The 55,271-nt window shown below is 63.9% G+C and carries 58 protein-coding genes and 1 tRNA gene (2 of these 59 only partly in view); 29 read left to right on the top strand and 30 right to left on the bottom strand.

Annotation, left to right across the window (positions count from 1 at the left end):
- The 7 genes from V6657_RS01685 to V6657_RS01655 form a co-directional block, all read left to right on the top strand.
- Window positions 1-1,091: the 3' portion of an RNA polymerase factor sigma-54 gene (locus V6657_RS01685; RefSeq protein ID WP_048933926.1), read on the top strand. Its footprint begins 418 nt before the window's first position; the window shows 1,091 of its 1,509 coding nt (coding positions 419-1,509); the start codon falls outside the window, past its left edge; its stop codon occupies window positions 1,089-1,091.
- A gap of 51 nt (window positions 1,092-1,142) precedes the next feature.
- On the top strand, window positions 1,143-1,496 hold the full coding sequence (gene raiA, locus V6657_RS01680; protein ID WP_048933925.1) for a ribosome-associated translation inhibitor RaiA: 354 nt from the start codon (window positions 1,143-1,145) through the stop codon (window positions 1,494-1,496).
- A gap of 346 nt (window positions 1,497-1,842) precedes the next feature.
- Window positions 1,843-2,298: a PTS IIA-like nitrogen regulatory protein PtsN gene (gene ptsN, locus V6657_RS01675; RefSeq protein ID WP_021196400.1), complete on the top strand. Its 456-nt coding sequence runs from the start codon at window positions 1,843-1,845 to the stop codon at window positions 2,296-2,298.
- A 73-nt stretch (window positions 2,299-2,371) separates the two neighbouring features.
- Window positions 2,372-3,346: an HPr(Ser) kinase/phosphatase gene (gene hprK / locus V6657_RS01670; protein WP_021196399.1), complete on the top strand. Its 975-nt coding sequence runs from the start codon at window positions 2,372-2,374 to the stop codon at window positions 3,344-3,346.
- 186 nt (window positions 3,347-3,532) lie between these two features.
- A complete protein-coding gene (locus V6657_RS01665) occupies window positions 3,533-3,877 on the top strand; it encodes a PsiF family protein (RefSeq protein ID WP_048933924.1) in 345 nt (114 codons plus the stop codon).
- Between the two features lie 93 nt (window positions 3,878-3,970).
- Complete coding sequence (rapZ, locus tag V6657_RS01660; protein ID WP_021196397.1) at window positions 3,971-4,873, top strand: RNase adapter RapZ; 903 nt, start codon at window positions 3,971-3,973, stop codon at window positions 4,871-4,873.
- A 98-nt stretch (window positions 4,874-4,971) separates the two neighbouring features.
- Window positions 4,972-5,625, top strand: coding sequence for an LON peptidase substrate-binding domain-containing protein (locus tag V6657_RS01655; protein ID WP_048933923.1), 654 nt, complete (start codon window positions 4,972-4,974; stop codon window positions 5,623-5,625).
- A gap of 22 nt (window positions 5,626-5,647) precedes the next feature.
- Here V6657_RS01655 and mutY read toward each other — a convergent pair whose 3' ends face one another.
- The 3 genes from mutY to mutM all read right to left on the bottom strand — a co-directional run bounded on the left by mutY (window position 5,648) and on the right by mutM (window position 9,957).
- Entirely contained in the window at window positions 5,648-6,796 is a 1,149-nt protein-coding gene (gene mutY, locus V6657_RS01650; protein ID WP_048934172.1) for an A/G-specific adenine glycosylase, read from the bottom strand.
- Between the two features lie 103 nt (window positions 6,797-6,899).
- Window positions 6,900-8,843, bottom strand: a complete 1,944-nt coding sequence (locus V6657_RS01645; RefSeq protein WP_048933922.1) for a dynamin-like GTPase family protein — start codon at window positions 8,841-8,843, stop codon at window positions 6,900-6,902.
- A 250-nt stretch (window positions 8,844-9,093) separates the two neighbouring features.
- Window positions 9,094-9,957: a bifunctional DNA-formamidopyrimidine glycosylase/DNA-(apurinic or apyrimidinic site) lyase gene (mutM, locus tag V6657_RS01640; protein WP_048933921.1), complete on the bottom strand. Its 864-nt coding sequence runs from the start codon at window positions 9,955-9,957 to the stop codon at window positions 9,094-9,096.
- Between the two features lie 100 nt (window positions 9,958-10,057).
- Between mutM and V6657_RS01635 the strand changes: the two genes are divergently transcribed.
- The 8 genes from V6657_RS01635 to V6657_RS01600 all read left to right on the top strand — a co-directional run bounded on the left by V6657_RS01635 (window position 10,058) and on the right by V6657_RS01600 (window position 16,900).
- Window positions 10,058-11,995 carry a tetratricopeptide repeat protein gene (locus tag V6657_RS01635; RefSeq protein WP_048933920.1) on the top strand — a complete coding sequence of 646 codons (1,938 nt, stop codon included), beginning with the start codon at window positions 10,058-10,060 and terminating at the stop codon, window positions 11,993-11,995.
- A complete protein-coding gene (gene lolB, locus V6657_RS01630) occupies window positions 11,995-12,606 on the top strand; it encodes a lipoprotein insertase outer membrane protein LolB (RefSeq protein ID WP_048933919.1) in 612 nt (203 codons plus the stop codon). The genes V6657_RS01635 and lolB overlap by 1 nt, the downstream gene beginning before the upstream one ends.
- A gap of 18 nt (window positions 12,607-12,624) precedes the next feature.
- A complete protein-coding gene (ispE, locus tag V6657_RS01625) occupies window positions 12,625-13,494 on the top strand; it encodes a 4-(cytidine 5'-diphospho)-2-C-methyl-D-erythritol kinase (RefSeq protein WP_048933918.1) in 870 nt (289 codons plus the stop codon).
- Window positions 13,495-13,544: 50 nt separating this feature from the next.
- Window positions 13,545-13,621 (top strand) — tRNA-Gln (locus tag V6657_RS01620).
- A gap of 82 nt (window positions 13,622-13,703) precedes the next feature.
- Window positions 13,704-14,654 carry a ribose-phosphate pyrophosphokinase gene (locus V6657_RS01615; RefSeq protein ID WP_048933917.1) on the top strand — a complete coding sequence of 317 codons (951 nt, stop codon included), beginning with the start codon at window positions 13,704-13,706 and terminating at the stop codon, window positions 14,652-14,654.
- Window positions 14,655-14,806: 152 nt separating this feature from the next.
- Window positions 14,807-15,436: a 50S ribosomal protein L25/general stress protein Ctc gene (locus V6657_RS01610; RefSeq protein WP_048933916.1), complete on the top strand. Its 630-nt coding sequence runs from the start codon at window positions 14,807-14,809 to the stop codon at window positions 15,434-15,436.
- 191 nt (window positions 15,437-15,627) lie between these two features.
- The gene (pth, locus tag V6657_RS01605; protein ID WP_048933915.1) at window positions 15,628-16,230 is read left to right on the top strand and encodes an aminoacyl-tRNA hydrolase; all 603 of its coding nucleotides are present in this window, start codon (window positions 15,628-15,630) and stop codon (window positions 16,228-16,230) included.
- Between the two features lie 22 nt (window positions 16,231-16,252).
- Window positions 16,253-16,900: a DUF4124 domain-containing protein gene (locus V6657_RS01600; protein WP_048933914.1), complete on the top strand. Its 648-nt coding sequence runs from the start codon at window positions 16,253-16,255 to the stop codon at window positions 16,898-16,900.
- Between the two features lie 61 nt (window positions 16,901-16,961).
- Here V6657_RS01600 and V6657_RS01595 read toward each other — a convergent pair whose 3' ends face one another.
- The 5 genes from V6657_RS01595 to V6657_RS01575 form a co-directional block, all read right to left on the bottom strand.
- Window positions 16,962-17,222: a YfhL family 4Fe-4S dicluster ferredoxin gene (locus tag V6657_RS01595; protein WP_048933913.1), complete on the bottom strand. Its 261-nt coding sequence runs from the start codon at window positions 17,220-17,222 to the stop codon at window positions 16,962-16,964.
- Between the two features lie 50 nt (window positions 17,223-17,272).
- Window positions 17,273-17,776, bottom strand: coding sequence for a pantetheine-phosphate adenylyltransferase (gene coaD, locus V6657_RS01590; protein ID WP_048933912.1), 504 nt, complete (start codon window positions 17,774-17,776; stop codon window positions 17,273-17,275).
- A 205-nt stretch (window positions 17,777-17,981) separates the two neighbouring features.
- Window positions 17,982-18,638: a 16S rRNA (guanine(966)-N(2))-methyltransferase RsmD gene (rsmD, locus tag V6657_RS01585; RefSeq protein WP_048933911.1), complete on the bottom strand. Its 657-nt coding sequence runs from the start codon at window positions 18,636-18,638 to the stop codon at window positions 17,982-17,984.
- Window positions 18,639-18,714: 76 nt separating this feature from the next.
- Window positions 18,715-20,058 (bottom strand): pitrilysin family protein, encoded by a 1,344-nt coding sequence (locus tag V6657_RS01580; protein ID WP_048933910.1) that lies wholly within the window; start codon window positions 20,056-20,058, stop codon window positions 18,715-18,717.
- A gap of 20 nt (window positions 20,059-20,078) precedes the next feature.
- Complete coding sequence (locus V6657_RS01575) at window positions 20,079-21,587, bottom strand: pitrilysin family protein (RefSeq protein ID WP_048933909.1); 1,509 nt, start codon at window positions 21,585-21,587, stop codon at window positions 20,079-20,081.
- 59 nt (window positions 21,588-21,646) lie between these two features.
- Between V6657_RS01575 and ftsY the strand changes: the two genes are divergently transcribed.
- On the top strand, window positions 21,647-23,017 hold the full coding sequence (gene ftsY / locus V6657_RS01570; protein ID WP_048933908.1) for a signal recognition particle-docking protein FtsY: 1,371 nt from the start codon (window positions 21,647-21,649) through the stop codon (window positions 23,015-23,017).
- Window positions 23,018-23,059: 42 nt separating this feature from the next.
- On the opposite strand, the gene maiA is transcribed toward ftsY, so the two are convergent.
- On the bottom strand, window positions 23,060-23,707 hold the full coding sequence (gene maiA / locus V6657_RS01565) for a maleylacetoacetate isomerase (protein ID WP_048933907.1): 648 nt from the start codon (window positions 23,705-23,707) through the stop codon (window positions 23,060-23,062).
- A 17-nt stretch (window positions 23,708-23,724) separates the two neighbouring features.
- Window positions 23,725-24,426, bottom strand: coding sequence for a fumarylacetoacetate hydrolase family protein (locus tag V6657_RS01560; RefSeq protein WP_048933906.1), 702 nt, complete (start codon window positions 24,424-24,426; stop codon window positions 23,725-23,727).
- 141 nt (window positions 24,427-24,567) lie between these two features.
- On the opposite strand from V6657_RS01560, the gene V6657_RS01555 reads away from it, so the two are divergent.
- The 5 genes from V6657_RS01555 (at window position 24,568) to ybiB (ending at window position 30,485) form a co-directional block, all read left to right on the top strand.
- Window positions 24,568-25,206, top strand: coding sequence for an ANTAR domain-containing protein (locus V6657_RS01555; protein ID WP_048933905.1), 639 nt, complete (start codon window positions 24,568-24,570; stop codon window positions 25,204-25,206).
- Window positions 25,207-25,688: 482 nt separating this feature from the next.
- A complete protein-coding gene (locus V6657_RS01550) occupies window positions 25,689-26,969 on the top strand; it encodes a CmpA/NrtA family ABC transporter substrate-binding protein (RefSeq protein WP_048933904.1) in 1,281 nt (426 codons plus the stop codon).
- Between the two features lie 59 nt (window positions 26,970-27,028).
- A complete protein-coding gene (ntrB, locus tag V6657_RS01545) occupies window positions 27,029-27,880 on the top strand; it encodes a nitrate ABC transporter permease (RefSeq protein WP_048933903.1) in 852 nt (283 codons plus the stop codon).
- An 11-nt stretch (window positions 27,881-27,891) separates the two neighbouring features.
- Complete coding sequence (locus tag V6657_RS01540; protein ID WP_048933902.1) at window positions 27,892-28,695, top strand: ABC transporter ATP-binding protein; 804 nt, start codon at window positions 27,892-27,894, stop codon at window positions 28,693-28,695.
- 779 nt (window positions 28,696-29,474) lie between these two features.
- Window positions 29,475-30,485 carry a DNA-binding protein YbiB gene (ybiB, locus tag V6657_RS01535; protein WP_048933901.1) on the top strand — a complete coding sequence of 337 codons (1,011 nt, stop codon included), beginning with the start codon at window positions 29,475-29,477 and terminating at the stop codon, window positions 30,483-30,485.
- Between the two features lie 10 nt (window positions 30,486-30,495).
- Here ybiB and V6657_RS01530 read toward each other — a convergent pair whose 3' ends face one another.
- Both V6657_RS01530 and V6657_RS01525 read right to left on the bottom strand, forming a co-directional pair.
- The gene (locus V6657_RS01530; protein ID WP_048933900.1) at window positions 30,496-31,365 is read right to left on the bottom strand and encodes a pirin family protein; all 870 of its coding nucleotides are present in this window, start codon (window positions 31,363-31,365) and stop codon (window positions 30,496-30,498) included.
- A 20-nt stretch (window positions 31,366-31,385) separates the two neighbouring features.
- Window positions 31,386-31,793 carry an OsmC family protein gene (locus tag V6657_RS01525; RefSeq protein ID WP_048933899.1) on the bottom strand — a complete coding sequence of 136 codons (408 nt, stop codon included), beginning with the start codon at window positions 31,791-31,793 and terminating at the stop codon, window positions 31,386-31,388.
- A gap of 243 nt (window positions 31,794-32,036) precedes the next feature.
- Between V6657_RS01525 and V6657_RS01520 the strand changes: the two genes are divergently transcribed.
- Both V6657_RS01520 and rpoH read left to right on the top strand, forming a co-directional pair.
- Window positions 32,037-34,961, top strand: a complete 2,925-nt coding sequence (locus tag V6657_RS01520; protein WP_048933898.1) for a diguanylate cyclase — start codon at window positions 32,037-32,039, stop codon at window positions 34,959-34,961.
- Window positions 34,962-35,160: 199 nt separating this feature from the next.
- Window positions 35,161-36,090 carry an RNA polymerase sigma factor RpoH gene (gene rpoH, locus V6657_RS01515; RefSeq protein ID WP_048933897.1) on the top strand — a complete coding sequence of 310 codons (930 nt, stop codon included), beginning with the start codon at window positions 35,161-35,163 and terminating at the stop codon, window positions 36,088-36,090.
- Between the two features lie 67 nt (window positions 36,091-36,157).
- Here rpoH and V6657_RS01510 read toward each other — a convergent pair whose 3' ends face one another.
- The 5 genes from V6657_RS01510 to V6657_RS01490 form a co-directional block, all read right to left on the bottom strand.
- Window positions 36,158-36,763, bottom strand: a complete 606-nt coding sequence (locus V6657_RS01510; protein WP_048934171.1) for an SCO family protein — start codon at window positions 36,761-36,763, stop codon at window positions 36,158-36,160.
- A 68-nt stretch (window positions 36,764-36,831) separates the two neighbouring features.
- Window positions 36,832-37,773 carry a heme o synthase gene (gene cyoE / locus V6657_RS01505; protein ID WP_048933896.1) on the bottom strand — a complete coding sequence of 314 codons (942 nt, stop codon included), beginning with the start codon at window positions 37,771-37,773 and terminating at the stop codon, window positions 36,832-36,834.
- Window positions 37,774-37,783: 10 nt separating this feature from the next.
- The gene (locus V6657_RS01500) at window positions 37,784-38,875 is read right to left on the bottom strand and encodes a COX15/CtaA family protein (RefSeq protein ID WP_048933895.1); all 1,092 of its coding nucleotides are present in this window, start codon (window positions 38,873-38,875) and stop codon (window positions 37,784-37,786) included.
- 3 nt (window positions 38,876-38,878) lie between these two features.
- Window positions 38,879-39,547 (bottom strand): cytochrome c oxidase subunit I, encoded by a 669-nt coding sequence (locus V6657_RS01495; protein ID WP_048933894.1) that lies wholly within the window; start codon window positions 39,545-39,547, stop codon window positions 38,879-38,881.
- Window positions 39,548-39,599: 52 nt separating this feature from the next.
- On the bottom strand, window positions 39,600-40,370 hold the full coding sequence (locus tag V6657_RS01490; protein WP_048933893.1) for an SURF1 family protein: 771 nt from the start codon (window positions 40,368-40,370) through the stop codon (window positions 39,600-39,602).
- A 55-nt stretch (window positions 40,371-40,425) separates the two neighbouring features.
- Here V6657_RS01490 and V6657_RS01485 point away from each other — a divergent pair, with 55 nt between their 5' ends.
- Window positions 40,426-40,635 (top strand): twin transmembrane helix small protein, encoded by a 210-nt coding sequence (locus V6657_RS01485; protein WP_021196363.1) that lies wholly within the window; start codon window positions 40,426-40,428, stop codon window positions 40,633-40,635.
- Window positions 40,636-40,739: 104 nt separating this feature from the next.
- Here V6657_RS01485 and V6657_RS01480 read toward each other — a convergent pair whose 3' ends face one another.
- The 8 genes from V6657_RS01480 to V6657_RS01445 form a co-directional block, all read right to left on the bottom strand.
- Window positions 40,740-41,600: a cytochrome c oxidase subunit 3 gene (locus tag V6657_RS01480; protein ID WP_048933892.1), complete on the bottom strand. Its 861-nt coding sequence runs from the start codon at window positions 41,598-41,600 to the stop codon at window positions 40,740-40,742.
- An 88-nt stretch (window positions 41,601-41,688) separates the two neighbouring features.
- Window positions 41,689-41,907, bottom strand: a complete 219-nt coding sequence (locus tag V6657_RS01475; protein WP_021196361.1) for a DUF2970 domain-containing protein — start codon at window positions 41,905-41,907, stop codon at window positions 41,689-41,691.
- A 4-nt stretch (window positions 41,908-41,911) separates the two neighbouring features.
- The gene (locus tag V6657_RS01470; RefSeq protein ID WP_048933891.1) at window positions 41,912-42,499 is read right to left on the bottom strand and encodes a cytochrome c oxidase assembly protein; all 588 of its coding nucleotides are present in this window, start codon (window positions 42,497-42,499) and stop codon (window positions 41,912-41,914) included.
- A 62-nt stretch (window positions 42,500-42,561) separates the two neighbouring features.
- Window positions 42,562-42,693: a cytochrome oxidase small assembly protein gene (locus V6657_RS01465; protein WP_212745025.1), complete on the bottom strand. Its 132-nt coding sequence runs from the start codon at window positions 42,691-42,693 to the stop codon at window positions 42,562-42,564.
- Window positions 42,694-42,752: 59 nt separating this feature from the next.
- Entirely contained in the window at window positions 42,753-44,357 is a 1,605-nt protein-coding gene (gene ctaD / locus V6657_RS01460; RefSeq protein ID WP_048933889.1) for a cytochrome c oxidase subunit I, read from the bottom strand.
- A 41-nt stretch (window positions 44,358-44,398) separates the two neighbouring features.
- On the bottom strand, window positions 44,399-45,655 hold the full coding sequence (coxB, locus tag V6657_RS01455) for a cytochrome c oxidase subunit II (RefSeq protein WP_048933888.1): 1,257 nt from the start codon (window positions 45,653-45,655) through the stop codon (window positions 44,399-44,401).
- Window positions 45,656-45,702: 47 nt separating this feature from the next.
- Entirely contained in the window at window positions 45,703-46,245 is a 543-nt protein-coding gene (locus tag V6657_RS01450) for a DUF2244 domain-containing protein (RefSeq protein ID WP_048933887.1), read from the bottom strand.
- A 194-nt stretch (window positions 46,246-46,439) separates the two neighbouring features.
- Entirely contained in the window at window positions 46,440-47,381 is a 942-nt protein-coding gene (locus V6657_RS01445; RefSeq protein WP_048933886.1) for a methyltransferase domain-containing protein, read from the bottom strand.
- A 107-nt stretch (window positions 47,382-47,488) separates the two neighbouring features.
- Between V6657_RS01445 and V6657_RS01440 the strand changes: the two genes are divergently transcribed.
- Together V6657_RS01440 and trmL are read left to right on the top strand one after the other, a co-directional pair.
- Entirely contained in the window at window positions 47,489-48,211 is a 723-nt protein-coding gene (locus tag V6657_RS01440; protein ID WP_048934170.1) for a ComF family protein, read from the top strand.
- Between the two features lie 110 nt (window positions 48,212-48,321).
- Window positions 48,322-48,792 (top strand): tRNA (uridine(34)/cytosine(34)/5-carboxymethylaminomethyluridine(34)-2'-O)-methyltransferase TrmL, encoded by a 471-nt coding sequence (gene trmL, locus V6657_RS01435; protein WP_048933885.1) that lies wholly within the window; start codon window positions 48,322-48,324, stop codon window positions 48,790-48,792.
- Window positions 48,793-48,812: 20 nt separating this feature from the next.
- On the opposite strand, the gene V6657_RS01430 is transcribed toward trmL, so the two are convergent.
- The 4 genes from V6657_RS01430 to V6657_RS01415 form a co-directional block, all read right to left on the bottom strand.
- On the bottom strand, window positions 48,813-49,829 hold the full coding sequence (locus V6657_RS01430) for an NAD(P)H-dependent glycerol-3-phosphate dehydrogenase (RefSeq protein ID WP_048934169.1): 1,017 nt from the start codon (window positions 49,827-49,829) through the stop codon (window positions 48,813-48,815).
- 233 nt (window positions 49,830-50,062) lie between these two features.
- Window positions 50,063-50,584 carry a protein-export chaperone SecB gene (secB, locus tag V6657_RS01425; RefSeq protein WP_338754886.1) on the bottom strand — a complete coding sequence of 174 codons (522 nt, stop codon included), beginning with the start codon at window positions 50,582-50,584 and terminating at the stop codon, window positions 50,063-50,065.
- Between the two features lie 149 nt (window positions 50,585-50,733).
- Entirely contained in the window at window positions 50,734-50,991 is a 258-nt protein-coding gene (gene grxC / locus V6657_RS01420; RefSeq protein WP_004633497.1) for a glutaredoxin 3, read from the bottom strand.
- 17 nt (window positions 50,992-51,008) lie between these two features.
- Window positions 51,009-51,431, bottom strand: coding sequence for a rhodanese-like domain-containing protein (locus V6657_RS01415; RefSeq protein WP_021196349.1), 423 nt, complete (start codon window positions 51,429-51,431; stop codon window positions 51,009-51,011).
- A gap of 174 nt (window positions 51,432-51,605) precedes the next feature.
- Between V6657_RS01415 and gpmA the strand changes: the two genes are divergently transcribed.
- The 3 genes from gpmA to moeB all read left to right on the top strand — a co-directional run bounded on the left by gpmA (window position 51,606) and on the right by moeB (window position 54,870).
- Window positions 51,606-52,352 (top strand): 2,3-diphosphoglycerate-dependent phosphoglycerate mutase, encoded by a 747-nt coding sequence (gpmA, locus tag V6657_RS01410; RefSeq protein ID WP_048933884.1) that lies wholly within the window; start codon window positions 51,606-51,608, stop codon window positions 52,350-52,352.
- Between the two features lie 118 nt (window positions 52,353-52,470).
- Complete coding sequence (locus V6657_RS01405) at window positions 52,471-54,051, top strand: S41 family peptidase (protein ID WP_048933883.1); 1,581 nt, start codon at window positions 52,471-52,473, stop codon at window positions 54,049-54,051.
- A 69-nt stretch (window positions 54,052-54,120) separates the two neighbouring features.
- The gene (moeB, locus tag V6657_RS01400; protein ID WP_048933882.1) at window positions 54,121-54,870 is read left to right on the top strand and encodes a molybdopterin-synthase adenylyltransferase MoeB; all 750 of its coding nucleotides are present in this window, start codon (window positions 54,121-54,123) and stop codon (window positions 54,868-54,870) included.
- Window positions 54,871-54,933: 63 nt separating this feature from the next.
- Here the strand turns inward: moeB and bfr are convergent, their stop codons facing one another.
- Window positions 54,934-55,271, bottom strand: the 3' portion of a protein-coding gene (bfr, locus tag V6657_RS01395; protein WP_048933881.1) for a bacterioferritin. 142 nt of this gene lie beyond the right edge of the window; only the last 338 of its 480 coding nucleotides appear in the window; its start codon lies beyond the right edge, outside the window; it ends in the stop codon at window positions 54,934-54,936.

Genomic DNA, 55,271 nt, shown 5'->3' with positions numbered 1-55,271 from the left:
TGCGCGAAGCCGAACAAAGCCTGCGCGAATTCCTCATGGAACAGCTCGCGCCGCTCAAGCTGTCGATGCGCGACAAGGGCCTCGTCATCTTCCTGATCGAATCGCTCGACGATGAGGGCTACCTCTCGGCCACGCTTGACGAGATCCTGCTCGACCTGCCCGCCGAACTCGAAGTCGAAGTCGATGAGTTGCAGGCCGCGCTGCGCATGCTGCAGAGCTTCGATCCGCCCGGCATCGGTGCGCGCTCGGCGGCCGAATGCCTGTCGCTGCAGTTGCATCGGCTCGACTCGCCAGCAAAGGCGCTCGCGCTCATCATCGTCAACCAGCATCTTGAACTGCTCGCTGCGCGCGACTACACGCGGCTGAAGAAGGCGCTGTCCGTCGATGAACCCGCGCTGAAGGCAGCGCATGAACTCATTCGTTCGTTGGCGCCGTTCCCCGGCCATGCTTTCGGCCGCGCCGAAGCCGACTTCGTGGTCCCTGACGTGGTCGTACGCAAAACAAGCGCCGGCTGGATGGCGCAGTTGAACCCGGACGTCATGCCGCGCCTGCGCATCAACGACATGTACGCGCAGATTCTGCGCGGCAGCCGTGGTGAAGCCGGTGCCGCCAACCTGCAGCAAAAGCTGCAAGAAGCTCGTTGGCTGATCAAGAACATTCAGCAGCGCTTCGACACGATCCTGCGTGTCTCGCAGGCAATTGTCGAGCGTCAAAAGAGCTTTTTCACGCACGGTGAAATCGCCATGCGCCCCTTGGTTTTGCGGGAAATAGCTGATACGCTGGGTCTACACGAGTCCACGATCTCCCGTGTGACGACAAACAAGTACATGGCAACCCCCATGGGGACTTTCGAGCTGAAGTACTTCTTCGGCAGCCATGTATCGACGGAAACCGGCGGGGCAGCGTCATCCACTGCGATACGCGCGCTCATCAAGCAACTTGTAGGAGCCGAAGACCCGAAGAATCCTCTGTCCGATAGCAGAATTGCCGAGCTGTTAGGCGAACAAGGATTCGTGGTGGCCCGTCGGACGGTGGCCAAATACCGCGAAGCCCTCAAGATCCCTGCAGTGAATCTGCGCAAGTCTTTATAGCTGCATCGCGGGCAATTCCGGTGCGGCCCATCCGTGAGAAGGAGAACCGCTATGAACTTCAAACTCAGTGGACACCACCTGGACATCACGCCACCGTTGCGTGAATACGTGGAAACGAAACTGGAGCGTGTGATCAGGCACTTCGATCAGGTGATTGGCGTCAGCGTGTTGCTATCGGTCGATAACCACAAGGAGAAGGATCGTCGCCAGTACGCAGAAGTTAACCTGCACCTCAAGGGCAAGGACGTCTTCGTCGAATCACACCATGAAGATCTTTATGCGGCCATCGACCTACTCGTCGATAAGCTGGACAGGCAAGTGATCAAGCACAAGGACCGCGTGCAAAGCCACGACCGCAACAGCGTAAAGCACGAGGCCTTCCAGGCCGTGCAGATGCAGCAATAGCACCCCGCACCGCAAAAGACCGCGCCCTCAGATGGCGCGGTTTTTTTATGCCGTGGTGCATTCCTGACGAATCCGATTGCATCCGAATTAAGTCAGGCTAAAATCTGACGAAAGTATGAATGCCGGGCGTGGCGTGGGTTTTGCCGCCATGCTGGCAACAACAGGGTCGATGCTCAGGCGCCATTTGCCTGCACCGACTGAATCGCAGCCTTGGGGGATTCGCCTTCTGTCCTGCGCGGCACACCGCTGGTGCGTCGCACAAAGCCGCGCGGCACGTGGTCTATAATGACCCGATTGTCCGCGCTATTTTGGTGCAGAAGGACGCCGCTCATTTCACGCATTGCACATGAATCGCTTGGCCAAACTGCTGCCGCCCGGGAATATTGCCCTCGACGTCAGCGTAACCAGCAAAAAGCGGGTCTTTGAACAGGCCGGTCTGCTGTTCGAAAATAACCACGGCGTCGCCCGCGCGGTCGTCACTGACAACCTGTTCGCGCGCGAATCGCTCGGCTCCACTGGGCTGGGTGCCGGCGTGGCCATCCCGCACGGCCGTATCAAGGGGCTCAAGCAACCCCTGGCAGCATTCATGCGCTTGGCCGAGCCGGTGCCGTTCGAGTCGCCCGACGGCAAGCCTGTCTCGCTACTGATCTTCCTGCTGGTGCCGGAACAGGCCACTCAGCAGCATCTGGAGATCCTCTCCGAAATAGCCCAACTGCTGTCCGATCGCGACATGCGCGAAGGCCTCGCCACCCTGCCGTCGCCCGAGGCGATTCACCAGCTATTGACCGACTGGCGACCCTGAGCGCGGCGCAATCGGTGCAGCAACGCAACCGATTGCGAATGCGCACCGCCCAGCGGCATCACCGCGCCCTGCTATGGAACTGACTGGCGTCACCGCCCAATCGATCTTCGACGACAACGCAGCTGACCTGAAGCTGTCGTGGGTCGCTGGCCTGGAAGGCGCAGACCGCGCGTTCGATGTGGATTTCGCCAAGGAGGCCACGTCAGCAGCAGACCTGGTCGGGCACTTGAACCTCATCCACCCGAACCGCATCCAGGTGCTCGGCAAGCCCGAGATCACCTACTACCAGCGCTTGTCGGAAGAAAACCGCAAGCGCCAGATGGGTGAGCTGATCCTGCTAGAACCGCCCTTCCTGGTGGTGGCAGATGGCGTGGATCCGCCGCCCGATCTGGAACTGCGTTGCACGCGCTCGTCCACGCCGCTGTTCACGTCGCCGATTTCCTCGGCGGCCGTCATTGACCACCTGCGCCTGTACCTGTCGCGCATCTCGGCGCCGCGCGTGACGATGCACGGGGTGTTTCTCGACATCCTCGGCATGGGCGTGCTCATCATGGGCGACTCGGGCCTGGGCAAGAGCGAGCTCGGCCTAGAGCTGATTTCGCGTGGTCACGGCCTGGTGGCCGACGATGCGGTCGACTTCGTGCGCCTGGGGCCGGATTTCATCGAGGGCCGCTGCCCGCCTCTGCTGCAGAACCTGCTGGAAGTGCGCGGCCTGGGCCTGCTCGACATCAAGACGATCTTCGGTGAGACGGCCGTGCGCCGGAAGATGAAGATCAAGCTAATCGTGCAGCTCGTGCGCCGCAACGACGGCGAGTTCGAGCGACTGCCGCTGGATTCGCAATACCTCGATGTGCTCGGCTTGCCGATCCACATGGTAAAGATTCAGGTGGCGGCCGGCCGCAACTTGGCTGTGCTGGTCGAGGCCGCCGTGCGCAACACCATCCTGCGCCTGCGCGGCATCGACACGCTGCGCGATTTCATGGACCGCCAGCGCGCCGCCATGCAGGCTGAAGCGGCGTCGCATTCGCCCCAGGGCCGGTTGCTTTAACAAAGTCGTTACAAAGCTTCGCAATTCGAGGGGTTTTACCCTAGTTTTGTCGAGAAACGTCAACCCGACATGCACCCGCCCCGTTGTGGAGGGGAATGCGCCGGGCACGCACGCGGCGGCGTTCATCGCGAGCGCGGCGGCTTATCTCCGCCCGCTCTTCTGACGGTACCCAAGGAGAACACGACGATGAAACAACTGATTGCCGCTTGCGCCCTGGCGCTCCCGTTCCTGGCCGGCCAGGCGTTCGCCCAAGGCAGCGCACCGGCCGCTGCTGCTCCGGCCACACCTGCAGCCGCCCCGGCAGCCAAGAATTCGCAGCAGGACAAGATGAAGCAATGCAACATGGACGCCGCCGGCAAGAAGGGCGATGAGCGTAAGGCGTTCATGAAGGGCTGCCTGTCGGACAAGCCTGCAGCTGCCGCCGCGCCGATGACCCAGCAACAAAAGATGGCTGCCTGCTCCAAGGCCAACAAGGGCAAGAAGGGCGACGACTTCAAGAACGCCCAGAAAGAGTGCCTCTCGAAGGGCTGAGCATCCGCTTAGCTTCGCGCTAAAAAGGCGGCCGGCGCGGTCGCCTTTTTTATTGGTCGCTGCTTTGCAACACAGGGATGCTATCCTCGAGGCATGCGGATCATTCTCATCACCGGTATGTCGGGTTCAGGGAAATCGGTCGCCCTGAACGTGCTCGAAGACGCAGGCTACTACTGCGTCGACAACCTGCCCGCGCAGTTCATTCCCGAACTGGCGCGCTATCTGGCGGACCAGGGCTACACGCACCTGGGCGTTGCCACCGACATCCGCAGCCGCGAATCGCTGCGCAAGGTGCCTGAGACCATCACGACGCTGCGCAAGGAACACGACGTGCGCATGCTGTTCCTGACCGCCAGCACGAACGCATTGGTGCAACGGTATTCAGAAACGCGCCGTCGCCACCCGCTCTCCATCCGCAACGGTCGCCCCGCATCTGCGCATGCGAACGCTGAGCCGCCGCAAGCGCCGAAAGACGCTGACACGTCGCTCATCGAAGCCATCGAGATGGAGCGCGAGTTGCTCAGCCCGCTGGCCGACCCTGCACATCGCATCGACACCAGCACGCTGCGCACCAACGCCCTGCGCGCGTACATCAAGGAATTCATCAGCGACGAACCGCACGACATCACGCTGATGTTCGAATCGTTCGGTTTCAAGCACGGCGTGCCGACAGATGCCGACCTTGTCTTCGACGTGCGCTCGCTGCCGAACCCGTACTACGACACCCAGTTGCGCCCACTGACCGGCCGCGACCAACCCGTCATCGACTTCCTGCAAAGCCAGCCGATGGTGCTGGCCATGGCCGAAGACATCCGCGCGTACGTCGAAAAGTGGCTGCCGAGTTTCATTGCCGACAACCGCAGCTACCTGACGGTGGCGATCGGCTGCACGGGCGGACAGCATCGTTCGGTGTATATCGCCGAGCGGCTCGCCACGTACTTCCGCGCGCATGGTAATGTGTTGGTCCGCCACCGCGAATTGGCCGTAGAGGGCTGAACCGCGCGCCATGCGCGCCGGGCCAGCCCCGCAGGATGTACGGATACGGCTTGCGCGGCGCCACGCGAAAGTCTTGCCGCCGTCCGCTCCACTCGCTCATGCAAGAAGACATCGCTCTCTCGCCGTTCTCGCCGCTGCCGCCGCTGCCCACCGAGCTGTCGCTGTTTCCGCTGCACACGGTGCTGTTTCCCGGCGGTCTTCTCCCGCTGCGTATTTTCGAAGCCCGCTATATGGATATGGTCCGCACCTGCCTGCGCGACCAGACCCCCTTCGGCGTCTGCCTGATCGAGCGCGGCAATGAAGTCGCCACGGCAGATGCGTCGACCGTGCCGGTGGACGTCGGCTGCATCGCCCACATCGTCGAATGCGACATGGAGCAACTGGGCCTGCTGATGATCAAGGTGCGCGGCACGCAGCGCTTCAAGGTGCTGTCATTCGAGACCACGGCCAACGGTCTGATGCGCGGCACGGTGGAGCCCATCGGCGCCGACGTGCAAGACTGCAAGGGCGAGCTTTTCGATGATTGCGTGAATGCCCTGCGCCGCATCGTCACGACCTTGAGCACGCGCGAAGACGGCCAGGTGCTGATGGCCGAGCCGTACGAGTGGAACAGCCCAAGCTGGGTCGCCAACCGGCTGTGTGAATTGCTGCCGGTGCCGCTCAAGGCCAAGCAGAAGCTGATGGAACTGATGGACGCCGGCATGCGCATCGAGATCGTCCATCGCTACATGAAGCAGCATCACATTCTCTGATGCTGCACCGGCCGGGCGAGGTTTAGAGCAAGCTCGGCTGCACCAATGTCTCCAGCGCCAACTTTACAGGCGCGGGCAATCCCACTGAATTCAACTGTGCAAGCGGTACCCAGCGCCAGTCATCGTCGAGCGTGGCTGGCTTGGTGATGTCCGCGTGCAGCAAGTGCATGTGCAGACGGAAATGCGTGAAGGTGTGCGTGAGCGCGCCTGCAGCTTCCACATCTGAGACGGTGCCGTACGCCAGCGCGGCCTGACGCACGGTATCCGCATCCAAGGGATGCGCGTCGAGCGCATCGTCCATCTCGCCCACCAGCGGCAGCGACCACAGTCCACCCCAGATACCGCGTTGCGGACGTCGCTGCAGCAGCACGGTTTCGCCGTGCAGCGCGATCACCATCGTGGCGGCGCGCTCTGGAATTGCCTTGCGCGGACGCGGCACCGGCAGTTCCATCACGCGATCGGTGCTGCGCGCCTCGCACAGGGATTCGAGCGGACATGCGCGCTCGCCTGTCAGGCACGCGGGCTTACCTCGCGTGCAGACGGTGGCGCCCATATCCATCAAACCCTGCGTGTACGGTTGGATACCGTCGGCCGGTGGCAGCACGGCTTCGGCGATGCGCCATAGGGTGTCTTCAACGCGCTTGTCGCCAGGAAAACCGTCGATGCCGAACACCCGCGCGAAGACGCGCTTGACGTTGCCATCGAGGATGGCTGCACGCACGCCATACGAAAACGCGGCGATGGCCGCAGCGGTCGAGCGCCCGATCCCCGGCAGCGATGCCAACACTTCAGGATCGCGCGGGAAGATGCCGCCATGCTCCGCAACGACGATCTGCGCACAACGATGCAGGTTGCGCGCCCGCGTGTAGTAGCCGAGGCCGGCCCACGCGGCCATCACGTCGTCTGCCGGCGCCGCAGCCAGGGCCTGCACCGTCGGAAAACGTTCGATAAAGCGTGCGTAGTAACCGAGCACGGCCGACACTTGCGTCTGCTGGAGCATGATCTCCGACAGCCACGTGCGATACGCATCGCCGGTGTTCTGCCATGGCAGGTGGTGACGACCGTGACGCTGCTGCCACGCAATCACGCGCACAGCGAAATCATCAGGAAGCATCGGTAGTGCGGGAGCGGGTTGCGCGGGTCGGCGCGTGCGGCGTGGGGTGGCGGTCATGCGTGTGATGAAGAAGCGGCGCACGGAAGATGCGCGCTGGCGGCGATCCTACCAGAACGAAAAAGGCGCCCGCGGGCGCCTTTTCACGAACATGCGAGCACGGTCAAGCCGCGACCGAGTGCCGCTCCAAGAGCGTCCCGGCGGCAAGGATGCGATCGGTGTACTGGGCGATCGTGCCGCTGCGCTCATCCAACGTGTTGAGCAGCGCTTCGAGTTCCGCAATACGCGCTTCCAGCGTGTCGGTGGCTTCGTGGATGCGCTCGATCGAATCGACGCGCTTGCGCAGTTGCTTCTGGTGATCGCGCACCTGCGCTTCGAGCGGCGTCATGACGGACTTCAGCCAGATCTCGATATCGCGGTTCATGTCCTGGAAGGTATCCAGCACGCGGCTGGCCACCGTCGAGAACGCGCCGTGCACGAGCTGCGGCTTCGGACGCGTCAGGAAGCTGAACGCGCCGAAGTGGTTGTGCGCGAGCATCAGCGTTTCTTTCAGATCGGCGTCGTAGCGCGTGCCCAGGAAGCGCAGCGGCGGCGACAGCGTGAAGCCGTGCTCGGCGTTGAACTTCTTGTACATGCCATCGACCATCTGGTGCAGCTGGTCGATGCGGTTGGCTGCGTCGCGTACCAAGCCCGTCAGGTGCGCGAACAGCTTGTCCATGTCGTCGCGCAGGCCGCGCGAGAACACGCGCTCCTTCATCTTTTCGCGCGCTTCACGCATGGTCGAGCGGATCTGCTTGAGCTGCACGCTCTTGATGATCTCCGCGCTGTGGCGGCCGAACACCGTACGCAGCGCCTGGAACTTGGCGATGCTCTGCTCGAACTCTTCCTTCTCGCCCTGCACGCGCATCAGCATGTGCTTGACCATCGTGTGGTTCTTGCCGCGCAGGCCGCGCAGCTCGAACAACTGCTCGACGATGTCGCGGCGGCGCATCTGCAGCAGTTGCTGCGCACCGGTCGCCATGTCCTTCACAGCCAGTTGCACTTGCTCGGTGACGATCTCGCGACGCTGCGGAATCAGCTGATCCGACAGCACCGACTCCAACTCCAGCAGGCGGCTCTTGGCCAACAGCTCATGGTCTTGGCTGACCTTGGCCACCAAGCCCTTCTGCGCCGACACCGGATACACGCGCTCGACATCGATATCGAGCACCTGCGCCGTGGTCATGATCTGGCGGCTAACTTCGTTCTCGACTTCCTGCTCAGTCTTGAGCGGGTCCCACAGGCCGTCGACCTTGTTGAGCACAGCGATGCAGCCCTTACGCTGCCCACCGCCCACGTGCGAGCGCCACAGCTCCAGGTCGCTCTTGGTCACGCCGGCATCGGCTGCCAGCACGAACACGACGACGTGCGCATCCGGAATCAGGCGCAGCGTCAGCTCAGGCTCAGTACCGATGGCGTTCAGGCCCGGCGTATCCAGGATCACCAGCCCCTGCTTGAGCATCGGGTGCGGGAAATTGATGATCGCGTGGCGCCACTTCGACACTTCCACCGTGCCGGCGGCATCCACCGAGAAGGCCGCGTCCGGATCGGCGTCGTTGTACAGACCGAGCTGCTCGGCCTCTTCCCTGGGCACGCGCACGGTTTCTACCACGTGGCGGAACGCTTCGAGCATGCCCTCGGGCGACGACGGATCAAGCGGCACCGACAGCCAGTGGCTGCCGGCATCGCGGAAGTCAGCGGTCGAGGCGTCATGCAGACGCGTCTCGATCGGCAGCAGACGGATCGACGGCGGATAGCTTTCGTCGTACATCAGCTCGGTCGGACACATCGTGGTCCGGCCCGCCGACGACGGCAGAATGCGGCGGCCAAAGTCTGCAAAGAAGATGGCGTTGATCAGTTCGCTCTTGCCGCGAGAGAACTCGGCAATGAAAGCGACCTTGAGCTTGTCGCTGCGCAGGACACCGCGGATGCGTTGCGCGCGCATGTCGGCCTGGGCGTCGTACAGCTCCTGGGCTTGCAGCCAGTCCTGGAATTCTCCCACCGACTGCAGTACCGAAGCGCGCCAAGTGCCGTACTGCTCGAACTGTGTGCTCAGTGTGTTATTCATCGTTCTGTCTTATTTTGTGCGCGCCCCGACCATGCAAATGCGCGCCCCCTCGGCATCGCTATTACCGCCCATTACGGCACAGAAATGCACAAATTTAGGTGGAACGATACAGGGAACCGACAGGTTCCGGGAGAACTTTCCGCCGACTTGTCCGGGCCGGGCAGCCAAGTGTTGCGGGATGCCATCGGCAGCCCGTCACCCCCCTTCGAAAACCTTGCGAAATGACGGGCAAATCGCTTTGAAAGCCGCTTCAGCGCTGGCAGGTCGGGCAATAGAACGTGGAGCGCTGGCCCTGGACGATCTGGCGGATCGGTGTACCGCACACGCGGCATGGCAGACCGGCCCGGTCGTACACGAACGCCTCGAGCTGGAAATACCCGCTCTGGCCATCGGAACCAACGAAATCGCGCAGCGTGCTGCCACCCCGGGCGATGGCGTCGGCCAGCGTGGCACGAACGGCGTCGGCCAGCGCGGCGTAGCGCGGCCGGCTGATGCGCCCGGCTGCCGTGGTGGGCCGGATGCCGGCCCTGAACAGGCTTTCCGAACAGTAGATGTTGCCCACGCCGACCACGATATCGCCCGCCAGCAGCGCCGATTTAATGGCGACGCTGCGCCCGCGCGTGCGGGTGTACATCCAATCGCCGTCGAAGCGCGCATCGAAGGGCTCAATGCCGAGATTGCGCAGCAGCGGGTGGTCAGCCAATCCGGCTTCATCGCCAAGGTGCCAGAGCACGGCACCAAACCGGCGCGGATCGCGATAGCGCAGCGTGATCGGTACGCCGGTTGCGTCGACCAGTTCAAGGTCCACGTGATCATGCGGGCCGGGTGAAACCGGGGTTTCCAGCACACGCAGGGTGCCGGTCATGCCGAGGTGGATCAGCAGCCAGCCGCCGGCGGTATCGGCACGGCCTGCGTCGGGCATGCATTCAATCAGCAGATACTTGCCACGGCGCAACAGGCGCGTGACGGTCAGGCCGGCGAGCAACGCTGGCAAGGCAGGATCCACCGGCCAGCGCAGCCCGTGATGGCGCACCACCGCGCGCACGATACGTCGCCCCGTAATATGCGGTAGCAGACCCAGGCGGGTGACTTCCACCTCTGGCAACTCAGGCATCGAACCTCCGTCGCATGTGCTGCTCCAACCTTTTTTACGATGCGGGCGATTGTAGCGGTCAGGCTACAATGCCCTGAACCCCATCTGGAGCTTCAAGACCATGCCCCACGCTTTCTCCCGTTCGCCAGCGACGCAACGCCCGCGGCGATTTCCGCGCAGCCGAGCGATCCTGCTCGCCTCGCTGATTGCGGGAGGATTGGCAAGTCTGCCGGCATGGGCGGCACACTCAACCGCCGCAGCCCCGCTGATCGCCCAGGCAGCACAGGAAGGCGGCACCGGCAACCGCCCCACCATCACGCTCGAGCGCTCGCGCCCGCGTGGCGGCCTGCTGAATTCGGAGCGTACCGATCTGCCGTCGGTCGCGCTCGATCAAGACATCATGTACCGCGTGCTGGCGTCAGAAATCTCGCTGCAGCGAGGGCTGGTCGAGCCTGCATACCGCACCTACCTGGATCTCGCGCAAGACACGCGCGACCCGCGCTTCGCCCAGCGTGCGACTGAAATCGCCTTCCTGACCCGCTCGCCTGCACAGGCGCTGACCGCCTCGCGGCTGTGGGTCGAGCTGTCGCCGACCTCCATGCCTGCGCGCCAGGTGCAGCAGCTTCTGCTGGTGGCCACGGGCAAGTGGTCCGAGGTTGAGCCGATGCTGCAGGCGCAGTTGAACAAGGTGTCGCCCGGCCAACGCGCCGACGCCATCCTGCAGCTGCAGCAGCAGATGTCCAAGAGCACCGACCCGGCCGGCGCGGCGGCAGCCCTGCAGCGCATCGCCTCGCACGACATGCAGCGCCCCGAGACGCACCTCGCCCTGGCACGCGCCAAGGTCGTCGCCAAGGATGCGCCCGGCGCATTGACCGAACTGGACACCGCCCTCAAGCTGCGCCCCGGCTATGAAGACGCCGCCATCCTGGCCGCCGAGCTGCGCGCCGACAACGATCCCGATGCCGCCATTGCCGGCCTGCGCACCTTCCTGAAGGCCGCGCCAGCCTCCATCGACGGCCATCTGGCGCTCGCCCGCATGTACCTCGTGCGCGATCAGCAAGACAAGGCCCGCGGCGAATTCGAAGCACTCAAGAAGATCGCCCCCAACGATGCGCGCATCACGCTGGCACTGGGCCTGCTGACACTGCAGCAGCGCCAGTACGACGCCGCCGAGCGCTACCTGAAGGAGTACGTCGCGGCAACGGCCAAGTCGCCCACGCTGAGCCCCGAACCCGGCTACCAGGGCCTCGCCCAGCTCGCCGAGGAGAAGCACGACTACGTCGGCGCGCTGGCCTGGGTCGACAAGATCACCGGCTCGGCCAATGGTGACGCTGACGGCCAGACCGCACTCGCAGCCGGCATCAAGCGCGGCCAATTGCTCGGCAAACTGCGCCGCATCGACGAAGCACAACAAGCTTTCGACGAACTCGTTGCCGATTCGGAAGACATTCCCGACGGCCCGCGCCGCCAAGCCCTGATAGATGGTATCCGCCAGGCCGAAATCGGCATGCTGATGGACGCCAAGGCCTTCGGCCGCGCCCGTGCCCGCGTCAATGAGCTGCTGAAGAACGACCCGGACAACGTTGAATACACGTACCAACTGGCGATGCTCGAAGAGCACGACGGCCACTACGACAACATGGAAACGCTGCTGCGCAAGGTGATCGACCTGCGCCCCGGCCAAGCCATCGGCTACAACGCACTCGGCTACTCGCTGGCCGATCGCAACGTGCGTCTGCAGGAAGCGCAGGAGTTGCTGGAGAAGGCCGTTTCACTGGCGCCGGGCGATCCCTACATTGCCGACAGCCTGGGCTGGGTCAAATACCGCCGCGGCGATCTGCCGGCCGCCACCGACATCCTGCGCAAGGCATGGAGCTCCGCGCCGCAAGCCGAGATCGGCGCCCACCTGGGTGAGGTCCTGTGGCAATCAGGCAAGCAGGACGATGCGCGCAAGATCTGGACGGAAGCATCCAAGCTCGACATCAACGACAACACCCTGCGCGACACGCTGCGCCGCTTCGGCCAGCCGATTCCCGACGTTCCCGTGAGCGCGAACTGATGACGCTGCAGTTTTCCCGCGCGCTCGGCGCATTGGTGCTGGGCGTGAGTTGTGTGGTGTTTGCAGGCTGTGCAAGCGTGCGCCCAGCCAACGACTTGTTCGCAGGCTCACAAGACAACGACACCACCATCACGCGCTATCAGGGCCGGTTCTCGGCGCGCTACACGCAAGGCAACGCGGAGCAAAGCGCGGTGGGCAGCTTCCTGTGGCGCGAGCGCGGCACCGATGTGCAGCTTGAGTTGATGTCCCCGCTGGGCCAGACGCTGGCCGTGGTCAGCCAGAACAATCAGGGCGCCACGCTTGAACTGCCCAACCAGCCACCGCGCCGCGCACCCGAAGTCGATACGCTGATGCAGGATGCACTCGGCTTCTCGCTGCCGGTGTCTGGTCTGCGCGACTGGCTGCGCGCCCGTCCTGCCCCTGGCACGCCGGCTCGCGTGGCACGCGACGCGCAATCGCGGCCCGAAACCATCGAACAGAACGGCTGGACCGTGCACTACGTCGCCTGGACGGACGACACCTCCGCCGACGCGCGCATCCGCCGGCTCGATCTTGATCGCCCGCAGGGCACCAACGGACCGCTCACGGTGCGGCTCGTGCTGGACCAGTAACATCGTCATCGCCTCACCATGAGCTCCGCACCCACCGAGCTGCGCGACTGCCCCGCGCCCGCCAAGCTCAATCTGTTCCTGCACGTGGTCGGCCGCCGGCCCGACGGCTATCACCTGCTGCAGACGGTCTTCCAACTCATCGACTGGTCCGACACGTTGCACTTCTCGCGACGCGCAGACGGCCGCCTCGCCCGCACCAGCGATGTGCCCGGCGTACCTGCCGATGAAGACCTCGTGATGCGCGCCGCACGCCTGCTGCAAGCGGAAACCGGCTGCACCTACGGCGCCGACATCGCCATCGAAAAACGCCTGCCGATGGGCGGTGGCATTGGTGGCGGCTCGTCCGACGCAGCCACCACGCTGCTCGCGCTCAACCACCTGTGGGGCCTCGATCTGCCGCGCACAAGGTTGATGGCGCTGGGCCTGAAGCTGGGCGCCGACGTGCCCTTCTTCGTGTTCGGCCAGAACGCGTTTGCCGAGGGCATCGGTGAAGAACTCACGCCCGTCACGCTGCCGCCAGCAGCGTTCGTGGTCATCCATCCACGCGTCCACGTACCCACCCCCGCAATTTTTTCCGATGAGGGGTTGACACGTAACACGCCACTCACCATAATTACGGACTTTCCTGACCAACAAATTGTTTTCGCTTACGGTCGCAACGATCTGCAAGCGGTGGCGGAAAGGAAATACGGCGAAATCGCCCGAGCACTTGCCTGGCTAAGACAGTTCAGCCCTCTGGCAAGAATGACCGGATCCGGCGCCTGCGTATTTGCTCCGTTCGATAACGTTGAGCATGCGCAAGCGGTGGCGGATCAGGTGCCTTCCGAGTGGGAAGGTCGATGTGCGGCAGGTCTGACGCATCATCCGCTCGCGAGATTTGCTGTGTAAGGTTTACAGTTATTGCTTCTGCAATGGAAGCAGTAACCGATCGGTTGTGTAGGGGCGTCGCCAAGCTGGTTAAGGCACCGGATTTTGATTCCGGCATGCGTAGGTTCGAATCCTTCCGCCCCTGCCATTTCTTCCTTATAGTTCCCAGCAATAGCCCGGTTGGTGTATCAGCCAGCCGGCGCGTCTGAAGTCGAAAAACAGGTGCCCCGATGAGCAGCGAAGGCTTGATGGTTTTTACCGGCAACGCCAACCCGAAACTCGCCGACGCTGTCGTCAAGCACCTGGGCATCCCGCTCGGCAAGGCCCTCGTCGGCCGCTTCTCCGATGGTGAAGTTCAGGTCGAGATCCAGGAAAACGTGCGCGGCAAGCACGTGTTCATCCTGCAATCCACCTGTGCCCCGACCAACGACAACCTGATGGAACTGATGGTGATGGTCGATGCGCTCAAGCGTGCATCCGCCCGCCGCATCACAGCTGCCATCCCCTACTTCGGCTATGCCCGCCAGGATCGCCGCCCGCGTTCAGCGCGTGTGGCCATCACGGCCAAGGTCGTGGCCAACATGCTGGAAGTCGCCGGCGTCGAGCGCGTGCTGACGATGGACCTCCACGCTGACCAGATTCAAGGCTTCTTCGATATCCCGGTCGACAACATCTACGCGTCGCCCGTTCTGCTCGAAGACCTGCGCAAGAAAAACTACAGCGACCTGCTGGTCGTGTCGCCGGACGTTGGCGGCGTGGTGCGCGCCCGTGCGCTCGCCAAGCAACTCAACACCGACCTCGCCATCATCGACAAGCGTCGTCCGAAGGCCAACGTGGCCGAGGTGATGAACATCATCGGTGAAGTCGAAGGCCGCAACTGCGTGATCATGGATGACATGATCGACACCGGCGGCACACTGTGCAAAGCCGCTCAGGTGCTGAAGGAGCGCGGTGCCAAACAAGTGTTCTCGTACTGCACGCACCCGGTGCTGTCGGGTGGCGCAGCCGCTCGCATCGCAGACTCGGCGCTCGACGAAGTGGTTGTGACCGACACCATCCCCCTGCGCGAAGACGCCATCAAGTGCGGCAAGATCCGCCAGCTCTCGACCGCCCCGCTGCTGGCTGAGACCTTCACCCGCATCGTACGCGGTGACTCGATCATGTCGCTGTTTGCCGAATAATTCAGCAACCGTACGGGTCCCTGTTATAATTCAAGGCTTTACCGCAGAAAACGTCGACTAGACGGCACTTCTGCGGTGTCTGCGGAGCGCAATATGGCGCCCCGTTCACCAGACGGCTTGGTCGCGAGTCGTCTTTTTCGTTTGGAGCAATCATGAAAGTTGTCGCTTTCGAGCGTAGCGTTCAGGGCACTGGTGCGAGCCGCCGCCTGCGCAACGCCGGCAAGACCCCGGGCATCATCTACGGCGGTGAAGCCGATCCGAAGATGATCGAACTCGATCACAACGCGCTGTACCACGCGCTGAAGAAGGAAGCCTTCCACTCGTCGATCCTCGACATCGAAGTGGCTGGCAAGGTGGAAAAGGCGCTGCTGCGTGACTTCCAACTGCACCCGTTCAAGCAACTGGTTCTGCACGTTGACTTCCAACGCGTGTCGGCCAAGGAAAAGATCCACGTCAAGGTGCCGCTGCACTTCCTGAACCAGGAAACCGCACCGGGCGTGAAGCTGGGCCACGGCATCGTGAACCACATCCTGAACGACGTTGAAGTGTCGTGCCTGCCGGCCGACCTGCCGGAGTTCATCGAAGTGGATCTGGGCGCGCTGGAAATCGGCCAGACCCTGCACATCTCCGATCTGAAGCTGCCGAAGGGCGTGACCATCCTCACCCACGGTGGCGATGAGAACCCGGCTGTGGCCAACATCAGCGTGCCGGCTGGCGAAAAGTCCGCTGCTGCTGAAGAAGGCGCTGCTGCCGCTGAAGGCGAAGACAAGCCGGCCGCCTAAGGTTGCCGCACCGTCGCGTCTTCGGGCGCGACACGAAAAAAGCCCGCCGAGCTGGTCTCGCCGGGCTTTTTTTCTGCCTGAGTTTCCGCGTCCATGCCGCCCCGTGCCCCTGCTGTGAATGCAGTGGGCGAAAGCGGCTATGCTTGTACGATCAAGGGGCGCTTCCCGCACCTCTTCCTAGACTCCATCGCATGATCAAACTCATCGTCGGGCTCGGCAATCCGGGCGCCGAATACGCAGCCACGCGGCACAATGCCGGCTTCTGGCTGGTCGACCAGCTCGCACGCATCGGCAACGTGACCCTGCGCAACGAAACACGCTTTCACGGCTATGCCGCACGCGCCAACCTGTGGGGCCACGAAGTGTGGCTGCTGCAACCGCAGACCTTCATGAACCGCTCGGGCCTGTCGACCGTGGCACTGGCGCGCTTCTACAAGGTGATGCCTGATGAGATCCTGGTGGCACACGACGAGTTGGATCTGCCCCCGGGTGCGGTCAAACTCAAGCTTGGCGGTGGCTCGGGCGGCCACAACGGCCTGAAGGACATTGCCGCACACCTGACCACGCAGCAGTTCTGGCGCCTGCGCCTCGGCATCGGCCATCCGCGCAACCTGCTGCCACCTGGCACAGCACCGTCCGGCCAGCATGACGTGGCCAACTTCGTGCTCAAGGCCCCGCGCAAGGAAGAACAGGATCTGATTGACCGCGCCATCGACCGCAGCCTGGACGCCCTGCCCGATCTGATTGCCGGCAATGCCGAGAAATCCATGATGCGCCTGCATACGGCAGGCTGATCTGCGCAACAAGGACATCACCATGCAACCGTTCGCTCCCCTCCTCTCACGCGCCGCCGCGCTGGCAGGCTTGGCGCTCGGCCTGCTGACGGTGATACCCGCACAGGCACAGGTCTATCGCTGTTCAGAGAATGGCCAGACGACCTACTCCGACCATCCGTGCGGCACGCGCTCGAAAGAGGTACCGCTGATCGACAACACGCCCACCGCCGCCGACCAGAAAGCCGCTCGGGAGCGCGCCTCCGCCGAGGCGGCCGAAGTACGTGAGATGGAAACCTCGCGTCGCAGAACGCAAGCCGCCGAGGACGCTCGCCAGGCGCAGATCGCCGCGCAGGCCGCTGAACAGGCACGCCGCGACCAGCGGCAGAAGGTGGTGGTGGCGCAGGAAGGCGTGCGCTACTGTCATCGCGTCTATTTGGGGCCGGTGCCGTACCCGATGCCCTATCCGACGCCGATGCCCGTGATCAGCCCGCCTGTCACGATCACGCCGGCGCCGGCCGCAGGTGCACTGCGTCAGCCGGGCAACGGCCCCAAGCCTTTTGTGCAGGCACCGGCTGCCCCCACTCCGGTGGTACCGCGCCCGCCGCGGTCGCATTTGCCGCACTATCGCATCGTCTGCGAGCCGGGGTATGCGTATGAAGGTCCGGAGGATCTGCTGCCGATTCAGTGAGCAGCACGCGAGTTCAGCACGCACCAATGAAAAGAGACGGCCTGAGCCGTCTCTTTTTTGCTTACGCTGCGCGCGGGGCGGAGGTGAGCTGGATGTACTTCTGCATCAACTGCTCCTGCGTCTCGGCGTGGGCCGGGTCCTTGGGGATGCAATCGACGGGGCACACCTGCTGGCACTGTGGCTCATCAAAGTGCCCGACGCACTCGGTACATTTGCCCGGGTCGATCACGTAGATCTCCGGGCCCATCGAAATGGCGTCGTTCGGGCACTCGGGCTCGCATACGTCGCAATTGATGCACTCATCGGTAATTATGAGCGCCATGATGCTTTCCTTGAAATGACCGGCGGGAGGGCTCCCGCCAAAGTGTCATTTTATTCCGATTTGTCAGCGGCATCTGTCTTGCCCGTTTTCTCCTTGAGCCATTTCTCGACCGAGGGGAACACGAACTTGCTGACGTCACCGCCCAAGATGGCGATCTCGCGCACGAAGGTGCCCGAGATGAACTGGTACTGGTCCGACGGCGTGAGGAACATGGTTTCCACATCCGGCAGCAGGTAGCGGTTCATGCCGGCCATCTGGAATTCATATTCGAAGTCCGACACGGCACGCAGGCCCCGCACGATCACGCGCGCGCCATTCTTGCGCACGAAATCCTTCAACAGGCCGGAAAACCCTTCGACCCGTACGTTCGGATAGTGACCGAGCACCTCACGGGCGATCTCGATGCGCTCTTCCAGCGCAAAGAACGGCCGCTTGTTCGGGCTCTGTGCCACCCCGACGATCAGCTCGTCGAAGATGTTGGATGCACGGCGGACGAGGTCTTCGTGGCCGCGCGTGAACGGATCGAAAGTGCCGGGATAAACCGCGATCACCATGGTTCCTCCACCAAGGGGAAAAGAGTATCCGCCAGCGCGGCGTGGGACATGGCCGCGCCAATCTGCGTTTGGACACCGTTGCGTTATCGAGCGCGGCAAGTCCCGAGCCTGCCGCCCGCACGTTCCGACTGACGTTTGGCGACCTCACAACCAGACTGCCGCGAGGTGCCGTCAGATGCTCATGCACCGGAACGAGCGGCGTAGTTTAACCTTTTTTGCGCAGCAGCAAATGCGCATGCACCGCACCGGCGCGCAAGTGCTTGTGCAGTGCCACATCGGCCGGCAGCGGAATGCCGGCCGATGCTTCCGTCGATTGTGAATCAGTACTCACATCCACCAAGGGCTGCGGCGCCTCTAGATAGATCACCCCGCCCGGCTTGACGACCCGGATAGCGGCCTCCAACGCCCGCAACGACCAATCCTGCGCAAACGGCGGGTCGATGAACACCGCGTCAAACGCCCCATCAGCCTGGCGGGTAAGCCATGCGAAGGCATCTCCCGAGACGATGTCGACCATGCGTGCATCGAGCTTGTCGCGTATGGCGTGCAACGCGCGCACGGCGGGCGCATGGTTTTCGACCAGCGTCACGTGCGCCGCGCCGCGCGAAGCCGCCTCGAGGCCCAGCGCGCCGGTGCCGGCAAAGAGGTCGGCGCAGCGCCAGCCCGTCAGGTCCTGGCCGAGCCAGTTGAAGACGGTTTCGCGGACGCGGTCGCTGGTCGGGCGCAGGCCGTCGGCGTCAACCACCGGCAGCGGCGTGCGCTTGTATTGCCCGCCGATAATGCGCACCTGCTGTGGCGCGCGTACATGCGACGTGGCGGTCTTGGCCTTGGGGCCTTTGGAGCTGGAGGTACGAGGTGCCATGGGCGCGATTGTAGTGCCACCGCAAACAAAAACCGGCGGGGATACCGCCGGTTTTTTTGGATGAAGGCGCGGTGCGTCAGTTCGCGGCGGCTTTCTCAGGACCACCCACCACGATCGTCGCCATGGTCTGCGGCTGCAGCACGCGCTGGAACGCCGTGCGCACCTGGTCGCGCGAGACAGCTGCAATGCGCTGCGTCCACGTATCCAGGTAGTCGAGCGGCAGGTTGTACCAGCCGATGTTGGCCACGTTGTCCAGCAGCTTGCGGTTGCTGTCCAGGCGTAGCGGGAAGCCGTTGACGAGATTGTCCTTGGCGGCCTTGAGCTCCACGTCGGTGGGGCCATCGGCGACGAACTTGGCAACGGTGTCACGCACCACGGTCAGCGCTTGCTCGGTCTGGTCCTTGCGCGTCTGCAGCGCCAGCTCGAAGGGGCCAGGCTGCGCGGCGGGCGCGAAGTAGCTGCCGATGCTGTAGGTCAGGCCGCGCTTCTCGCGCACCTCGTTGGTCAGGCGCGCGCTGAAGCCGCCACCGCCCAGCACGTAGTTGCCGACCAGCAGCGGGAAGTAATCCTTGTCGCCACGTGCGATGCCGGGTTGCCCGATGATGATGGTGGCTTGCTGCGCCGGGTGCGGAATGCGGATCGTCTCGGCCTTCGCCAACGGCATCTTCACGTCGGGCAGCGCGGGCGGCGTGGCGCCGTCGGCAGGCAGCCCCTGCGTGATCTGCACGGCAATGGCCTCAGCTTCCTGGCGGCTGATCGCGCCGATCAGCGTCACCACCGCGCGCTTGGCCGTGTAGTTGGCCTGGTAGTAGCGCACGATGTCGTCGCGCGTGATGCTCTCCACCGATTCCGGCGAGGCCGTCTGCCCGTACGGATGCGTACCGTAGATGGTCGTGCCGAACGCGCGCTCGGCCAGCACGCCTGGCTTGGTCAGCGATTCACGGATGGACGCCACCAGGCGCTGCTTGTCGCGCGCGAGCACAGCGTCAGGAAAGGTCGGTGCGGAGACGATCTGCGTCATCAGGGCGATGGCCGGGCCGCGCTCAGCCGGGTCGGACAGCGTGCGCAGGCGCAGGCTGGTGCGATCTCCGCCCGCGCCGCCGCCAAAGCTTGCGCCTACGTCAGCAAAGGCATCGGCAATCGCCGCCTCATCGCGTGCCGGCGCGTTGGTCTGCGCGGCCACGCCCTTGTCGAGCATGCCGGCCGTGAGCGATGCGAGGCCAACCTTGGCCGCCGGCTCATAGCGCGAACCGGCATCCACGTCGAGGTTGATGTCGAGCATCGGGATCGACGGGCTCGGCACGAAGAACACGCGTGCACCGGTGGGGGCCGTCCAGTGTTCGATGGGCAACGCAGCCAGCGCGCCTTGCGCCGCCGTTGCAACGATGGCGACCAGTGCCGTCTTCAGGGTCAGGGACATCCGTCGTGTAATGGGGTGCATCAACGCAGCCCTCCTTCTTCGCGCATGCCGGGAACAGGCTTACGCGCCGGTTTGTTGGGATCGATCGGTTGCGGCAGCAGCGTGGCCACGACGAGGTTGTCTTCACTGAAATACGTCTTGGCAACCTGCTGGATCTGCGCCGACGTGACCGCTTTGATCTTCTCAAGCTGGCGATCGATCGAGCGCCACGACAGACCGCTCATCTCGGTCATGCCGATCTCCATGCCCTGGCCGAACACCGAGTCGCGCTTGTAGATCTGGCCAGCCACGACCTGCGCCTTGACGCGCTTGAGCTCAGCATCGGTCACGCCTTCCTTGGCAATGCGATCGATCTGCGCGCGCAGGGCCTGTTCGATCTCGGCGGTGGTATGACCATCAGCCGGCGTGCCATCCATCAGGAAGATCGACGGGCCGCGGTTCAGGCCGTCGTAGCCGGCATTCACGTCATCAGCGATGCGCTTGTCACCCTTGACGAGCAGGTTTGGCAGACGCGCGTTGTCATAGCCGTCCAGCACGGCAGACAGCACTTCGAGCGCATACGGGTCGACGTCTTTCTCCACATCTCGGAGCGCCGGCACCTTGTAAGCCAGCACCACGTACGGGTTCTCGGCCGGGGCCTTCACCCAGATACGCTTAACGCCAATCTGCTTGGGCTCTTCCTGCGCATAGCGGCGCGGCAGCGCGTGCGGCTTGAGCTTGCCGTAGGTGCGCTCTGCAAGGCGGAAAGCCTCGTCCGGGTTCACATCCCCCGTCACGATCACCGTGACGTTATTGGGCGTGTACCAGGCGTGGTACCAGTCCTGCGCGTCTTGCACGGTCATCGTGTCGAGATCGCCCGGCCAGCCGATGGTCGGGTTGCGATACGGCGCGGCGTTGAACAGCGTGGCGAGCATCTGCTCGTAGACGGTCGAGCGGGCGGAGTCGTCGATGCGCATGCGGCGCTCTTCCTTCACCACGTTCATCTCCGGTTTGAACTCCTTGTCGGTGAGCTGGAGATTGGCCATGCGATCGGCCTCGAGCTTCATCACATCGCCCAGGTGCGACTTCTCGATCTGCTGGTAGTACATCGTGAAGTCGCGCGTGGTCATGGCGTTCTCGCGGCCACCCAGGGCGGCCACACGGCGCGAGAACTCGCCGGGGCCGACCGCCTTGGTGCCCTTGAACATCATGTGCTCGAGCATGTGGGCCACGCCGGTGGTGCCGTTGTGCTCATCAATGCTGCCGGCGCGATACCAGACCATGTGGGCCACGGTGGGCGCGCGGTGGTCTTCCTTGACGATCAGACGCAGGCCGTTGGGCAGCTTGTATTCGTGCGTGTCGGACTGGCTAGCACCAACTTTAGCGCCGGCAACAGCGGCAGCCGGGCGCACCGGTGCAGCCGCCAGTTCCTGCGCACCAACAGGGCCGGCCAACAGGCCCGCCGCCAGGGCGATTCCTGAGACCATCGCGGCCAATTGCCTAGCACCCGGGCGGGTCCGGCTTGAGACGTTTCGCATGGAAGAGCGCATAAGGGCCGTCTGATAAAATTCGACGCTTGATTCTAACGGCGAATAGACTGCCTCTTACGATGTTTAGTTTCTGGAAGAAGCGCAAGGCAGAGCCGCAGCCGGCCGCCGAACCTACGCCCGCAGCGGCACCCGAAGCCATTCCGGCGCCTGCGCCTGTGCCTGCCCCGGCCGCCCCCACACCTGCGGCGACACCCGACACCTCGACCGCAGCCCTCACTCGGGACGCCAGCGCCGCCACGCCAACGCCACCCGCAGCGGAAGAAAGCCGCCCGGGCTGGTTGTCGCGCCTGGGCTTTGGCGGAGGCGCTACGCCCGAGCCTGTCGCCCCCGAAGCGCCAGCGTCCACGCCCGCCCTTGAACCCGCTGCGATTGCCGCACCAGCGGCAGCCGAGGCAGCGGTTCCGGCACCAGCCCCGCCCACTGCAGCACCCACGTCGGTTGCCGTACCGGATGCGCCTGCCGAGCCCGCCACGCTCGACATGCAGGCCGATGACATCGAAACGGTGCCGACCCCGCCCGTCATCGAACAGGCTCGCAAGGGCTGGATGTCGCGCCTGCGCTCAGGCCTGTCGAAGACGAGCAAGAACCTGACGACGCTGTTCGTTGGCGTGAAGGTGGACGAGGCGCTGTTCGAAGAGCTCGAAACCGCGCTGCTGATGGCCGATGCCGGTGTCGACGCCACCGAATACCTGCTGGGCGAACTGCGCCGCCGCATCAAGGCCGAGCGCATCGAAACCGCCGAAGGCGTAAAGACCGCACTGCGAGACCTGCTGGTCGAGCTGCTGCACCCGCTGGAAAAGACCATGGTGCTCGGCCGCGAGCAGCCGATGGTGATCATGATTGCGGGCGTGAACGGCGCCGGCAAGACCACCAGCATCGGCAAGCTGTGCAAGCACTTCCAGACCTACGGCCAATCGGTGCTGCTGGCTGCGGGCGATACGTTCCGCGCCGCCGCGCGCGAGCAGCTCGTGGTCTGGGGCCAGCGCAACAACGTCACGGTGGTGGCCCAGGAATCGGGCGACCCGGCTGCCGTGATCTACGACGCGGTGAACGCAGCGCGCGCACGCGGCATCGACATCGTCATGGCCGACACCGCCGGCCGCCTGCCAACGCAACTGCACCTGATGGAAGAGCTCAAGAAGGTGCGCCGCGTAACGGCCAAGGCCATGGCCACGGCACCGCACGAAACGCTGCTGGTGATCGACGGCAACACCGGTCAGAACGCCCTGGCGCAAGTGAAGGCGTTTGACGAAGCGCTGGGCCTCACGGGCCTGATCGTCACCAAGCTGGATGGCACCGCCAAGGGCGGCATCCTGGCTGCGATTGCGCGGCAGCGGCCGGTGCCGGTGTACTTCATCGGCGTGGGGGAGCAGGTGGAAGATCTGCAGCCGTTCTCCGCACGCGAATTCGCTGACGCCCTGCTGGGCTGATCGGCAATCCCGGCGTCGCCATGACGCCGGGACTCACTTCAATTACGCTGCCGCATCCGGCTGCGCCGCAGGCGCCGCCCGCTGAAACGCTTCCTGCGCCATGCAGTGCTCAAAAATGCGGGCCAGCGTCGGATACTCCTCCACCACCACATCAAAACGCTTGCCGTTGAACACCTGCGGCACGAGGCACACGTCCGCCAGCGTCGGCGTGTCGCCCACGCAGTAGGCACCCGTGAGCGGCGACTGTGACAGCCGCGTCTCCAGCGCCGCGAACCCCAGCTTCACCCAGTGGCGATACCAGTCGTTGCGCGCTTCCTCTTCCACGTTGAACGTGTTCTTGAGGTACTTCAGCACGCGCGGGTTGTTGAGCGGATGGATCTCGCACGCGATCGCCAGCGCAATCGCGCGGATGTGTGCGCGGTTGCTGGGCGTGCCCGGCAGCAGCGTGGGCTCGGGGTGCGTCTCTTCCAGGTACTCGACAATCGCCAGCGACTGGTTCAGCACGTCGGCGCCATCGCACAGCACGGGCACGAGCGCATCGGGGTTCAGCTTGACGAAGTCGGGCGCCAGTTGCTCGCCCTTGAGCAGGTGCACCGGCGCGTAGTCATACGGCAGGCCCTTGATCTCCAGCGCGATGCGCACACGGAACGACGCCGAGCTGCGGAAGTAGTTGTAAAGCTTGATCGACATGGCTTGCGGCTCTCTGCTTAGATGACCTTCACGTGCAGTTCGCCCACACCGTCGATCTTGCCGACCATAAGGTCACCGACCACCACCGGGCCGACACCTTCGGGCGTGCCGGTATAGATCAGATCGCCGGGGCGCAGCTCGAACAGGCGCGAGAGGTACGCAATGGTTTCCGGCACCGACCAGATCAGGTCCGACAGATCACCGCGCTGGTGTTCCTTGCCATTGACCGACAGCGTGATCGCGCCCTTGTCCGGATGGCCGACATCCTTCACGGGGACGATCGGGCCGATGGGTGCCGAGCCGTCGAAGGCCTTGCCGGTTTCCCATGGGCGGCCACCCTTCTTGGCGGCGTTCTGCAAGTCGCGGCGCGTCATGTCCAGGCCGATGGCGTAGCCGTAGATGTGGTTGGCTGCGGTTTCCACGGCGATGTCGCGGCCGCCCGTGCCGATGGCGACCACGAGTTCGATCTCGTAGTGGCAATCCTTCGTCTCGGTGGGATAGACGAACTGGCCGGTCTCGCCGTCGGGGATGTAGCGCACGGCATCGGCCGGCTTGCAGAAGAAGAACGGCGGTTCGCGGTCGGGGTCGGAACCCATCTCGCGGGCATGGGCGGCGTAGTTGCGGCCGACGCAATACACGCGGCGCACCGGAAACTGGCCTTGCCCGCCACGCACGGGAATGCCGTTGACGGCGGGCGGGGTGACGACAAATTCGGTCATGCAGGTCTCCTGGAAATTCGCTTGAATAAACAGACGGGGGACACGGCCACCGCCCCCCGGCGACCGAGCTGCGAGCATACACCCGCACTGGGTCGGCGCGGTTCTTGCATGAGTGGCGTGCACCCTGCCCCACTTTGCACCATGCAAGCGAAACCGCCCACCCCACCTGCCTCGCCCGCCGCGCCTCACCCGGCCGCGCCGATGCGCGTGCTGCTGGTGCGTGATCCGTTGGATGCCGAGCAGATCAACCTGGAGCTGATCCGTGCGGGCTTGGCCGAAGCCGGCTTCATCGACGTGGGCCTGGCCGACGCCGACCTCACCCTGCCCGACCGCATCGCGCAGGCACAGCCCGACATGGTGATCGTTGCGTCCGAGTCGGCCGCGCGGGACACCATCGAGCACGTCTGCGTGGCCACCCAGCACGCGCCGCGCCCGATCGTGCTGTTCACCGACAACGACGACGCGGCGCGCATCAAATCGGCGTTCGCTGCGGGCATCACGGCCTACATCGTCGACGGCATCAAGCCCACGCGCGTCAAGGCCGTGCTGGACGTGGCCTATGCGCGCTTCGAGCACGAGCGCGAACTGCGCGCCGAACTGGATACCGCCAAGACCCAGCTGGCCGAGCGCAAGGTGCTGGAGCGCGCCAAGGGCCTACTGATGAAGCAGATGAACCTGTCGGAAGACGAGGCCTTCAAGCGCCTGCGCAAGATGGCGATGGACCGCAATATCAAGCTGGTCGAAGCCGCCCAGCGGGTGATTGACGTGATGGCAGGCTAGGCCGACGCGGCGCCGCCCAGTTTTGGTGCACCGCACAAGTCCGGCGCCGGAAACGCACCAGCCTCGCGCCACACCCCACCTGCGGCGCTCACCCACATCTCCAGACGGTTTGGCCGTTCCTGCCCTTGATGGCGCCTTGAATTTTCGTAAGCGGGCGGAAAAAAGGCGGGGAACTGTCTGAGCGCAGCGAGTTTTCCCCGCCTCCGCCCGGTTACGCAAATTCAAGGAGTCTTTCGCCATCTCGGGCGCGCCTTTCTTTGCTTACCTTTCTTTGGCAAGACAAAGAAAGTAAGTCGGCCCCGGCAGGGGACGAAACAAGAGATGCACCAACACCGCTGGCATACCCCTTGCAAGTGTCGCTGCGAGCCGATGCCAACGTGGGTATCGGCGCGAGACAACGGCGTCTCGATGCACGGCAAACGCGCTCCCCATCATGGAGGGACGTGGCCGCGCATCGGGGCGCTTTTTCTTTGGAGCCATGGATGGCCGCGCCAGACAAGACTGACCCCGTCGTCAACCCGATCAATCCGAAGCGCCGCAGCGTCATCAAGGCCGCGGCAACCATTGCAGGAGGGAGTGCCGTGGCATTGATCGATCCGCTGGTGCGTGCTGGTGCCTGGGCCGCTGGCTCCGATGCGCCTGAGAAGGCCGAGCTGAAGGTCGGCTTCATCCCGCTGACCGACTGCGCGTCGGTGGTGATGGCATCCACCCTGGGCATCGACAAGAAGTACGGCATCAAGATCACGCCGTCGAAAGAGGCCTCGTGGGCAGGCGTACGCGACAAGCTGGTGTCGGGCGACTTGGATGCGGCGCACGTGCTCTACGGGCTGATCTACGGCGTGCAGCTCGGCATTGGCGGGCCGAAGAAAGACATGGCCGTGCTGATGACGCTCAACAACAACGGCCAGGCCATCACGCTGTCGAACAAGCTCAAGGAAGCGGGCGTCAAAGACGGCGCATCGCTCAAGGCCGTGATGGCGAAGGACAAACGCGAGTACGTGTTTGCGCAGACCTTCCCGACCGGCACGCACGCGATGTGGCTGTACTACTGGCTTGCCGCGCACGGCATCCATCCGCTGCAGGACGCGAAGGCCATCACCGTGCCGCCGCCGCAGATGGTGGCCAACATGCGCGTGGGCAACATGGATGGCTACTGCGTGGGCGAGCCGTGGGGCGCCCGTGCGATTGCCGACAACATCGGCTTTACCGCCGAGACGACACAGGCCATCTGGAAGGACCACCCGGAGAAGGTGCTCGGCACCACGGCGGAGTTCGTGCAGAAGTATCCGAACACCGCACGCGCGCTGACGGCTGCGGTGCTGGAGGCGGGCAAGTTTATCGATGCCTCGGCGTCGAACCGCCGCAAGACGGCCGAGACCATCGCCGCCAAGTCCTACGTCAACACCGACATGGACATCATCCTGGACCGCATGCTCGGCCGTTACACGAACGGCATCGGCAAGACGTGGGACGACCCGGACCCGATGCGCTTCTATCACGATGGCGCGGTCAACTTTCCGTACCTGTCGGACGGCATGTGGTTCCTCACACAGCAGAAGCGCTGGGGGCTGTTGAAGACGCATCCGGATTACGCGGCGGTCGCCAAGCAGGTCAACCGCATCGACATCTTCAAGCAGGCCGCAGCCGCCACCGGCACCCCCTTGCCGAAGAACGACATGCGCACGGCCAAGCTGATCGATGGCGTGGTGTGGGATGCGAAGAACCCGGCTGCGTATGCGGACGGCTTCAAGATCAAAGCCTGACGCTTCCACCGTCCTCTCCGAACCTCTGATTGCGGTCCCTCACGCCGATGGAGCCCGACATGAACACGCTCGTCAAACCGTTGTCCGGCGTGCAGTCCGACGCCGCTATCCCCACACGTCGCATCGCGTTGCGCGAGTGGTGTGTTGCCGCGGTGGTGCGCAGCTTTCCGCCGGTGCTGGGCCTGGTGATCTTCGTGCTGGCGTGGCAGGGCATCGCCACGGCCATCCCCGCGCTGCCGACACCGGCTGTCACGTGGAAGGCTGCAGTCGCGCTCTTCGCCGATCCGTTCTATCGCAATGGCCCGAATGACCAGGGCGTGGGCTGGAACGTGCTGGCGTCGCTGGCGCGGGTGGGCGCGGGCTTTGGGATGGCCGCCATCATCGGCATTCCGGCAGGCTTCCTCATCGGGCGCTTTGCGTTTCTGAATGCGATGGCCTCGCCCATCATCAGCCTGCTGCGGCCGGTGTCGCCGCTGGCGTGGCTGCCGATCGGGCTGCTGCTGTTCAAGTCGGCCAATCCGGCGGCCGTCTGGGCGATCTTCATCTGCTCGATCTGGCCGATGGTCATCAATACCGCCGTGGGCGTGACGCGCGTGCCGCAGGATTACCTGAACGTGGCGCGCGTGCTGAACCTGTCGGAGTGGAAGGTGTTCACGCGCGTGTTGTTTCCGGCGGTGCTGCCGTACATGCTGACGGGCGTGCGGTTGTCGATCGGCACGGCGTGGCTTGTGATCGTGGCGGCAGAGATGCTGACTGGCGGGGTCGGCATCGGCTTCTGGCTGTGGGATGAGTGGAACAACCTGAAGGTCGAGCACATCGTCATCGCCATCTTTGTGATTGGCGTGGTGGGCTTGCTGCTGGAGCACGCGCTGCTGGCGATTGCGCGGCGGTTCTCGTACGACGCGGTTTGAAGGGGGCGACCATGAGCGAAAAATTCCTGCGCATTGAAAACGTCGGGCAGACGTTCAAGACCAAGAGCGGGCCGTTCGTTGCCCTGCGTGATATCGACCTGACGGTGGCACGCGGTGAATGCATTGCGTTGATCGGGCACTCAGGCTGCGGTAAATCGACGTTGCTGAATCTGATTGCCGGGCTGACGCGGCCGACCACGGGTGGGTTGATCCTGGCGGAGCGCGAGATTGCGGGGCCGGGGCCGGATCGGGCGGTGGTGTTTCAGAACCATTCGCTGCTACCGTGGCTCACGTGCTTTGACAACGTGTATCTCGCGGTGGAGCGGGTGTTTGGCAAGACGGAGACGAAGGTGCAGTTGCGTGAGCGCACGCATGCTGCGCTGGCACTGGTGGGGCTGACGCATGCCGAGCAGAAGCATCCGCATGAAATTTCTGGAGGGATGAAGCAGCGGGTGGGGATTGCGCGGGCGCTTTCCATGGAGCCAAAGGTGCTGCTGATGGATGAACCCTTCGGCGCACTGGACGCGCTCACGCGGGCGCATCTGCAGGATGAGTTACTGAAGATCGTGGCGTCCACCGGCAGCACAGTGGTGATGGTCACGCACGATGTGGATGAGGCGGTGCTGCTGGCGGATCGCATCGTCATGATGACGAATGGGCCGGCGGCGACGATTGGCGAAGTGTTGACGGTGGATTTGCCACGACCGCGGGATCGGATGGCGTTGGCGGAGGATCCGACTTATCACGCCTGTCGGACGGCTGTTTTGGATTTCTTGTATCGGAAGCAGCGGCATCCGGTGGCGGAAGCGGCTTGAGTTTTTTGTGTTTGGTTTTCGGTTTTGATGTTGGTGGCTTGCCGCCCTTTCGCCCCCTGCCGGGGCCGACTCACTTTCTTTGTCTTGCCAAAGAAAGTAAGCAAAGAAAGGCGCGCCCAAGATGGCGACTTCCCCTTGGATTTTTGTCGCGGGGAGGGAGGGGAGGCAAACTCGCTGCGCTCAGACAGCCTCCCCTCTTTTTCCTCCCCGCAACAAAAATCCAAGGCGCCATCTAGGGCAGAGGTAAAGCACACCATCTCTTGCCCGTGCACCGCTCCGTCTTGTGTTCCAAACTACTCTCCGCTAACTGCTAGCCTTGCACTCGCATTCCGCATTCCGCATTCCGCATTCCGCATTCCGCATCACGCATCACGCATCACGCATTCCGCATCACGCATCACGCATCACGCATCACGCATCACGCAATCAACTGAGCCTTGGCGCCCACCCTTGTTCACCGTCGGTTTGGCCTTTGACGTTCCTGCCCTTGATGGCGCCTTGAATTTTCGTAAGCGGGCGGAAAAAAGACGGGAAACTGTCTGAGCGAAGCGAGTTTTTCCCGTCTCCGCCCGGTTACGAAAATTCAAGGGGAAGTCGCCATCTCGGGCGCGCCTTTCTTTGCTTACTTTCTTTGGCAAGACAAAGAAAGTGAGTCAGCCCCGGCAGGGGATGAAACAAGGGATGGAACACCAACACAAAAGCAAAGCGACCCCACCATGGCGCCAGCGCAACCCACAGCGCTATGATCCTCACCACGCCATCAACCCCGCACCAAACCCATGCCCGCTCCCCCCATCCTCCCCGACAACGCCGCAGAAGAAGCCGCCGCTAACGGCCCATTCCCGGCAACCAAGTTCATCAAGGAAATCGGCCGCGGCGCAGACGGTGCTCGTGCCTTGGTCAAGCACGACGCGCGTGCCCTCTTCACCGCCATGCTGGAAGGCCGCGTAGCCGAGATCCAACTCGGCGCCATCCTCATGGCCTACCGCATCAAGGGCGAAACCCCAGAAGAGCTGGACGGCATGCTGGAGGCCACCCACGCGCACTGCCGTCCGTTGCCGGCACCGGACACGCCAGAACACGCACTGCCCGTGGTGATCCCCAGCTACAACGGCGCCCGCCGCCAGCCCAACCTGGTGCCCCTGCTGGCCAAGCTGCTGGCACGTGAAGGCGTGCCGGTGCTGCTGCACGGCATCCGCCGCTTCGACGGCCGCATCACCACGGCCACGCTGTTCAACGCGCTTGGCTGGCCAATCTGCGAAAACATGGACGAGGCCCGCGAGCGGCTGGAAAACGACCGGCTGGCCTACGTGCCAATCGATGTGCTCTCACCCGAGCTGGCAACGCTGCTCGACAAACGCGAGATCGTCGGCCTGCGCAATTCCGCGCACACGGTGGTGAAGATGCTGCAGCCGATCGGCAACCACGCGCCGCACGAAGCACTGCGCTTGGTCAGCTACACGCACCCCGAATACCGCGACACCCTCACCGATTACTTCCTGCGCCACCCGGCCAACGTGCTGCTGGCACGCGGCACCGAGGGCGAGGCGGTGGCCGATGCGCGGCGCGGCAGCGCAGTGGAATGGCTGCGTAATGGGGCACACGAAACGGTGATCGACGCGGTGGAAGGATCGAGCGATACGCCGCCCGAACTGCCTGCCGGCACAGATGCGGCAGCAACGGCACGGTGGATTGAAGCGGTGCTCAACGGCAAGCAGCCCGTGCCGGAGCCGATTGCCAAGCAGGTGCGCGCCATCGTGCGTTGCGCACGGCCCGCGCAGCCTGCCTGATCAAAGCGCCTTACTTGGACGGCAGCGGAATACGCTCCGTCTCGCCGGGCACGTGGGCGAAGGCATCGGCCTCCCAACGCTGCTTGGCGTCTTCAATGTCCGCCTTGTCGCTGGCAACGAAGTTCCAGTAGATGTGGCGGTGGCCGTCGGTCGGCTCGCCGCCCAGCAGCATCACGCGTGATGACACCTGCGCGGTGAGCGTCACGTCGCCGCCGGGTTCGAGCACGGCCAGATGCTGCGGGTCGAGTGATTCGCCATCGATCGTGACAGCGCCGTCTACGAGATACAGGCCACGGTCTTCATGCTCGGGCGGGATCACCAGCGATGCACCTGCCGCCAGCTCCAGCGCCACATACAACGTGCGCGAACTCACCTTCACGGGCGACGTCAGCCCAAATGCATCGCCCGCGATGACCACGCCCTGCACGCCGGGGCAGTCGAGCTTGGGCAACGTGTCGGCGCCATGGTGCGCAAAGCTGGCCTCGACCTTCTCCTGATCCTTCGGCAAGGCCACCCAGGTCTGGATGCCATGCAGGCGGGCCCCCTTCTCACGCGCCTCGGGTGTCGAGCGCTCGGAATGAGCGATGCCGTTGCCGGCGGTCATCCAGTTCACGTCGCCGGGGACGATGGTCTGCACGCTGCCTAGGCTGTCACGGTGGACCATGCTGCCGTCAAACAGGTACGTGACGGTGGCCAAGCCGATGTGCGGGTGCGGGCGCACGTCGACGCCCTCGCCGGGCGGGAAGTCCACCGGCCCCATGTGATCGAAGAAGATGAACGGGCCGACCGTCTGGCGCGCCGCCGAGGGCAGCACGCGCTTGACCGAGAAGCCGCCCAGGTCGCGTACGTGCGGGCCGATGATGTGCTGGATGGAAGTCATGGTGAGCGTTCCTTGGAATTTCAGGCGCGCGCGGCGAGTTCGGTGTCGACGCTGATCTCGACCTCGGTCATCAACTTGTGGATCGGGCACTTGCCGGCCACGCGTAGCAGGTCGGCGCGCTGCTCGTCGTTCAAGTCGCCGTGCAGGGTCAGCACGGTGCGCAGCTTGTAGCGGCCCTGGCGCTCCTGGCTGCCGTCATGCTCGACGGCCACGTCGATGGAGTCCAGCGGATATTTGCGCTGCCGGGCGTAGAGCGTGACGGTCAGCGCCTTGCAGCTCGCCAATGCGGCGTCGAAGTAGCCGTGTGGGTCGGGCGCGCTGCCCTCGCCGGTCGGCTTGGGGACGTCGGTGTAGAACGTGACGCCCTCGGGGAAGGTGACTTTGTGACGGAACAGGCCTTCGGTGTCTTTGCTGACGACGATGGTCATGACGGCTCCTGGGTGCGGTTCGACGGCGGGTGTGACGATACCCGGGGAGTGTAGCGAAGTTACGTGACGTCACATGGGGTGCAGTACACATCGCATTTCTGCTGCGCGGCTCCCCCATGTCGTCGGGGGTGGGGCAATTTGCCCCTGTAAACGCTCAAGCAGTGCGCGTTTGCGCCGATTTCCCGGTTGGGGCACGTTCGTCCGAACCTGCTCCACTTCGGGCCCCACTGACAGATCGACCGCATGGTTTCTCGCCGCCTGCTTGTCGCCATAGCTGGCGGCATCGGCGCTGTTCTCGCGCTGATTGGGCTGACCGTCATGGTCAGCTGGCTGCTGCATTGGCCGCGCGGCGTGAAGATCGGCGGCGACCACTTGGTGATCGTCTTTGCAACGGGGCTGAACCTCGTGCTGCTGGGCGCAGGCCTCGCCGCGCTGGTGGTCGGCGCGCTGCGGCCCAGTGCGCGCTGGGCGGATCGGGCTGCGTGCCTGGCCGGTGGTGCGGCGGCCGTGCTGTGCACGCTGCGCCTGGTGGAGGTGGTGAGCGGCTGGCCCGTGGCGTTCGATTTTCCTGACGTGCACGTCTGGCTGAAGCTCAACTGGCTGACGGGCTGGATCGGCGGTATGCACCCGAGCCACGCACTGGCGCTGGCCGCGAGCGCGGGCGCGCTGTGTCTTGTCCCGACGGCGCGGCAGGCGCATCGCGCGCAGTGGCTGTTCGCGTTGCTAGGCGCGTCGGTCCTGCTCTGCGTTGGGGACCTGCTTGGCCGCGCCATGGCACTGGAGTACCTGTACCCGGCCTGGCTGCGTTGGCGTGCTGCCGACGTGGCGGCCGGCTGCACGCTGCTGGTGGTGGCAGGCGTGCTGTGCGCGGCACTGGCCCGATATCCGCGCCTGTTCCACATCCGCTTGTCGCCAGAGGACACCATTGTCTGGATCAGCGGCGGCTGCGTGGTGCTGGCGGGCCTGGGCGCCACCGTTACCGCCTTCATCATCCAAGTCGATAGCGCCAACGTGGCGTTCGGCAACACGCGAACGCGCGCGCTGTCGAGCTATGCCGCAGAGTTTGACCAAGTGCTGGCAATGCGCGCGGAGAGCCCGCGGCTGGTGGCTACCGCCACACCCATCCAGGAGGCGCTGCGCCATCCCGCCGACAACGCTGCCCGTCTGCACGGCGAGCGTGCGCTGCAGGCCTATCGCGAGCAGGGCTACTCGTACCTGCAACTGCGCACGCTGGCCGGCGAGGGCGTCGTCAGCCTCGGCACGGAGGTGTCGCACCCGGAACTGGCGATTGCGCTGCACGTCGGCCTAGCGCCCGAGCGCGTCACGCTGCAGTGGAACCACGGCTTTGCCATGCGCACCGAAACGCCAGTCCTGGTGGACGGTGTACAGGTCGGCTGGCTTATTGCCGAGCAGCCGCTGGCCCATATGACGGCCCGCTACTCCACCTTGCCCGATGCGGGCGCGACGGAAACGCTGGCCATGTCGGGCTTCGATGGGGCCGGCCGTGCGATGTCGTTTCCGCAGCGCTTCGATGCGCACATCTTCGAGTTGCCGAGGCAGACAATCGAACAGCGGACGCTGCCCTCGCGCTTGGCGCTGGCGGGCCAGTCGGGCTACGGCCAATGGCGCGATATTCATGGCGTGCCGACCTCGCTCAGCTATATGCCCATCGGCCACACGGGCCTGGCGTTGATCAGCAAGATCTCCAGCGCCGAGTTGTACACGCCCATGCGCGCCCAGTTCGAGCGGCTGGCGGCGCTCATGCTGTGCGGGATCATCGGCAGCGTGGCGGCCATCCGGCTGACGGTGCGGCCGTTTGCCAACCGGCTGGCGGCGTCGGAGCGCGCCCTGCGTATCGCCAACGAAAGCCTGGAGCGCCGGCGTGACGCCCTGCGCGCGAGCCGCGAGCAACTGCGCCTGGTGGCCGACAACGTGCCCGCGCAGCTCAGCTATGTCGACCCCGACGGCGTCGTCCGCTTTGCCAGCCGCACGCTGCTGGAGGCGTTTGGCCGCACGCAGGATCAGATGATCGACCGCCACGTCAGCGAGATCTACACGCCCGAGGACTACCGCACGCTGCTGCCCTACATGACCGAGGTGCTGGCTGGCTATCCGGTGCAGTTCGACATCACCTCGCTGCGCACCGGCAAGCCGCGCTACCTGAGCGGCCATTACTACCCCGACTACGACGACCGCGGTACGCTGCGCGGCTACTTCTCGGTGCTGCAGGATCTGACCGCGCGCACCACGGCCGAAATCGCCCTCGCCCGCAGCGAACGCGCGCTCACGCTGGTGCTCGACAACGCCCCGCTGCTGGTCTCGCACATCAACGCCGACGGCATCTTCACCTTCTGCAACGTCACCCACGCACGCTGGCTGCAGCGCACGCCCGAGGAGGTCTGCGGCCAGCCGGCGCAGGACGTCTTTACGCCGGGCACCTATGCGCTGCTGGCGCCATATCTAGCCCGCGCGGTACGGGGCGAGACGGTCGAGTTCGAGATCAACGCGCCGTGGTACGAAAAGCCGCACGCTGGCGGCCCGCGCCACCGCACGCGCTATCTGCGTGGCCAGCTCGTGCCGGATGCGGCGGATTGCGATTGCAGCGCCGAGCGCTGCGGCTTCTACGCCTTCGTGCAGGACGTGACCGACGCCAAGCGCAGCGAGATGGAGCTCTCGCGCATGGCCCGCTTCGATGCGCTCACCGGTCTGGCCAATCGCTACGAACTCTACGAGCGCCTGCGCACAGCCCTGGAGCGCCGCCAGCGCCAGCCCGCCCCCATGGGCGTGCTCTACCTGGACGTGGATCACTTCAAGCACATCAACGACACCTACGGCCACGCCGCGGGGGACGCGGTGCTGGTGGAAGTTGCCCGCCGCCTGCAGCAGGCGGTGCGCCGTACAGATACCGTCGCCCGCCTCGCAGGTGACGAATTCGTCATCCTCCTGGACCCCATCGACGCCCCAGATGATGCGCTGCACACAGCCCACAAGGTGGTGAGTGCGATCCGCCCGCCGATCCCCCTGCGTGGCGATGTGTCGCTGCATGTGACGGCCAGCATCGGGGTGGCCTGCCCAGCGCCCGATATCAGTGATCCCGACGTGGTTTTGCGCGAAGCGGACCGCGCACTTTACTGGGCCAAGTCACGCGGGCGTAACACTGCGGCATAAGTGCGAACTGATGCCGCTGGCGACTGTCTATGACTGGGTGCGCGGCCACTTTTGCTGCGGCGCAATCATCACACTATTGAGGTCTATCATCTGATTTGCGGGAACTATCAACCGGCACAAAATGTCCTATTAGCACTCTTCCGGTTGGAGTGCTAAGATGCCCTTCCAAACCTCCACTGGATTTCGACAGGAGTCCTGAGTGAACGCAGTCATTCCCGTGAATACCGTTTCCGCAATCGCCACCCAGCCGTCCGGCAACGCCGGTAATGGATGGGCGCTGGCGTTCCCCGGCAACCTCGGCAACATTGACGCCTATATCCAGAGCGTCAACCGGGTGCCGATGCTGTCGGCTGAAGAAGAACAACGTCTGGCCCGCGAGTACCGCGACAACGACGATCTCGATTCCGCGCGCCGTCTGGTGCTCTCGCACCTGCGCCTGGTGGTCTCGATCGCCCGTCAGTACCTCGGCTACGGCCTGCCGCATGCCGACCTGATCCAGGAAGGCAACATCGGCCTGATGAAGGCCGTCAAGCGCTTCGACCCGGATCAAGGCGTGCGTCTCGTCTCGTACGCGATGCACTGGATCAAGGCCGAGATGCACGAGTACATCCTGAAGAACTGGCGCATGGTCAAGGTGGCCACCACCAAGGCCCAGCGCAAGCTGTTCTTCAACCTGCGCAGCCACAAGCAGGATGCACAGGCGACCTTCTCGCCGGACGAGATCAGTGCCGTGGCGGCCGAACTCAACGTCAAGGGCGCCGAGGTGCGCGAGATGGAAACGCGCCTCTCGGGCGGCGACATCGCGCTGGAAGGCCAGATGGACGACGGCGAAGAATCCTTCGCCCCGATCGCCTACCTGGCGGACACGCACAACGAGCCGACCCGCGTGATCGAGTCGCGCAGCCAGGATCGCATGCAAAGCGAAGGCATCGAAACGGCGCTGGCCAAGCTGGACGACCGCAGCCGCCGCATCATCGAGGCCCGCTGGCTGCAAGTGAACGACGACGGATCGGGCGGCGCCACGCTGCACGAACTGGCTGACGAGTTTGGCGTGTCGGCCGAGCGCATCCGCCAGATCGAATCGGCCGCGATGAAGAAGATGAAGGGTGCGCTGCAGGCGTTTGCCTAAGCGGTTTCCCTGGCAATAAAAAAGCCCGCCAAGTTGGCGGGCTTTTGTTTGGGCGCGAGCTACGCGATCACTCCTTCAGCAGCAGCTTGACGTCGTGCGCGATCGGCTCAGGGCCCTGGCCATGTTTGATGAACAGGCGCAGGTTGCCCTTCGTGTCGAACATGTAGCTGCCGGCGGTGTGATCCATCGTGTAGTTGTCGGGCTTGCTGCCCGGCACCTTGCTGTAGAACACCTTGAAGTCGGACGTGACCTTCTTCAACTCGGCTTCGTCGGCCGGACGCAGGCCGATGAAGCGCGGGTCGAATGCGGGCACGTACTTGCCCAGCAGGTCTTGCGTATCGCGCTCGGGATCGACGGTGACGAACAGCACCTGCACGCGGTCGGCATCCTTGCCTAGTGCATCCATCACGCCGCGCAGCTCGGCCAGCGTGGTCGGGCAAACATCGGGGCAATGCGTGTAGCCGAAGAACATCACGACGACCTTGCCACGAAAGTCTTCCAACGTACGGCGCTTGCCGGTGTGGTCGGTCAGCGAGAAATCCTTGCCGAAGCTCTTGGCACCGGTGATGTCGAGGTTCGTGAAGGCAGGCTTGTCGCTGCAGGCGGTCAATGCCAGCACGGTGGCGGCCAATGCGGCAAACAGAACGGCGCGGAAGTGTCGGAAAGAGAGCATGTTCATCGTGTTGGGAGGGACCGCCTAGCGTAACGCCAACTGCACGCGCTCGCTGGCAGCCCCGTGCGTCACAGCGCCGCGCCTTGGGTGAACGTAGGCCCGAACTTGAAGTAGTGATCCACCAGCAGCGCCGCAAACAGGATCGACAGATAGATGATCGAGTAGCGGAAAGTCTTCTGCGCCAGCGCGTCGGAATAGTTGCGGTACATGCGCCACGCATAGGCGAAGAAGCCGCCGCCCAGCACCAGCGCCGTCGCCAGGTAGATATAGCCGCTCATCCCGTGCACGAACGGCAGGATGGTCGCGGCAATCATGATGAGCGTGTACAGCAGGATGTGCAGCAGCGTGTATTTCTCGCCGTGCGTGATCGGCAGCATCGGCAAGCCGGACTTGGCGTAGTCGGCACGGCGGTACAGCGCGAGCGCCCAGAAGTGCGGCGGCGTCCAGGTGAAGATGATCAGCACCAGGATCCACGCCTCGGGCGGCACGCTGTTGGCGACGGCCGCCCAGCCCAGCGCCGGCGGCATGGCGCCCGACAGGCCACCAATGACGATGTTCTGCGGCGTGGCCGGCTTGAGCAGCAGCGTGTAGATGATCGCGTAGCCGATGAAGGTGGCGAAGGTCAGCCACATCGTCAGGTCGTTGGCGAACACGTGCAGCGTCCACATGCCCGCGCCGCCTAGCACCAGCGAGAACAGCAGGATCTGGCGCGTACCCAGCTCCCCACTGGCCGAAGGACGCCAGGCCGTGCGGCGCATCATCGCGTCGATCTTGCGCTCGACCAGGCAGTTGATGGCAAAGGCCGCGCCGGCAAACAGCCAGATGCCGACCGCGCCGCCGATCAGCACCGGCCAGGGCACCATGCCCGGCGTGGCCAGGAACATGCCGATCACGGCGCAGAACACGGCGAGCTGCGTCACGCGCGGCTTGGTGAGCGCCGCATACTGCGATGCGGTGTGTCGCCAGCCGGGGAGTTGAGTGGAAGTCGTTGGGGTTGCCACAGTATTCATAAACAATCAATCAAACGGCGGCCACGGCCGCAGGGATCGGCGCGCGCACTTGCGCCAAGCCGATCAGGTAATGCAGACGCACCATCAGCAGCAACAGCACCGCCGCGCCACCGTTGTGCGCCACGGCGGCCAGCAGCGGCCAGCCAAGCACGATGTTCGATAAGCCGGTCGCCAGTTGCACGGCCAGCACGATGAGCAGCACCGTCGACACACGGCCGATACCGGCCACGCGACGCGCTCGTACGCCAAGCCATGCCAGGTAGCTCAGCACGAGCACTGCAAAGACGCGGTGCGTCCAGTGGATGGCAACCAGCGCGTCATGCGAGATGAAGTCACCGCTGGCGGTCTTGCCGAGCTGGCGCCAGAAGGTAAAGCCGTGCGCAAAGTCCATCGCCGGCACCCACTGGCCGTTGCACAGCGGGAAGTCGGTACACGCAAGCACCGCATAGTTGGTGCTGACCCAGCCGCCCAGTGCGATCTGCACGACGAGCAACGCCAGCCCGATCGCCGCCGGCACGCGCAGCGATGCACCGCGGCCATCCACGAAACGTGGCACATCGTTCTTACAGCCAAGCCAGATGAGCGACGCCAACAATGTCATGCCGAGCAGCAGGTGCGTCACCACAATGGCCGGCTGCAGCTTGAGCGTGACCGTCCATGCGCCAAACGCGCCCTGCACGCACACCAGCGCCAGCACGGCCGTGGCGTACCACGGCGATTGCTTGAGGTCCTTCCGCTTGACCCACGCCACCACCACGAGCGTGATGATCAACACGCCCACCGCCATCGCAAAGTAGCGGTGCGTCATCTCAATCCACGCCTTCATCCACGTGACCGGGCCACTCGGCATTGCGGTTTGCGCGGCGTGAATGTCGTCCCGCGCGTGGAAGGGGTTAGACGTGCCGTAGCAACCGGGCCAGTCCGGGCAGCCCAGGCCCGAATCGGTCAGGCGCGTGAAGCTGCCGAACATGATGAGGTCCAGCGTCAGGGACGCCGTGATCCACACCAGCTTGCGGTACTTGTTGCGGTCTCCCTTGACCAGCACGTAGCACAGCGGGATCAGCGCGATCAGGATGCCGATGGAGGCAAGTTGCAGCAGCATGGCTTATCCGATGCGCGAATACTTGAGCAGCCGCGTCAGATCGCCGCGCACTTTCTTCGGGTCCGGGTCCTTCGGGAACTGCATCATCAGGTTGCCTTGCGGGTCGACCAGGAAGATGTGGTCGGTTGCCGGCGTCTTGCCGTCGGTCAGCCAGTCCTTGGGCAACTCCGGTGCGCGCAGGAAGCGTGCGGCGGCGTAGTCGTCGTTGTAGGCCTTCATCAGGCGTGGGTCGATCGCGCCGCGATCCGTGACCAGCCACACGGGGACGATACGGTCGCGGTCCGGACCCTGGCCGATGCGCAGCTGGCGCATGGTGAAGAGCTTGCGCGCGCAGTTGTCGTCGCAGGCGCTGTTGTCCACTGAGACCATCAGCCACTTGCCCTTGAGGCTGGCGAGCGGCACTTCTGCGCCGTGCTCGTCCTGCACCATCAGGCCGGTCGGGATCGGGCGCTGCGGCTCGACCAGCGCGCCATACGCGGCCTTGCCGCCAGCCGGCGTGAAAACGTAGTACGCGAGGTACGACGCAATCACTGGCGATGCGCACACCAGCAGCAGGAACAGCATCGTCAGGCGGCCCCGGCGCGTGCGTGCATCAATGCGCGCATCCGTGGACAAAGCGGCGGGCGCGGCGCGTGTGCCGGGCGTGCCCGGTGCAGATTCCTGATTCACCATGTGATTCCTAATGCATTCATCTGCGGCACTAAGCCGCAACACGTGTTCGTATTCAGACGGGCTCAGAAGGGCCTGCCAAGCGACGATAGCGTCGCACGCTGTAGACAACCATCAAGGTCAGCACCGCCGCCGCCATCGCGAACCACTGGAACGCATAGCCGTAATTGCGGTCGGCGCCCAAGTCTGCGCGCGGCCAATCGCGCGCCAGACCGTCTTGCGCGTCGGATTGCTGCTCCACCACGAAGGGCTGCAGGGGCAATCCGATTTCGCGCGAAAAAGCGTCGAGGTCGATATTCTGCCTAAGTCGCTGGCCGACTTCATCTGCGCCGTCTTTCCGCCCCAGACTGAAGACGCGGCTGGCATGTGGCACAACAATCCCTTCGACCTGCACTTCACCCGCTGGCGTGGTGTACGGCGCGATGCGCGTGCGGTCCACCGGATCGCGCGGCAGCCACCCCCGATTGACTAACACGGCGCGTCCGCCTGCCCCTTCCAGCACGAATGGGATCAGTACCTCGAACCCGGCGCGCGACACGCCGTTGGTCATGTGCGGGCGGTTGTCGAGCAGCACTGTATGCGCCACGTCAAACGTGCCGCGCAGCAGCACCGGCCGATACAGCACCGCATCGGCCGCGACCGGTTGCGCAGTGATGCGCTGCACGGGCGCGTTCTGCAGCGCCTCGATGCGCGCCTGCTTGTCGATACGCTCATGCGCACGCGACAACTGCCACCGCCCCAGCGCACACGTGAGCACAATCAACAGCACGCCCGCCAGCATCGGCACCGGCGCAAACCACTGGCGCAGTGGCACGCGCGCGGTCATCGTGTCCACCCGGTGAGATAATGCACGGCAACCATTTCCAAGTTCTCAACCTTCCATGCGCATCGTCGTTGCCATCGCGTTCCTGCTGATCCTCGGCAGCCTTGCCTCCGCGCTGTTCTTCCTGATGCGCGACAAGGGCAACAGCAACCGCACCGTCCGCTCGCTGATGTTCCGCGTCGGGTTCTCGATTGCGCTGTTCATCTTCATCCTGGTTGCGAACCGGTTGGGCTGGATCCACAGCACCGGCATCCAGTTCGGCCAGTAATTCACCCACGCCAGAAAAACGAAAACGCCGCAGCGGTGTCCCGTCTGCGGCATTTGTCGGCTTAGGCGCAAGGCGACAAATGCGTCGCCCCAATCCACTCTGCCTTACAGCCAGTACACCACTACGTACAGGCCGAGCCAGACCACGTCCACAAAGTGCCAGTACCACGCGGCACCTTCAAACGCGAAGTGATGATCCGGCGTGAAGTGCCCCTTGATCACGCGGCCCAGCACCACGGACAGCATGATCGCGCCCATCGTCACGTGGAAACCGTGGAAACCCGTCAGCAGGAAGAACGTCGAGCCGTAGATACCGGACGTCAGCTTCAGGTTCAGTTCGTGATACGCGTGGATATATTCGAACGCCTGGAACCCCATGAACGTGAAGCCCAGGAGAATCGTCAGCAGCAGGCCCTGGATGACCTGGGCACGCTTGCCCTCACGCAGCGCGTGGTGCGCCCATGTGAGCGTCACACCCGAGGTCAGCAGCAACGCCGTGTTGATGGTCGGGATCGGCCACGGGCCCATCGTCGTGAACGGCTTGACCGTGCCCGCCGGGCCGGTATTCGGCCACAGGGCATTGAAGTCGGGCCACAGCAGCTTGTTGTTCAAATCGCCCAGCCAGGGCATGGCGATCTCGCGGGCGTAGAACAGCGCGCCGAAGAACGCCGCGAAGAACATCACTTCCGAGAAGATGAACCAGCTCATCGACCAACGGAACGAGGCATCCACGCGATCACCGTACTTGCCGCCCTCGGATTCGGAGATGGCGTCGGCAAACCACGCACGCAGCACGAACAGGAACCACACCAGGCCGATCAGGAAAGTCCACGGCGCCCACGACTGCGCGTTCACCCATGCCGCAGAACTCAGCAGCACGATCAGCAAGCCGATACTTGCCGAAATCGGATGCCGCGACGGCCCAGGCACGAAGTAGTACGGAGCGTTCGCTCGATTCGCACTCATCTCTTTTTCTCCAGCTCTATTTTTTTAAGAATTCACTCGATATTGCCCGGCCCATGCTGCGCAGGCCGTCTCCTCAACCTTCCACCTGCTACTGCGAACCGACCACTGCGCGCACGATCATCAGCAGCACAAAGATGAACAGCGCTGTCGCCAACAGGCCGGCGATGATCACGTGCACAGGATTCAATTGCGCCATGTCACGGTCATGATCGCGCCCCTTGCGCACCCCGAAGAAGGACCAGAACACCGCCTTCATCGTCTGTGCGAATGACGCGCGTCGCTTGGTCGCTTCCTTCAGGTCGTCCATGTCCTTACGTTCCTTTGCTTGGCATCGCCGGCGTAATGGCTGACGGTGCGTGGATCTCAAAGAAAGTGTAGGACAAGGTGATCGTCTTCACGTCTTTCGGAAGCTCCGGATCGATCACAAAGACCACCGGCATCTCGCGCGATTCGTTTGCAGTCAGCGTCTGCTGCTTGAAACAGAAACACTCAATCTTTTTGAAAAACTCGGTTGCCTGCTTGGGCGCGTAACTCGGGATGGCCTGCGCCTCTACCGTGCGCCCTTCCTTGTTCACCACCTCGTAGACGATCTGGCTGATCTCGCCCGGGTGGACTTCCATGCTGTTCTTGACCGGGCGGAAGCGGAATGGCCCCTGGCTGTTCGAATCGAACTCCACCGTGATCGTGCGTGACGTGTCGACCTGCGAATTGCGCAGCGCGCCGCCATCCTCGTCGCGGGTGTTCAGCACGTTGATGTTGGTGAGTTCGCAGATCTTCTTGTACAGCGGCACCATCGCGTAGCCAAAGCCAAACATGATCACGACCACCACGGCCAGCTTGCCGAGCATGGTTCGGTTCAGTCCGCGTTCAATGGCTTTGTCGTCTTGGAGCCGACTCATGTTGCGATCTCGGTTCTGCGATCAATGATTGGTCGTTGATGATCCAGGGGCTGCGCGCCCGGCTAACCGCCGAACACCACGCGCTTGAAAATCACACCCAGAAAGAAAACCAACGCAATGGTGGCAAGAATGAACGCGAGCCGGCGATTGTTGGCACGTTGCTCGGGCGTCGGGCTTTTTTCTGGACTCGACATCGTTGTCTGGAAGGTTGCAGGGTCGGGGGCCGGCACAGACCGGCCCCGCGACACCGGCATTAATGCACGTGCGGCGGTTCTTCAAAGGTGTGGAACGGCGCCGGCGACGGCACGGTCCACTCCAGGCCTTCTGCGCCCTCCCACGGCTTGTCGGCGGCCTTCTCGCCACCGCGGTACGACGGCAGCACCACGAAGAAGAAGAAATACACCTGCATCAGACCGAAGCCCAGTGCACCGATGGACGCGACTGCGTTGAAGTCGGCAAACTGCTGCGGGTAATCCGCATAGCGACGCGGCATGCCGGCCAGGCCCAGGAAGTGCATCGGGAAGAACGTGAGGTTGAAGGTGATCATCGAACCCCAGAAGTGGATCTTGCCGCGCGTTTCGTTGTACATGTAGCCCGACCACTTCGGACCCCAGTAGTAGAAGCCCGCGAACAGCGCGAACAGCGAACCGGCCACCAGCACATAGTGGAAGTGCGCCACCACGTAGTACGTATCCTGCAGCTGAATGTCGATCGGGGCCACGGCCAGGATCAGGCCCGTGAGGCCGCCGATCGAGAACACGAAGATGAAGCCCAGGGCGAACAGCATGGGCGTCTCGAACGTCATCGAGCCGCGCCACATCGTGGCCACCCAGTTGAACACCTTCACGCCGGTCGGCACCGCAATCAGCATCGTCGCGTACATGAAGAACAGCTGGCCGGTGACAGGCATACCGGTCGTGAACATGTGGTGTGCCCACACGATGAACGACAGGATGGCGATCGAGGCCGTCGCGTACACCATCGAGCTGTAGCCGAACAGCGGCTTGCGGGCGAAGGCCGGCACGATCTGGCTGATGATGCCGAACGCCGGCAAGATCATGATGTACACCTCGGGGTGCCCGAAGAACCAGAAGATGTGCTGGTACATCACCGGGTCACCGCCGCCGGCTGCCGAGAAGAAGCTCGTGCCGAAATGGCGGTCGGTCAGCACCATGGTGATCGCGCCTGCCAGCACCGGCATCACGGCGATCAGCAGGTAGGCGGTGATCAGCCACGTCCAGCAGAACATCGGCATCTTCATCAGCGTCATGCCGGGCGCGCGCATGTTGAGGATGGTCACGATGATGTTGATCGAGCCCATGATCGACGAGGCACCCATGATGTGCACCGCGAAGATCGCCATGTCCATGCCCGGGCCCATCTGCACCGACAGCGGCGCGTAGAGCGTCCAGCCGGCGGCCGTGGCACCACCCGGTGCGAAGAACGAGCCCACCAGCAGGATCGCCGCAGGCGGCAGCAGCCAGAAGCTGAAGTTGTTCATCCGCGCAAAGGCCATGTCGGACGCACCGACCTGCAGCGGGATCATCCAGTTCGCAAAGCCCACGAAGGCCGGCATGATCGCGCCGAACACCATGATCAGGCCGTGCATCGTGGTGAACTGGTTGAACAGTTCCGGATGGAAGAACTGCAAGCCCGGCTCGAACAACTCAAGGCGGATCAACAGTGCCAGCGTGCCGCCCGAGAGCAGCATCGCGAAGGAGAACAGCAAGTACAGCGTACCGATGTCCTTGTGGTTGGTCGCGAACAGCCAACGGCGCCAGCCGTGCGGATGGTCGTGCGCGTGGTCGTCTCCATGACCGTGCGCGTGATCTTGCGGGTGCGTAACAGCGGTGCTCATCGCAAAACTCCTTGGATTCGTTTCGTCACGCAGACGATCAATCAGCTAGCGCTGCGGTCTTTCGCCGCATTCACTTGTTGGGTGGCCACCTTGCCGGCGGGCTCAGCAGCGGCAGTCTTGGCGCCGCCGCCTTCAGGCATCTTGCCGCCGCGCGCATCCTTCACTTGCGACGGTTGCAGCAGGTCACCGGTATGGTTGCCCCAGTTGTTTCGCTCGTACGTGATGACGGAAGCGATTTCCACATCGTTGAGCGCCGAAGCCCAAGGCGGCATTGCGGCCTTGCCGTGCAGCACAATGTCGACGTGGCCGGCCAGCGGGCCGTTGGCGATCTTCGAGCCGTCCAGTGCGGGGAACGGACCACCGCCCTTGCCGTTCGGCTGGTGGCAGACCGCGCAGTTGGCGGTGTAGACCTTCTCGCCGCGCGTCTTCAGCTCATCCAGCGTGTAGACCTTGTTCGGATCATCAGCCTTGGCGGCCATTTCCTTCTTCTTGCCGTCGACCCACTTGGTGTAGTCGGCGTCGGACACAACGCGCACGACGATCGGCATGAAGGCATGTTCCTTGCCGCACAGCTCGGCGCACTGGCCGCGATACACGCCGACCTTCTCAGCCTTGAACCACGTGTCGCGCACGAAGCCCGGAATCGCATCCTGCTTCACGCCGAATGCCGGGATCATCCACGAGTGAATCACGTCGTTGGCGGTGGTGACGATACGCACCTTGCGGTTGACCGGCACCACGACCTCGTTGTCCACCTCGATCAGGTACGTGGTGCTCTTGGGCGCCTGGTTGTTGATCTGCTCGCGCGGCGTGGTGAGCGTGGAAAGGAACGAAATGCCCTCGCCTTCGCCCTTCAGATAGTCGTAACCCCACTTCCACTGGTAACCGGTGGCCTTGATGGTGAGGTCAGAATTGGTGGTGTCCTTCATCGCGACCACGGCCTTGGTGGCCGGAAGCGCCATCCCGATCACGATCAGGAACGGCACGATGGTCCAGATGATTTCGACGGTGGTGCTTTCGTGGAACGTCGCCGGCTTGTGGCCCAGCGATTTACGGTGCTTGAAAATGGAGTAGAACATCACCCCGAACACACCGATGAAGATCACGATACAGATGATCAGCATCATGTAGTGCAGCCAATGGATCTCGGCAGCGATCTTGGTGACCGGGGGCGCGAGATTGAGCTGCATCACTGCGGGGCCGCCTGGCATGTCTTCCACTGCCAGAGCCGTTTGACCGAAGGCGAGGAGTGAGCCTGCCGCCAGCAAACTTGCCAATGTCTTATTCAACATTTTCATTTTTTATCTACCCAATTTACAGATTCCACTCTGCCCCGGTGCGCGGCTCATGAGACCTGGGTTGGTTGCCCCTGTCCCAAACACCGGGAAAGCTCGTTCGCAAGCCTGCGCCGCCCAGCCGGATCGAGAAATCGACCGATCCGCACGACACGTCCACCGGAATGCAGCGCAATCAGCTCCCGAAGGGGCTCACTTTGCGGCATGCCTGGTTCAACGCGCACCCACTGCGGATTGAGCACATGACGCACCTGCTGGTTGACGCTCACCTGTTCGATCACCAGCGCGCCGTCTTCCAGCCAGACATGCTCGTAATCAGAGGCGTGGCGGGCATAGTACAGCAACGCCCAACCGAGAATCGCGACCTCCAGCCCCGAGAAAGGCAACACCAACCACGCACCTTGCCACGCAAAGAACGAAGCGATCGCGAACGAGAGGATGACAATCGAGAGGTAGAACCAGCCGACCTGGCGGGGTGAAAGCGAGCAGTTTCGCTTCATGAGCCAGTTCTTGCGCGGCGATTCCGGAACGGTGGAGGCGCCACATGCTGGCTGGAGCGCCGTATCAACGCATACATTTGCAATGTCGTGCATTGAACCACTCCTGCCTCGGATGCATACCCGATCGGTTCGCCCGTGGCAAAAAACGGGATAGGCCTTAGGGGGGACTGCTGCGACAAACCGGCACAGTATATGGTCCCAATTGACCCCAAACAAGGTAAAGCGCCTTTATGCAAGTCCCGGCTTGACAAGCGGCTATCAATACCGTCCCTGCATCAAGAACCGCCTCAGGCGCGCGGCTTGCGGCCGATCTGATCGACCGGAATCATCGCCCGCCCTTCATCATCCAGCGCCTGCCGACGCGTGGGCGCCAGCTTCCAGGCATGACCGTAGACGACCTCGAACGTGAGCGGAATCAGGCCCTCAGGATTGCGCTGGGCGTCGAGCGCATCGAATAGCCGTTGGCGCCAGCGCGGCGTGTGCAGACCTGCGCCGGCCAACTGACGGCCGCTTTCATCCATGAGGCCGGCCATCCCACCCAGCAGGTGCACATCGGCCAGCAACGCCTGCGGCGTCTCGTAGGTGATGGTGAGCTGCTCCATGTCCATCACGGGCGTGGACCAGCGGCTGTGCACCAGCATGTCGCCAATGTCGTGCATGTCGACAAAGCGCAGGGTGTGCACGCCCGCGTCGATACCAGCCAGCGCGCTGCGCAGCTCGCGCAGGGTGTCCGGACCGAAGAGGCTGAACATCAGCAGACCGCCTTCGGTGGTGATGCGGTGCCATTCCGGGAAGATCGCGTGCGGGGATGGGTCCCAGTGCAGTGCCAGGTTGGACCACAGCAGGTCGAACGATGCATCAGCAAATGGCAGCGCGCGGAAGTCCGCCTGAGCAAAATCGAAGACGGGACGCTTCTTCAGCAGCCGGCCAAGCCAGCCGGTGTCCGTGCGCTGCGGATCGAGCTGCGTCGCCCGCGCCAGCATGGCGGAGGACCAGTCCACGCCGCAGATCTGTGCATCCGGATACTGGGCGCGCAGCACAGCCAGCCCTTGTCCAAGGCCGCAGCCCAGGTCCAGCGCACGCGACGGCGTCAGCTTGATGTACGACAACCGGTCCTGCATCCGGGCCCCGACCTCACGCAGCAGGAAATCCACGTCGGCAAAACGCGCGGCGCGGCGATCGAAAGCGCGCCGCAAGGCGGCAGGATGGGCGAGAACGGGATCGGACATCGACAAATCGAGGCTGGAACTGCGGTCAGCAAGTATACCGGCGGGATGTTTCAGGCGCCGTCTGATGGCGCATTGACCGCAAATCGGCTGGGATGGCGGCTTTTGCCATGCCCCCGACCCTATTGCGCCAATGGTTTCATGCCGGCCTGCGGCACCTGCTGCCGTGCGCCTGCGCGCTGTGCGGCGCAGTCCAGCGTGAACTGGTCTGCGCCGGCTGCATGGGCGATCTGGCGCCGCAACTGCACCGGCGGCGCTGCATCCAATGCGCGATCGCACTGGAAGCCCGGCACATCGCCCGGCATTGCCCTGCCTGCCTGGCCGGCATGCCGGACTTTGATGCCACCGTCGTCATTGCGGACTACGGCTGGCCGCTCGATCATCTCGTCACCGGATTGAAGTTTCGGGCGCAGTTGCCGCTCGCGGCATGGCTGGCCGAGCGTTTGAGGGATGCGCTGACTGCCGCGCCGGGCGACTTGCCGGACCTGCTGTTGCCGGTGCCGTTGTCGGCCGCCCGCCTGCGCTCACGCGGCTACAACCAGGCTTGGGAGATCACCCGGCGGCTGGGTGGGCAACTCGCCATTCCCGCCAAGGCAGATGGGCTGCGCCGCGTGCGCGACAACCCCGCCCAAGCCTCGCTCGACCGCGCCGAGCGCCTGACCAACCTGCACGGCGCCTTCGAGGTGACGGACGCGGGCAGCATTGCGGGGCGTCACATCGGCGTTATCGACGATGTGATGACCACCGGCGCCACCCTCGGCGAGATTGCCACCCGGCTCAAACGCGCAGGCGCCACGCATGTCACCAACGTGGTTGCCTTGCGTACGCCCTAGTTACATGCTTATGCGACATTGTGTCGCGGCCAGAGTCTGGCACTGTGGCGGGGTGACAACCCTCGTCAATCTAGATAAGCTCGCCGCCGAAATTTCCTTGGCCAGCCCTCATGTTCAACGTCGTCCTCGTCGAGCCCGAAATCCCGCCCAACACGGGCAATGTGATCCGCCTGTGCGCCAACACCGGTGCGCAGCTGCATCTGATCGAACCGCTGGGGTTTCCGCTCGAAGACGCCCGCATGCGCCGCGCCGGCCTCGACTATCACGAGTACGCGACGATGCGCGTGCATGCCGATTGGGAGGCCTTTCTACGGGATGCGCAGCCCGATCCGGCACGCATGTTCGCGCTCACCACGCGGGGCTCCACGCCGTTTGCCAACATGGCCTTCCAGCCGGGCGACTGGTTCGTGTTTGGATCGGAAACGCGCGGATTGTCGGAAGAACGCCGCGAGTGGTTTCCCGCGTCGCAGCGCATCCGCCTGCCGATGCGGCCCGACAACCGCAGTCTGAATCTGTCGAACACCGTGGCGGTGGTGGTATTCGAAGCGTGGCGGCAGAACGGCTTCGAAGGCGGCGCATGAGCGCCGGCCTTCCATCAGGATCAACGCGCCGATTCGGATTTCGCGTCGCGCTGCAGCAGACGATCCACGGCGCGTGCGGGCGCAAGCCCCTCGAACAGGACTTCGCACACGGTAAAGGTGATCGGCATGTCGACGCCTTTGGCGCGCGCCAATGCAGCCACAGCGCGCGCGCACCGCACGCCCTCGGCGACATGGCCGAGACTGTGCAGGATGTCGTCAAGCGAACGCCCCTGTGCGAGCTGCATGCCGACAGTGCGATTGCGTGACAGATCGCCCGTGGCGGTGAGCAGCAAATCGCCCATGCCAGTCAGGCCCATGAAGGTTTCCGGCCGACCACCCAGTGCGATGCCCAAACGCGTCATCTCAGCCAGACCACGCGTCACCAACGCGGCGCGCGCATTCAGGCCCAGACCCAGACCATCTGCCGCACCGGTCGCAATGGCAAGCACGTTCTTCACCGCGCCGCCCACCTCCACGCCGACGAGGTCATCGCTCGCATACACACGCATCGCGTGATGGTGAAAGCCGCGTTGCGTGAGCTTGCCCAGCGCGGCGCTGGTGGACGCCACCGTCATCGCGCACGGCAAACCCTGCGCGACTTCCTTGGCAAAGCTCGGGCCGGACAGCACGCCGGTCGCCAGATCCGTGCGACCGGTCTGCGCCAACACCTCGGCCACGATGGCGTGCGGCAATGCGCTGGTCTGCGGGTCGAACCCCTTGCACAACCAGATCACGTTGCGCACCGCTCCGTGCGCGGCAACCGCGCGCGTCAGGTCCGCCAGCCCAGCAACAGGCGAGGCAATGACAGCCAATGCATCCTCGCCGGCGGCATGATCCAGCGCAGCCTGCAGGTCGGCATCGAAACGCAGCGACGCCTGCAGCGCGATGCCCGGCAGGTACGGTTCATTGATGTGCGTGGCGGTCATCTGCGTGACGAGGCTGGCGTCACGTCCCCACAGCACGACATCGTGTGATTGCGCAGCATGGCTGGCCAGGGCAGTGCCCCAGGCGCCGGCACCCAGAACGGAAATTCGCATGCGCGTGTGCATGTTCAAAGTTCGGATCGATCAGGCAAAAAGTCGAGCAAAAGAAAAAGCCCGCGCGAGCGAAGGCCGGCGCGGGCTACTGGCGCAGTGCGCCTCGTACTTAGAACCTATCCACGATCCTACTGCGCTGCCCGATCTTGGCCCTGACATGCGCGCCGTACTCATGTACGGCTGTGCTTCTCGGGCCAATCTCAGGCCGCTCGCTGCGGATCGTGAATGGGTTCTTAGTGGGTGGCCTTCGAGCCGTCCGGCATCACCAGACTGCTGTTGCCGCCAGCAGCTTGAGCTTGCTCCATGGCGGCAGCCAGGCGCTGCTCGTACAGGGCTTGGAAGTTGATTTCCGCCAGGTGGATCGGCTGGAAGCCAGCACGGCCAATGGTGTCGGCGATGTTCGAGCGCAGGTACGGGTACACGATGGTCGGGCAGGCGATGCCCAGCAGCGGGTCCATCTGCTCGTCCGGCACGTTGCGGATGTCGAAGATGCCGGCTTGCTTGGCTTCCACCAGGAAGGCCACCTTCTCTTGCACCTTGGTCGTGACCGTGCCGATCACCACCACTTCAAACACGCCCTCGGCCAGTTGCGAAGCGGACACGTCCACCTGCACTTCCACGGACGGCTGCTCTTGCTCGAGGAAGATGTGCGGCGAGTTCGGCTGTTCCAGCGACAGGTCCTTCAGGTAGACGCGCTGAATGTTGAAGAACGGCTGGCCATCCTGGCCCGGTTGCTGCTGTTGCTGGTCGCTCATGACTCGCCTTCAGATAGATGTGTGGTCAGTGCACCGCGGGCTTTGCCCCGCGCGCAAGACGCGTATGGTACATGACGCAAAGGTGCCCACCATGAGAGCAGGCCTAAAAGTACAACGCCCGGTCAAGACCGGGCGTTTTTGTGTGGCGCTCAGGCCGCCAGCAGCGGCACCAACCCGCCTTCGCGGTCCAGCGCAGACAAATCATCGAAGCCGCCAATGTGGCGTTCGTCGATGTAGATCTGCGGCACGGTGCGGCGGTTCGTGCGCGTCATCATCTCTTCGCGCTTGCCGGGTTCGCGGTCGATCAGAATCTTTTCGATCTGCTCGACGCCACGCTGCTTCAGGAGTCTTTCCGCTGCCACGCAATAGGGGCAGACGGTGGTGCTGTACATAACCACGTGCGCCATACTTCAAACCTCGTTTTTTATTTCACAACCGGAAGACCGGCCTGCTGCCAGGCGGCCAATCCGCCCTCGAGCGAATAGACCTCACTGTAACCGGCCTGCTTCAAGACTGCTTGCGCCTTCCCAGCGCGCTGGCCGGTCTGGCATACGAGGATGATGGGGGTCTCTTTGTTCTTTGCAAGGCCGGCCGCCTTGCCTTCCAGCTCGCCGAGCGGCGCATGCTTGGCTTGCGGCAGATGCCCTGCGGCGTATTCAGCACTCTCGCGCACATCCACCACGACAGCGTTGCGGCGATTGATGAGCTGGGTGGCAACCGAAGCACCCACCTGGGCACCGCCGCCACCAGCAAGGCGGCGCTGGATGGGGCCCCAGATCAGCAGCAGACCCGAAACAATGGCGACAGCAAGCAGGGCAAGGTTGTTGTAATCGGCGAAGAACTTCACGGTATCGGTTTCCTGGAGGAGTCTGGCGAGCATCATCCGAACGGCTCAGGCACGCACGGGGACATGATGCGGGCGGCATTATAAAATAGTTGGTTTAAGCGGGCCGCACGATGGCGCTACGACGCATCACCGCAAGCCCGCACGCAGGTTTTCTCACTTCTCATCATGGCAGTCATGCATAAGCTCGTTCTCATCCGCCACGGCGAATCGACGTGGAATCTGGAGAATCGTTTCACCGGCTGGGTCGACGTCGACCTGACCGACACGGGTGTCGCCCAGGCCCGCCAAGGCGGCAAACTGCTGCGCGAAGCCGGCTTCACCTTCGATCTGGCCTACACCTCGGTGCTCAAGCGCGCGATCCGCACGCTGTGGCACGTGCAGGATGAAATGGACCTGATGTGGATCCCGACCCGCAACGAGTGGCGCCTGAACGAGCGCCACTACGGCGCGCTGTCGGGCCTCAACAAGGCTGAGACCGCCGCTAAGTTCGGTGACGAGCAAGTCCTGGTCTGGCGCCGCAGCTACGACACCCCGCCGCCCGCCCTGGAGCCCGGCGCCGAGAACGACGCCTTCGGCAACCCGCGCTACGCGGGCCTGTCGCGCGAGCAGGTGCCCCTGACCGAGTGCCTGAAGGACACCGTCGCGCGCGTGCTGCCGCTGTGGGAGGAGTCGATCGCCCCGGCCATCAAGAGCGGCCAGCGCGTGGTGATCGCCGCGCACGGCAACAGCATCCGCGCGCTGGTGAAGTACCTCGATGGCATTTCGGACGCTGACATCGTCGGCCTGAACATCCCCAATGGCACGCCGCTGGTGTATGAGCTGGATGCCAACCTCAAGCCAATCCGCCACTACTACCTGGGCGACCAGGAAGCGATTGCCGCGTCCCTCGCGGCGGTGGCCAGCCAGGGCAAGTCGAAATAAACCGTAACGAGGCGTTTGGCACTCCAACGCCTTTATACTGTCGAAGCCTGTAGCCCGGGATGTGCGCGAGCCACCCCGGGCCATGTTTATCTACTGTTCCCACGTCCACGCTCGACACATGCGAACTTCGCTCAAGAACATCAGCTTGATCGCCATCGGCCTCGTCACCGGGGTTCTGGCGACGCTCCAGCTCTCCGCCACCGCGCAGAACGCGACGGTCGGGCCGCTTCCGCTGGAGAAGCTCAGGCTCATGGCCGACATTTTTGGCCAGATCAAGCGCGAATATGTCGAGCCGGTGGACGACGACAAGCTGCTGACCGAAGCCATCAAGGGCATGGTCGCCAGCCTCGACCCGCATTCGGCCTACCTGGACAAGAAGGACTTCCAGGAGCTGCAGGAAGGCACGCAGGGCCGCTTCGCCGGTTTGGGCATCGAGATCTCGCAGGAAGAGGGCCTGGTCAAGGTCATCAACCCGATCGAAGACACTCCCGCATTCCGTGCCGGCGTGCAGCCGGGTGACCTGATCACCCGCATCGACGACAAGCCCGTGCGCGGCATGCCGCTGGAACAAGCGGTCAAGCGCATGCGCGGTGCACCGGGCACCAAGGTCACGCTGACCATCTATCGCAAGAAGGAAGAGCGCACCTTCCCGCTGACGATCACCCGCGCCGAAATCCAAGTGCAGTCGGTCAAGGCCAAGCTGCTGGACAACGGCATCGCCTGGGTGCGCATCACCAGCTTCCAGGAACGCACCGTGCCGGACCTGGCCAAGAAGCTCAATGACCTGGCAAAACAGGACGCCCACCTGAAGGGCCTGATCCTGGATCTGCGCAACAACGGCGGCGGCGTGCTGCAAGCCGCTGTGGGCGTGTCAGCCGCGTTCCTGCCGCCGGATGTGACGGTGGTCTCCACCAACGGCCAGGTGCCGGATGCCAAGCGCACGTACAAGGCGAGCTTCGCCAACTACCGCCTGAGCAACTTCGACGCCGATCCGCTGGCCGGTCTGGACCCCGAGTTCAAGACCGTGCCGATCATCGTGCTGACCAACGCCTACACGGCATCGGCATCGGAAATCGTGGCCGGCGCGTTGCAGGATCATCACCGTGCCAAAACGATGGGCAAGACCACCTTTGGCAAGGGCTCGGTGCAGACGGTGCGTCCGCTGTCGAACGACACCGGCATCAAGCTGACCATCGCGTACTACTACACGCCGACGGGCAAGTCGATCCAGGCCTGGGGCGTGCGCCCGGACATCCCGGTCGACCAGAACCCCGATGGCGACCCGGACGACGCGTTGATCACCCGCGAGATCGACACCGAGCGCCACCTGCACAACAAGCAGGAGTCGGAAGAAAGCGAGATGACCGAGCGAGAAAAGCGCCGCGTCGAAGAGCTGCGCCGCCTGGAAGAAGAAAACGCGAAGAAGACGCCCGAGCAGCGCGAGAAGGAACGCAACAAGAAGCCGATCGAGTTCGGATCGGCGGACGACTTCATGCTGCAACAAGCCATTGCCGAGCTGCGCGGCCAGCCGGTCAAGCGCTCGAAATCGGTGCTCGAAGCGGTTGCTACGTCGGACAAGCCGGCCAAGGACACCAGCCAAGCCAAGCCCAAGGCGAAGCCGGCTGCCCCTGCCCCGGCCAAGCCGAACGTCCCGGCCAGCGGCGTAATCCCGGCCCCGGAGCCGAGCGGCGCCCGTTAAGACACCGGCCGGCAAACACTGGCAAACTTATGAGGCCGTGCACTGCACGGCCTTTTTCATTGCACTGCCATGAACGACGATCAACTGCTGCGCTACTCCCGCCATATCCTGCTCGACGAGATCGGCATCGAAGGGCAGACGCGTCTGCTGGAAGCACATGCGCTTGTCATCGGCGCGGGCGGCCTGGGCGCGGCAGCCCTGCCCTACCTTGCGGCTGCGGGCGTCGGGACGCTCACCATCGTCGATGACGACACGGTCGACCTGACCAACCTGCAGCGCCAGATCCTTCACACCACCGAGTCGGTTGGGCAACCGAAAGTGGCATCGGCACAAGCGGCCATCGCGCGGCTGAACCCTGGTGTGCAGGTCCATACCGTGCAGCGCCGGTTGGATGCGGGCAGCATCGGCACACTACTCGACGGTGTGAACGTGGTGCTCGATTGTTCCGACAATTTCGCCACGCGCCAGGCGGCCAACCTTGCCTGCGTGCGGGCAGGCGTACCGCTGGTGTCGGGCGCGGCGATCCGCTTTGATGGGCAGATCAGCGTGTTTGACAGCCGCGCCGGCGGTCCCTGCTATGCCTGCCTGTTCCCGCCCGACGAGCCCGCACCGGATGTGGCCTGCGCAACGATGGGGGTGTTCTCGCCGCTGGTCGGCATGGTGGGCACGGTGCAGGCCGCCGAGGCGCTCAAGTTGATCGCCGGCATCGGACACTCGCTCGCGGGACGTCTGCTGATGCTCGATGGCCTGTCGATGGAATGGACGACGATGCGCGTGGCGCGCCAGCCGTCATGCCCGGTCTGCGGCAGCACACACTAGGCGCACGCGACGCGCATGAAAAAAGGAGGCCAAGGCCTCCTTTTTCTTGCCGATCGACGAGGCTTACTCGCCCTCCGGCTCCATCTGCGACTGCAGGTAATTCTGGATGCCAACCTTGTCGATCAACTCCAGCTGCGTTTCCAGCCAGTCGATGTGCTCTTCGGTGTCGTCCAGGATGTCGACGAAAATCTCGCGGCTGACGTAGTCCTTGACCGACTCGCAGTACGCGATGGCTTCGACCACCGTGGTGTGCGCGGCCTTCTCCAGCTTCAGGTCGCACTCCAGCATTTCCGGGGTGTTTTCGCCGAGCAACAGCTTGCCGAGGTCCTGCAGATTCGGCAGGCCTTCGAGCATCAGGATGCGCTCGATCAGGCGATCGGCGTGCTTCATCTCGCCGATGG

It is taken from the genome of Ralstonia sp. RRA, from assembly GCF_037023145.1.
GTDB lineage: Bacteria > Pseudomonadota > Gammaproteobacteria > Burkholderiales > Burkholderiaceae > Ralstonia.
The sequence above is the reverse complement of the archived record's forward strand: the minus strand, read 5'-3'. Positions and strand labels throughout refer to the sequence as shown.

Bases quoted from the DNA above. Each gene is read 5' to 3' on its own strand.
- raiA (WP_048933925.1), top strand. From the start codon at position 1,143: ATGAACTTCAAACTCAGTGGACACCACCTGGACATCACGCCACCGTTG.
- ptsN (WP_021196400.1), top strand. From the start codon at position 1,843: ATGAATCGCTTGGCCAAACTGCTGCCGCCCGGGAATATTGCCCTCGAC.
- hprK (WP_021196399.1), top strand. From the start codon at position 2,372: ATGGAACTGACTGGCGTCACCGCCCAATCGATCTTCGACGACAACGCA.
- V6657_RS01665 (WP_048933924.1), top strand. From the start codon at position 3,533: ATGAAACAACTGATTGCCGCTTGCGCCCTGGCGCTCCCGTTCCTGGCC.
- rapZ (WP_021196397.1), top strand. From the start codon at position 3,971: ATGCGGATCATTCTCATCACCGGTATGTCGGGTTCAGGGAAATCGGTC.
- V6657_RS01655 (WP_048933923.1), top strand. From the start codon at position 4,972: ATGCAAGAAGACATCGCTCTCTCGCCGTTCTCGCCGCTGCCGCCGCTG.
- mutY (WP_048934172.1), bottom strand. From the start codon at position 6,796: ATGACCGCCACCCCACGCCGCACGCGCCGACCCGCGCAACCCGCTCCC.
- V6657_RS01645 (WP_048933922.1), bottom strand. From the start codon at position 8,843: ATGAATAACACACTGAGCACACAGTTCGAGCAGTACGGCACTTGGCGC.
- mutM (WP_048933921.1), bottom strand. From the start codon at position 9,957: ATGCCTGAGTTGCCAGAGGTGGAAGTCACCCGCCTGGGTCTGCTACCG.
- V6657_RS01635 (WP_048933920.1), top strand. From the start codon at position 10,058: ATGCCCCACGCTTTCTCCCGTTCGCCAGCGACGCAACGCCCGCGGCGA.
- lolB (WP_048933919.1), top strand. From the start codon at position 11,995: ATGACGCTGCAGTTTTCCCGCGCGCTCGGCGCATTGGTGCTGGGCGTG.
- ispE (WP_048933918.1), top strand. From the start codon at position 12,625: ATGAGCTCCGCACCCACCGAGCTGCGCGACTGCCCCGCGCCCGCCAAG.
- V6657_RS01615 (WP_048933917.1), top strand. From the start codon at position 13,704: ATGAGCAGCGAAGGCTTGATGGTTTTTACCGGCAACGCCAACCCGAAA.
- V6657_RS01610 (WP_048933916.1), top strand. From the start codon at position 14,807: ATGAAAGTTGTCGCTTTCGAGCGTAGCGTTCAGGGCACTGGTGCGAGC.
- pth (WP_048933915.1), top strand. From the start codon at position 15,628: ATGATCAAACTCATCGTCGGGCTCGGCAATCCGGGCGCCGAATACGCA.
- V6657_RS01600 (WP_048933914.1), top strand. From the start codon at position 16,253: ATGCAACCGTTCGCTCCCCTCCTCTCACGCGCCGCCGCGCTGGCAGGC.
- V6657_RS01595 (WP_048933913.1), bottom strand. From the start codon at position 17,222: ATGGCGCTCATAATTACCGATGAGTGCATCAATTGCGACGTATGCGAG.
- coaD (WP_048933912.1), bottom strand. From the start codon at position 17,776: ATGGTGATCGCGGTTTATCCCGGCACTTTCGATCCGTTCACGCGCGGC.
- rsmD (WP_048933911.1), bottom strand. From the start codon at position 18,638: ATGGCACCTCGTACCTCCAGCTCCAAAGGCCCCAAGGCCAAGACCGCC.
- V6657_RS01580 (WP_048933910.1), bottom strand. From the start codon at position 20,058: ATGTCCCTGACCCTGAAGACGGCACTGGTCGCCATCGTTGCAACGGCG.
- V6657_RS01575 (WP_048933909.1), bottom strand. From the start codon at position 21,587: ATGCGCTCTTCCATGCGAAACGTCTCAAGCCGGACCCGCCCGGGTGCT.
- ftsY (WP_048933908.1), top strand. From the start codon at position 21,647: ATGTTTAGTTTCTGGAAGAAGCGCAAGGCAGAGCCGCAGCCGGCCGCC.
- maiA (WP_048933907.1), bottom strand. From the start codon at position 23,707: ATGTCGATCAAGCTTTACAACTACTTCCGCAGCTCGGCGTCGTTCCGT.
- V6657_RS01560 (WP_048933906.1), bottom strand. From the start codon at position 24,426: ATGACCGAATTTGTCGTCACCCCGCCCGCCGTCAACGGCATTCCCGTG.
- V6657_RS01555 (WP_048933905.1), top strand. From the start codon at position 24,568: ATGCAAGCGAAACCGCCCACCCCACCTGCCTCGCCCGCCGCGCCTCAC.
- V6657_RS01550 (WP_048933904.1), top strand. From the start codon at position 25,689: ATGGCCGCGCCAGACAAGACTGACCCCGTCGTCAACCCGATCAATCCG.
- ntrB (WP_048933903.1), top strand. From the start codon at position 27,029: ATGAACACGCTCGTCAAACCGTTGTCCGGCGTGCAGTCCGACGCCGCT.
- V6657_RS01540 (WP_048933902.1), top strand. From the start codon at position 27,892: ATGAGCGAAAAATTCCTGCGCATTGAAAACGTCGGGCAGACGTTCAAG.
- ybiB (WP_048933901.1), top strand. From the start codon at position 29,475: ATGCCCGCTCCCCCCATCCTCCCCGACAACGCCGCAGAAGAAGCCGCC.
- V6657_RS01530 (WP_048933900.1), bottom strand. From the start codon at position 31,365: ATGACTTCCATCCAGCACATCATCGGCCCGCACGTACGCGACCTGGGC.
- V6657_RS01525 (WP_048933899.1), bottom strand. From the start codon at position 31,793: ATGACCATCGTCGTCAGCAAAGACACCGAAGGCCTGTTCCGTCACAAA.
- V6657_RS01520 (WP_048933898.1), top strand. From the start codon at position 32,037: ATGGTTTCTCGCCGCCTGCTTGTCGCCATAGCTGGCGGCATCGGCGCT.
- V6657_RS01510 (WP_048934171.1), bottom strand. From the start codon at position 36,763: ATGCTCTCTTTCCGACACTTCCGCGCCGTTCTGTTTGCCGCATTGGCC.
- cyoE (WP_048933896.1), bottom strand. From the start codon at position 37,773: ATGAATACTGTGGCAACCCCAACGACTTCCACTCAACTCCCCGGCTGG.
- V6657_RS01500 (WP_048933895.1), bottom strand. From the start codon at position 38,875: ATGCTGCTGCAACTTGCCTCCATCGGCATCCTGATCGCGCTGATCCCG.
- V6657_RS01495 (WP_048933894.1), bottom strand. From the start codon at position 39,547: ATGGTGAATCAGGAATCTGCACCGGGCACGCCCGGCACACGCGCCGCG.
- V6657_RS01490 (WP_048933893.1), bottom strand. From the start codon at position 40,370: ATGACCGCGCGCGTGCCACTGCGCCAGTGGTTTGCGCCGGTGCCGATG.
- V6657_RS01485 (WP_021196363.1), top strand. From the start codon at position 40,426: ATGCGCATCGTCGTTGCCATCGCGTTCCTGCTGATCCTCGGCAGCCTT.
- V6657_RS01480 (WP_048933892.1), bottom strand. From the start codon at position 41,600: ATGAGTGCGAATCGAGCGAACGCTCCGTACTACTTCGTGCCTGGGCCG.
- V6657_RS01475 (WP_021196361.1), bottom strand. From the start codon at position 41,907: ATGGACGACCTGAAGGAAGCGACCAAGCGACGCGCGTCATTCGCACAG.
- V6657_RS01470 (WP_048933891.1), bottom strand. From the start codon at position 42,499: ATGAGTCGGCTCCAAGACGACAAAGCCATTGAACGCGGACTGAACCGA.
- V6657_RS01465 (WP_212745025.1), bottom strand. From the start codon at position 42,693: ATGTCGAGTCCAGAAAAAAGCCCGACGCCCGAGCAACGTGCCAACAAT.
- ctaD (WP_048933889.1), bottom strand. From the start codon at position 44,357: ATGAGCACCGCTGTTACGCACCCGCAAGATCACGCGCACGGTCATGGA.
- coxB (WP_048933888.1), bottom strand. From the start codon at position 45,655: ATGAAAATGTTGAATAAGACATTGGCAAGTTTGCTGGCGGCAGGCTCA.
- V6657_RS01450 (WP_048933887.1), bottom strand. From the start codon at position 46,245: ATGCACGACATTGCAAATGTATGCGTTGATACGGCGCTCCAGCCAGCA.
- V6657_RS01445 (WP_048933886.1), bottom strand. From the start codon at position 47,381: ATGTCCGATCCCGTTCTCGCCCATCCTGCCGCCTTGCGGCGCGCTTTC.
- V6657_RS01440 (WP_048934170.1), top strand. From the start codon at position 47,489: ATGCCCCCGACCCTATTGCGCCAATGGTTTCATGCCGGCCTGCGGCAC.
- trmL (WP_048933885.1), top strand. From the start codon at position 48,322: ATGTTCAACGTCGTCCTCGTCGAGCCCGAAATCCCGCCCAACACGGGC.
- V6657_RS01430 (WP_048934169.1), bottom strand. From the start codon at position 49,829: ATGCGAATTTCCGTTCTGGGTGCCGGCGCCTGGGGCACTGCCCTGGCC.
- secB (WP_338754886.1), bottom strand. From the start codon at position 50,584: ATGAGCGACCAGCAACAGCAGCAACCGGGCCAGGATGGCCAGCCGTTC.
- grxC (WP_004633497.1), bottom strand. From the start codon at position 50,991: ATGGCGCACGTGGTTATGTACAGCACCACCGTCTGCCCCTATTGCGTG.
- gpmA (WP_048933884.1), top strand. From the start codon at position 51,606: ATGCATAAGCTCGTTCTCATCCGCCACGGCGAATCGACGTGGAATCTG.
- V6657_RS01405 (WP_048933883.1), top strand. From the start codon at position 52,471: ATGCGAACTTCGCTCAAGAACATCAGCTTGATCGCCATCGGCCTCGTC.
- moeB (WP_048933882.1), top strand. From the start codon at position 54,121: ATGAACGACGATCAACTGCTGCGCTACTCCCGCCATATCCTGCTCGAC.